The following is a 47,681-nucleotide window of genomic DNA, read 5'->3' on the forward strand; positions in this document are numbered from 1 at the left end:
CCATGCGCGCACTTGTTTCTACACGATCCGGGTGCAACCAGCTGATCTATCTCGGGAAAACGTGGGGAAACCTCAGGTGCTTGAGGCCATTTTGCAAACTGCCGAGATCTTTTTTTCCAGCATTGGCCAAGCTACCATCCGTAACGCTTGGCGCTATTTTGGTCTAAGCCTTCTGGCAGTTGCAGTCGCTTGCGGTTTCATTTTCTTGAAAATAGGCTAATAGTTCGGCGCTTCACTGCCTTGGCAGCGAAGCGCCTTTGAAGCAAGTCGTCTGGGATTATTTTAGAACCTGCGGTTCGAACTTCTAACCATCGACGCCAAGCAGCGGGGGTGTTTGGTCGGCAAGCATTGTTCATAAGCCAGAGCCCAACGATCCGGCGCAACTCTTTCTTCAGCCGCGCGTTCTCGGCCTCAAGGTCTTTGAGCCGTTTGGCATCAGGCACGCTCATCCCGCCGAACTTGCTGCGCCACAGGTAGTAGGAGGCCTCGCTGAAGCCATGGCGCCGGCATAGGTCCTTGATCGCCACGCCCGCTTCGGCCTCACGCAGGAAGCCAATGATCCGTTCTTCGGAAAAACGCTTCTTCACGTCCAATCTCTTCGGGGTAGGGAATTGGACTCCAAACTGGGGCGCTACTCAAAAAATCGAGGGGACATCGTGCCTGCAAGGGATTGGTCGTGGGTGCGCGCAGCTTCCTGGGCACCCCGTACGGCGGCGACACCTTGGCCGAGCAGCTGGAGCAGACGCCTGGGCTGCAGGATGTGAGCGTAGAACCGACTGTGGCGATCGTGGACCTGGGCTATCGCGAGCGCGAGGTCGATGGCGTGCAGGTCCTGCATCGCGGCAAGGCCAGGACGCTGACGCGACGGCACTGGCGCTGGATCAAGCGACGGCAGGCGGTGGAGCCGGTGATCGGACATCGGGAAGACGACGGCAGGTTGCCTCGCTGCAGGCTGACAGGTGCACAAGGCGATGCGCTCTGCACGTGCTCGGCTGCGCGGCCGGCTACACCCTGCGTTGGCTGCTGCGCTGGATCGCGTTTTTGCGTGCCTGGATGCGCGCGATGGGATGGCCATCCTTTAGCGCCGTGCGGCTGTCACCGACGGCGCTTGATGCTTGAAGGGGATTTTTCAGGGGCGACTATTTACAGCCGAGCTGAAACTTCCGGCTGATGCGGTCGAAGAGTTGAACAAAATCGCGACGTAGAACCTCAGACGATTCCGTTTCCTGATTAGCCCTGACCTTCAGCCGCCAGTCGCAGGAGATGTTCCAAGGCACCAAACTGCCGCTGCGCACCTGGATGCTGGCGTTGCACCTGTTGACCTCGACCAAAACCAACATGGCCGCACGGGAGCTGATGCGTCATCTGGGGATCAACTACAAGCGCGCCTGGCGGATGAAGCACAAGATCATGCAGGTCATGACCGAGCGCGAAACCACGCGGAAACTGGTGGGTTTCGTGCAGATCGACGATGCCTATCTCGGCGGCGAGCGTCATGGTGGCAAGGCCGGACGCGGATCGGAGAACAAACAAGCGTTCCTGATGGCGGTGCAGACCGAGACCGCCTTCACCGCGCCGAGCTTCGTGGTGATCGCGCCGGTGCGCAGCTTCGACAACACCTCGCTGCACGACTGGATTGCCCGTCGCCTGGCGCCCGAATGTGAGTTCTACCCCGATGGGCTGGCCTGCTTCCGTCGCCTGGAGGACGCCGGCCACGCGCACACCACGCTCGATACCGGTGGCAGGCGTGCCGCGACCGAAGCGACCGGTGCACGTTGGGTCACGTGGTGCTGGGCAACCTCAAGCGCGCCATCAGCGGCGTGTATCACGCCATCGCGCAAGGCAAATACGCGAGGCGTTACCTGGGAGAAGCGGCCTATCGTTTTAATCGTCGATTCCGCTTGCGCGACATGCTGCCACGACTTGCTACGGCCATGATGCAATCCACACCATGTCCAGAGCCGATTTTGCGTGCAGCGCGCAATTTTCACGGCTGAGAGTCAGGGCTAATCAGGTTCCGTCTTGGCAATCAGTGCTTGGCCTAATCAGGCGTCAGCGCCCTGGTTCGTCGTTCCACAGCAACTTGTGCAATTGCATCTGGAAGCGCACTGGCAGACGATCGGCAACGATCCAGTCTGCCAGCTGCCGTGGCGTGACTTCGCTTTTACTGGGCGAAAACCACACCGTGCAGCGACGGTCCAGCGCATGTGCAGCGACCAGCTCGCGTGACCATTCGTAATCGGTGCGGCTGCAGATCACGAACTTGATCTGGTCGCGCGCGGTGAGCAGCGGCACGTTGTCCCAACGGTTGCGCTGCTCTTCGCCGGACGCAGGCGTCTTGATGTCGACCACACGCGAGACGCGCGGATCGACTGCGGAGACGTCCAACGCGCCGGATGTCTCCAGCGAGACATCAAAGCCGGCGTCGCACAGTTTCTGCAGCAGCACCAGACAGCGCTTCTGCGCCAGCGGCTCGCCGCCGGTCACGCAGACGTGGCGCACGCCATGGCTTGCCACCTCGGCAACGATCGCATTGATGTCGTTCCATTCGCCACCATGGAAGGCATAGGCGGTATCGCAGTAGTGGCAGCGCAGCGGGCAGCCGGTCAGGCGCACGAATACGGTCGGCCAGCCGGCGGCGTCGGCTTCGCCTTGCAACGACAAAAAGATTTCGGTGACCTTCAATCGCGGCAATGGCGATTGGACGATCACGCTGGGGACGGCGGCGACGTTCATAGGCAAAGTATGCACCGCGCCCGAAGGCAACGACGCGACACGGCTCAGCGCAGTTGCTGGCCGAGACGGATGGACTGCAGGCGTTCCTGAGCGACGCGCGCCGCGTCGGAACCGGGATACTGCGATGCAACCTGTTGCAAGGTCTGCTGGGCTTCGTCGTTCTTGCCTTCGCCATACTGCGACAGGCCGAGCTTCAACAAGCCGCCAGAGGCCTTGTCATGCGTGGGATAGCGGCCGACGAGATCGCGAAACTGCGCCTCGGCCAGCGGGAAATTTCGGGTGGCGTAATAGCTTTCGCCGAGCCAATACAGCGCATTGGGGGTGTAGACGCCATTTGGATAAAGCTCCAAAAAGCTCAAAAACAGCTGCGACGCATCGTCGTACTTGCCGTTCTTCAACGCATCGAACGCCACGTTGTAGGCAGTACGTTCTTCGTTGCTGACGGACAGCGTGCCTGGGTCGCCGTGCACACTGGGCGGCTTCTCGGAAGTTGCCGCCGCTGCAGGCCGCGCGGCCGGAGCCGGGGCTGGGGTGACGCTGCCGGTGGCCGGTGGCACTGTTGCGCCACCGGCACCTTCCAACCGATTCAGACGTCCGTCCAGATCCAGATACTGGTCCTTGGACTGTTGTTTGAGTTGTTCGTTGTCGTGCTGCAGCTGTTCCACCGTCGCTCGCAATCCCTGCAGGTCAGAACGCGCCTGCTGTAGCTGATTGAGAAGATCGTTGTTGACCTGACTGTTGGCCTGCTGCTGCTCGAGAACGGCAACACGATCAGCGAGACTGGCACGCTGCGCGTAAGCCGGCGCGGCGACCACAAGGGCCACCGCGACGAACAGAGATGTCACTCGAAAGCGCATCGCTTCTTACTGAGCCGTGTACACGATTTCGACGCGACGGTTCTGCGACCAGCAGCTTTCGCTGGTTTCGGTGCAAACCGGACGCTCTTCACCGTAGCTGACGACAGTCAGCTGGCTGGCGGACCCGCCAGCAGCCTGCAGAGACGACGACACGGCATTGCCGCGACGCTCACCCAGACCCATGTTGTACTCACGCGAGCCGCGCTCGTCGGCATTACCCTGCAGGGTGATGCGCGAGGAAGGACGGTCACGCAGGTACTTGGCGTGGCAAGCGATGATGGCCTGGAATTCCGGCTTCAGGGAGTCCTGATCCAGATCGAAGTAGACAACGCGCTGGCGCAGGCAGGCATCGGTATCCAGGTCGCCCGGGCCGTACAGGCCTGAGGTCGCCGGGCCGGTGGGAACGGAGGAACTGGTGGTGGTGTCGGTCGGATCAGGCGGAGTTTCCTTCACCTTCTTCGAACAACCAGCCAGCACGGCAACGGACAGCAGGGAGACAAGCAAGACGCGGGTGGACTTGTTCATGGGATACCTAATGGTGGCTCCTGGGCCAATGGGGTTTAACGCAGCGAAATATTAACATTAATGCGCGGTTCGGTAAGGCCCCCATGCGGGTTCTCTTACATCACCATTAGCCAGGACCAGACGCTGGCGGACCCGAGCGTCGGAAGAGACGGCATACAGCACACCTCGGCCACCCTCGCGAGCGGCGTACAAAATCATGCTGGCGTTGGGCGCAAAGCTCGGCGATTCGTCCAGCGAACCCGGCGAAATTGTGCTCCAGCTGGGCGAACCCAGGCTGCGATCCATCATGGCGATACGGTAGGTATTGCCGCTGCCCTGCGCCACGGCGACCTTTTTGCCGTCGAACGAGACGCTGGCGGTGGCGTTGTAGTTGCCCTGGAAGGTCACGCGATTGGCGCTGCCGCCGCTTGCCGAAACCTGATAGATCTGCGGGCGACCGCCGCGATCGGAGGTGAAGTAGATGCTGCCTCCATCCGGTGCCCATGTCGGCTCGGTGTCGATGCCGAAGTGGTTGGTGAGCTGGGTCAGCTGCTTGCTGCCCAGATCCATCACGTAGATCTCCGGGTTGCCGCTGCGCGACAGCGCCAGCGCAAGACGACGGCCATCGGGCGAGAAAGAAGGCGCACCATTGATGCCGCGGAAACTCGAAACCAGTTCACGTGCGCCGGTGGAGATGTCCTGCAGATAGATCGAGGAATTGCCGCGCTCGAAGCTCACATAGGCCAGCTTCTTGCCGTCCGGGCTCCAGTTAGGCGATAGCAACGGCTCGGCCGAACGCACGATGGTCTGTGGGTTGTAGCCATCCGAATCGGCCACCATCAGCGCAAAACGCATCGCACCACCACTGCCGCTGGCAGTCACATAGGCGATGCGGGTCCAGAACGCGCCACGCACGCCGGTGATCTTTTCGTAGATCGCATCGGCCATCTGATGCGAGACATCGCGCATCGCATTGGCGCGTGCGGTCATCGCCAGGCCAAGCAGGCGCTCGCCCTTGGCCACGTCGAACAATTCGTACTCGACGCGGTAAGCGCCTTCGCCCGCATCCATGACCCGGCCGACCACGATGTAGTTCTGCTTGAGCGTGCGCCAGCTCTGGAACTGCACCTCGGTGCCGCGGGTTGGCTTTTCGACGATCTGCGCGGCCGGCAAGGTGCGGAACTGGCCGGAGCGATCCAGATCGGCGCCGACAACGGCCGCCACATCGGTCTGCGGCGCGGTGCCGGAGCCCTGGTATGCCATCGGAATAACAGCGATCGGCGTGGCCGAAGCGCTACCGCCGACGATATCGATAGTGAGCCCCTGCTGCTGCGCGAGGGCACTCAGCGGAAGCAACAGGGCGGTCAGGGCAGCTAACCAACGCAGCGGTTTTTTCATGGATTGCTCGGATCGGGCAGGAAAAGTGTGCAAGAGATACCAATCAGCGAGTGAACATACTCGCAATCGTGAACGGGACAGCGTGAAAGTGGAGCGAGTGGCCGGAAGCAGCACGGCACCGCTGTGACGCGGCTGGCGCGGTGCGCCTGCTTTGCGGATCAATCGTCAGACTGATCAGCACCACAGCGCGCGCAATCCGCAAATGACACCTCCGCAAATGACACCTGTCGAATCTAACCAAGGTGCGGCGCTACCAAGCTGCCGCGCCGTCGGCACCGACCGGTCGTCCAGACAGACCGTTACTGATCCTGCGCAGTGAATACAAAGGTCAGATTGCGCTGGAATACCGATTCGTAGCCGCGATACGGCAGCGGCTGCGCGCTCAACACTGCGGCCTCGATCGAGCGTTGACCTGCCTCGTCGTAGGGGCAGCCAGGCGCGACCTTTGCTTCCATCACCTGCCCGCCTGGCAACTGGCGGATATTGATGGTGCACTTCTGGCCTGGCGGAACCGACGGCGGGCGCACCCACTGCCCCAGGACCTTTTGCTGGATGGCAGCGGCGTACTTGGCCGACAGATCGGTGTTGGTGCCGCCCTGCCCTGCAGTCGGCTGGGCGGTAGCAGCGGCAGCCGAAGAGGCCTGTTGCGCACGCGCGGCGGCAACCTGGCGCAGCTTCTGTTCGGCCAGCGCGGCTTGCTTGTCGGCCTCGGCGCGCTGGCGGCGGATATCGGCGATCTTCTTTTCGCGCTCGGCGTCTGCTACCTGCTGGGCGGAAGCCTGCTTCTTCTTGGCGTCCTCCTCTTCCTGCTGCTTGGCCAGGCGCAACTTCTGCTCGGCCTCTTCCTGGCGTTTGCGCTCGGTGAGGTCGATCTGTTCCTGGCGACGCTTGGCTTCCTGTTCCTGCTTGGCCTTTTCCGCCGACAGCGCCAGGGCATCGACGCGGTCCTGATCGATCTTGTCCGGCTGGGCCACGCGATCCTGCGCCTGCGCTTGCTGCGGCGTAGGCGCATCCTGCGGACGCGGTTCGGGAATCGGCTGCGGCGGCGGCACGCTGTCTTCGGGTGCGGGATCGGGCAACGCTGCGGGCGGCGGCGTGGCAGCAACCGGCGTGGCCTTCAAGGCCTGGCGCGCAACGCGTGCTTCGGCTGCGGACACGTCCAGCGAGGCTTCCATGCTGGGATCGCCCGCGGCCGGCTCGACCGACCGCTCGGGCGACCACAGCCAGCCGGCGATGAACACCAACGCGACCAGGACGTGCACGACCAGGGCCAAGGCGACCGGTCGAAACCAGCCATCCTCGCGCGCGGTCTGTGTGGGGAGTGCGTCAGCGTGCATCGCGGCCTGCAGCACCGCCGGAGTCGGAAATCAGGCCGAATTTTTCGACCTTGGCCTGCTTGAGCACGTCGATGGCATCCATGATCTTTTGATACGGCGCGGCGCGATCGCCGGCCACCACCACGCGTGCCTCTTTGTCCTGCGCCACGATGGCGGCCAGCTGCGCCTGCAGCGCGGCCCCGTCCATCGCCTGCGGCTTGCCCTTGGGCAACTGCAATGCGAGCTGGCCGTCGGCGGCGACCACCACCACGATCGGGTCCTGCTTGCTCTCCAACGCCTTGGCGCGCGAGCTAGGCAGGTTGACGTCGGTGCTCAGGGTCAACAGCGGTGCGGTCACCATGAAGATGATCAACAGCACCAACATCACGTCGATGTACGGCACAACGTTGATGTCGGATTTGAGCTTGCGCTTCTTACGGCGGGAAATACTGGAAATCATCGCGAAACGTTCCTATTTAATCCCACGCACATGGATGTGCGGGATCTTGCGAGGGACTCGCACATCCAGTCCCTCGCACATACGAGTGCGGAGTGTTGCGAGGAACTCGCCCATCCAGTCCCTGCACACGGATGCGCGGGCTTCTGCGAGGGAATCGCATCCAAGCCGGCTGTTGCGAGGAACTCGCATCACTCGTCCGCGCCAGCCTGTCGCTGCAGGATCGAGCTGAACTCGTCGGCGAAGGTTTCGTAGCGCACCGACAGCCGTTCCACGCGGGTGGTGAAGCGGTTGTAGGCCCACACAGCGGGAATCGCCACGAACAGGCCGATGGCAGTGGCGAACAAGGCTTCGGAGATACCCGGTGCCACTGCAGCGATACCTGCTTGCTCGCCGCTGCTGACCATGTCGTGCATGGTCACCATGATGCCGAACACGGTGCCGACCAGGCCGACGTACGGCGCGGTGGAACCGATGTTGGCCAGCAGTTCGAGATTGCGCTCGAGCTGGTCGACTTCGCGGGTGAAGGCGGTGCGCATGGCGCGCTGTGCGCCTTCCAGCTGCACCCGCCCATCCAGGCGACGACGATCGCGCAGGCGCGAAAATTCGCGGAAGCCGCTTTCGAACATCGACTCCAGGCCGCCGACAGTGCGGTTGCGATCGGTGGCCGAGGCATAGAGCTTGGCCAGATCGGCACCGGACCAGAAGCGGTTTTCGAATTCGTCCGCCTCGCGGTTGGCCTGCTTGAAGGCGCGCGCCTTGCGGAAAATGATCACCCAGCTGATGAACGAGCCGATCAGCAGCAGCAACACGATGATCTTGACCGGGATGCTCGCCCGCAGGATCAGCTCGACATAGTTGATGCTGCTGTTGTGCGCCACGCTGGCGGTCTGTGCCGCAGCGGCGGCAACGTCCTGCGGTAGCGCTTCCACTACCGTGTCCTGCAGGGCCAGGAGCAATGCAATCGACATCCGTTTGTTCCTCAGTCTTCTGATTCTGTGGTTTCTAAAGCTTTCAACACGTCGTGTAGCGCATCGTCCATCCCGCGCGGGCGAAAGTCGCTGGCACCGAGCGCGGCAATGCGCACCTGCGCGGTCAGCAGCACTTCGCCCTCGCGACGCACCGACTGGGCGAACAGCAGGCTGGCACGTTTGCATCTGCGCAAGACCGCAGACACCGACAGCGCGTCGTCGAGCCGGGCCGGCTTGCGGAAATCCAGTTGCATCGAGCGGACCGCGAACACCAGATTGTGCTGCTGGCGCATGCGTTCCTGCCCATAACCGAGTGCGCGCATCCATTCCGTACGTGCCCGTTCCATGAAGGCGACGTAGCGCGCGTGGTAGACCACCCCACCGGCGTCGGTATCTTCCCAATACACGCGTGTCGGCCAACTGAATCGGGCATCAACCGACATCCTCGTCCTCCACGAACAGGTCCGGTGCCGGCGCGGCCTTGGGCCTGAGCCCGAGATGACGATAGGCCTTGTTGGTGGCCATGCGCCCACGCGCGGTGCGGATCAGAAAGCCCTGCTGGATCAGATAGGGCTCAATCACGTCTTCCAGCGTGCCGCGTTCTTCCGACAGCGAGGCGGCCAGCGATTCGACGCCGACCGGACCGCCGTCGAAGTGATCGACGATCACTCTCAGCATGCGGCGGTCGAGCTCGTCGAAGCCTTCCGGGCCGACCTTGAGCATCTGCATTGCGGCCTGCGCCACCGGCAGATCGATATGCCCAGACGCCTTGACCTGGGCGAAGTCGCGCACCCGCCGCAGCAGCCGATTGGCGATACGCGGGGTGCCGCGCGCGCGGCGTGCGATCTCGGCGGCGCCATCGGGCGTGCAGTCGATGCCCAGGATCGCGGCCGAGCGAATCACGATCCGGGTCAGCTCCTCCGGCGAATAGAACTCCAGCCTCTGCACGATGCCGAAGCGGTCGCGCAAGGGCGCGGTCAGCAGGCCGGCACGGGTGGTGGCGCCGATCAAGGTAAACGGCGGCAGATCGATCTTGATAGAGCGCGCGGCCGGGCCGTCGCCGATCATGATGTCGATCTGGAAATCTTCCATCGCCGGATACAGCACTTCTTCGACCACTGGCGAGAGACGATGGATCTCGTCGATGAACAACACATCGTGCGGCTGCAGGTTGGTCAGTAGCGCGGCCAGGTCGCCGGCTTTTTCGATCACCGGGCCGGAGGTCGAGCGCAGGCTCACCCCGAGCTCGTTGGCGATGACGTGACTGAGCGTGGTCTTGCCCAACCCGGGCGGGCCGAAGATCAGTACATGATCCATCGCCTCGCCGCGCGCCTTGGCAGCCTGAATGTAGATATCCATCTGCTCGCGCACTGGCTGCTGGCCGAGATAATCGGCCAATCGCTTGGGACGGATGCTCGCATCGACGGCGTCGTCTTCCCGGGTGGCACTGCTGGCGATGATGCGGTCCATCAGTGGCGGGACCGGGGACCGGGGACCGGGGACCTGGGAAACGCATTGCGTCCGATCGCAGGCAGGTCAACAGAGAACAGGGAAGAGATCATGATCTGTTAATTGTAGAAGACTGCAGCACGCTTTTAACGGGCCTCCGGTCCCCGGTCACGAGTCCCGGCATTTAAATCTCCACCTGCGCGCCAAGCTCCACCAACCGGTTACCAGGGATGCGGAAGAATCCTGTGGCCGGGGCGGCGTTGCGATGCATCAGCGCGAACAGCTTGTCGCGCCAGATCGGCATGCCGCGGTTGGCGCTGGCCACGATGGTCTCGCGGCTGGCGAAGAAGGTCGTGTCCATCGGGTCGAAATAGATGCCGCCCTGGTCACAGGAACGCATCAATGCCAGCGGCACATCGGGCGTTTCCATAAAGCCGAAGCGCACGTAGACGCGATAAAACTCGTCAGCGATGGCATCCATCTTCAGCCGCTGCCCGGCAGTGGCATACGGCACGGGCAGTGTTCCCACAGTGAGGAATACATTGCGCTCGTGCAGCACCTTGTTATGTTTGAGGTTGTGCATCAACGCGTGCGGCACCACCATCGGGTCGGCGGTCAGGAAGATCGCCGTGCCGGGCACCCGCACCGGTGGCGCCAGCATCAATCCGGGCAGGAAGCTGTCCAGCCCGATGCCGTCCTTGCGGATCTCGCTCTGCAGGAGCTTGCGGCCGCGCCGCCACGTGCGCATCAGAGTGAACAGGATCAGCCCGAGCAGCAGCGGGAACCAGGCGCCGTCCATGAACTTGATGATATTGGCGTAAAGGAAGGCGCAATCCACCACCAGGAATACCGCCGCCAGCGCCCACAGCAATGGGCGCGGCACACGTGGATTGGCACGCGCGTAGATGATCATCAGCACCGTGGTGATGAGCATGGTGCCGGTCACAGAGACGCCATAGGCCGTCGCCAGCGAGGCGGAATTGCCGAAGCCCAGCACCGCGACGATCACCAGCGCCAGGAGGATCCAGTTGATCGCAGGCACATAGATCTGCCCGATCGTGGAGTGCGATGTGTGCCGGACATGCATGCGCGGGATGTAGCCGAGCTGCATCGCCTGGCTGGTTACCGAATAGGCACCGGTGATCAATGCCTGCGAGGCGATCACAGTCGCTGCAGTCGACAGCACGATCATCGGATACAGGCCCCAGTCGGGCACCGCTTCGTAGAACGGGTTGCGAACCGCTGCGGGATCGCGCAAGACCAGCGCACCCTGGCCCAGATAGGTCAGGGTCAGCATCGGCAGCACCAGGAAATTCCACGAATAGCGGATCGCCTTGGCTCCGAAATGCCCCATGTCCGCATACAGCGCCTCTCCACCGGTGACCGAGAGCACGACCGCACCAAGCACGAATACCGCATGCCAGTTGTGTTCTGCGAAAAAGCGCACGCCCCACCACGGATTCAGCGCATGCAGCACTTCTGGCGCCTGCGCCAGGTTGTAGACGCCGATTGCACCCAAGACCAGAAACCACAACAAGGTGATCGGGCCGAACGCCTTGCCGACTTTTTCTGTACCGAAGCGTTGCGCCAGAAACAGCGCCACGATCACAGCCACCGTGATCGGCACGATGAAGTTGTGCAACTGCGGCGCGGCGACCTCCAGCCCCTCCACCGCCGAGAGCACCGAGATCGCAGGGGTGATCACACCATCGCCGAAAAACAGCGAGGCGCCGAAGATGCCGAGTAACCCAACCACGTACACAGAGCGCGATCCCGTAGGTAACGCGTTCTGCGCCAGCGCGGTCAGCGCCATGATGCCGCCTTCGCCGTCGTTGTCCGCGCGCATGATGATGGCGACGTACTTGAGCGTAACCACCGTCATCAACGCCCAGAACACCAACGACAGAATGCCGAGCACGGTGTCGTGATCGGGAGTCAACCCATAGTGTGGCGAGAACGCCTCCTTGAGGGTGTACAGCGGGCTGGTACCGATGTCGCCGAACACGACGCCGATGGCACCCAGCATAAGCGGCAGACCGGTTTTGCCATGCGAATGGCTGGAGCTGGACGGAGTTTGGGTGGAAGCCATGTGGGAATCAGGTTAGCGCCGCGGGGCGTGAAGAGAGAGGTACGGTAACGGTCAACGCAGCGCGGCCTGGAGTGCCTTGCGAATGACTGTAGCGACTTCGTCGCCTTCTGCCCCGGCTTCGCGTGCCATGCGTGCGGCCTCGGCCGGCTTGTAACCCAGTTGCTGCAATGCCACCGTGGCTTCGGACACCGCATCCGGGCCGAGCTGGCCGGTGATCGGTGCGCCACTGCTGAAGTCGGCGGCGCGGTCGCGCAGCTCCACCACCATGCGCTCGGCGGTCTTCTTGCCGATGCCGGGGATACGCGTCAGTGCGGTGATGTCGCCGCTGGTGATCAGGCGGGCGAACTCGTCCACGGTGACCCCGGACAGCACCGCCAGTGCAATCTTGGCGCCGATGCCGGTGACCTTCTGCACGTCGCGGAACAGCCTTCGCTCGCCTTCGCGCAGAAACCCGTACAGCGACACGCTGTCTTCCTTCTGCGCGTACTGGGTGAACAAAATCACGTCGCGACCGACATCGGGCAGGTCGTAGAAGGTGCTCATCGGCGCCTCCAGCTCATATCCCACCCCGCCCACATCGATCACCAGCCACGGCGGCTGCTTGTAGGCCAGGATTCCGCGCAGGCGGCCGATCACGGTGAAACACCGGGACCGGGGACCGGGGACCGGGGACCCGGGAAAGCAAATATTGCGACGGCGGATTTACCGGCAAACGCACTCCGGTTCCCCGGTCCCCGGTCCCCGGTCCCGAAATACCCGGTCCCGGCGTACCCGCCGCTTCCCATCATCATCGTCATTTGCGGCTCCAGGCCTGTTGGGTATTGACGCCCAGGCGCTGCGCGGTGGCGCGCACGTGGGCGTGGGTAATGGCGACGGCCAGTGCGTCGGCGGCGTCGGGCTGCAACTTGCCTTTCAGGTTGAGCATGATGCCGACCATGTGCTGGACCTGCACCTTATCCGCCCCGCCCTTGCCGACCAGCGCCAGCTTGATCTCGGTGGCAGCGTACTCGTGTAGCGGCAGGTCGCGTAGCACCACCGCGCAAATCGCCGCGCCGCGTGCGTGACCGAGCTTGAGCGCCGAGTCGGCACTTTTGCCCATGAACACCTTTTCGATCGCCACTTCCTGCGGCCGGTAGGTTTCGATCACCTCGCCCAGCCCGTGCAGCAAGCGCTTGAGCCGCTGCGCGAAGTCGCCCTCGCCCAGCAACACCAGCGGCGCGTGATAGACATGCCGGGTGCGACCGATCTCGTCGATGTCGATGATGCCGACCCCGGTGCGCTGGGAGCCGGGGTCGATGCCCAGGATGCGGGTCATTGAGCGGCCGGGAATCGGGAGTTGGGAATCGGAAATGGGTAAAAAAGCAGCCTACTGGCGTGCCCGGAGATGCTGGGCCATGCCAGATGCCGGTTTTTCGATTCCCGATTCTCCATTACCGATTCCCGGCGCTTACGCGCCAAGCGCCGCTTGATCGACGTTCGAATACACGTCCTGCACATCGTCCAGGTCCTCGAGCATGTCCAGCAGCTTGCGCACCTGCACGGCGGTGTCGCCGTCTACAGCGATGTCGTTTTCGGCGCGGAAGGTGATTTGTGCATGCGCCGGCTCCAGGCCGGCGACGGCGAGTGCCTGCTTGACCTGGGCGAAGGCGTCCGGGGCGGTCAGTACGTCGATGGCGCCGTCTTCCTGGTACACCACCACGTCGTCGGCGCCGGCTTCGATCGCCGCGTCGGTGAGGGTGTCTTCGTCGGTGCCGGCGGCAAAGCTGAGCACGCCCAGGCGCTTGAACATGAAGGCCACCGAGCCGTCGGTGCCCATGTTGCCGCCGCACTTGCTGAAGGCATGGCGCACGTCGGCCACCGCGCGCACGCGGTTGTCGGTGAGGCAGTCCACGATCACCGCCACGCCGCCGGGGGCGTAGCCCTCGTAGCGCACTTCTTCGTACTCCACGCCTTCCAGTTCGCCGGTGGCCTTCTTGATGGCGCGTTCGATCACGTCCTTGGACATGTTCGCCGACAGGCCCTTGTCCACGGCCACGCGCAGGCGCGGATTGTTGGCCGGATCGCCGCCGCCGCGTGCGGCCACGCTGATCTCGCGGATAATCTTGGTGAACATCTTGCCGCGTTTGGCGTCGGAGGCGTTCTTGCGGCCTTCGATCGAGGGGCCTCTACCCATGGGTGGTTCCAGACTGGCTTGGATGACAGGGCGCGGATTTTACCTGATTGCTCGCCCACACCGGGGCGGCGGCGTTCAGTGGCGGAATTGGCCGCTACGCAGCAAGCTCAACGCCTGCTGCGCGGCCTCGGGCGAACGCAACAGACCGCTATGGCTTGCCGGTACCACGCAATGGTCGCGCAGCCCGGGCAGGCGGGTTTCGGCCAGTGCGACGGTGCCGTCCGAGCCGCCGTCCAGCGGCGCCAGCAATCGACCGACCCCGCGCGCGACATTGCCGGCGACCTGACCGATCTCGGCTTCGCCCTCCCATTGCACGAACCCTTGCTGCAGCAAGCCCGCGCTGCGCCCCAACGCCCACCGCCCGCCACGTTGGGCCAGGCCGCGCGCGGCGGCGCTGCCGCATAACGGCGAGCCCAGGCAGACCACGCGGCGCACCGGCAACTCGGGCGCAGCGCGCAGGGCCTGCAACGCCATCAGCCCGCCCAGGCTGTGACAGACCAACAGCTGCGCGCCGGTCGCCTGCAGGCGTTCGATCAGCCGCGGCACCGCATGCGCGGGACCGCCCAGCACGCTGGCGTAGCCGAACAGTGCAGGTGCCAGACCGTGGGCACGCAGTCGACGTGCAAGCGGCAGCAGCCAGTGCGCGGTATTCCAGATGCCGTGCACCAGCAGCACATCGGCGGTTGCGGTGGTCGGCGCAGTGCGCTTGGCGTGCCTGGCTACACCTGGAAATGCCGAGGAAGGGCTGGGCATCAGCGCGCTTGCCCAGACGTTGCGCGCAATCGTCGGGCGGGTGCAGACGGCGCCTGCATACCCTCAGTCCTCCACGGCAATCGGCTTGCGGCGCAGGATGTGCTCGCGATCAAGGATGCGGCCGACCGGGAATTCGTACTCGCCAACTTTTTCGAAGCCGTAGCGGGCGTAGAAACGTTGCGCGCCGAAATTCTCCGACCACACACCGATCCACAGCGTGCGTGGGCCGTTGCGCTCCAGCCATTCCAGCGTGGTTTCGAACAGCCGGCTACCCCAGCCGCTGTTCTGGTAAACCTTCAGCAGATACAGCCGCTTGAGCTCTCCATCGCCTGGCCGCACGTCTTCGTGCGGTAGCCCGCATGGCCCGGCGGCGGCGTGGCCGACCAGCAGGTTGTCCATCTCCAGCAGCCAGATCGCATAGTCCGGATGCGCCAGCACGATGCGCCCGCGCTCGACCGCGTAGGTTTCTTGCACAAAACCGTGCAGGTCCTGCTGCGGGTACAGATGCCCGAAGGTTTCGGTAAAGGTTTGCGCAGCCAGCAGCGATAACGCTTCGGCATCGTCCGGTGTGGCGCGGCGGATGCGGGTCATGCGGGCGTCTCGTGCCGGGTGGACGTGGCAGCTTCTCGCATGCGGCGGCGCTACCGCAAGCGGGGGCGACGCGATGCATCTTGCCGCCGTCGCTGGTGGCGGCTAAACGCGGCAACAGCCATCCCTCAAACGATCCGGCTGACACGCACGGAACTGACGATGGGGATTCATGATTCCCGCACCGGCCGCAGCGATCTGACGACAGCGCTGTTGGTTGACGCGGTTGACGCGTCGCAGGTGGTTGATCGCTGCGCACGGCCATGCTTCGCGCATGGCCGTGCGCAGCGATCAGACCTGCTTCAGCCGCACCTGCACGTGCACTTCGGCCAGCTGCTCGGCGGCGATCGGCGACGGGGCGTCGGTCATCAGATCCTGTGCGCCGGTGGTCTTGGGGAACGGGATCACGTCGCGGATGGAGTCGGTACCGGCCATCAATGCGGCGATGCGGTCGATGCCGAAGGCGATGCCGCCGTGCGGCGGTGCACCGTAGTTCAAGGCATCCAGCAGGAAGCCGAACTTGGCGCGCGCCTCTTCGGCGCCGATGCCGAGCAACTCGAACACCGCGCTCTGCATGTCCGGGCGGTGGATACGGATCGAGCCGCCGCCGATTTCGTTACCGTTGAGCACCATGTCGTAACCCCGCGACACGGCCGTGCGGGCGTTGGCGCGCAGGTCGGCGATGTCGTCCACCGCCGGCGCGGTGAAGGGGTGATGCAGGGCCACGTAGCGCTGCACCTGCTCGTCCCATTCGAACATCGGGAAGTCGGTCACCCACAGCGGCGACCAGGTATCGGCGACCAGCTTGAAGTCCTTGCCGGCCTTCAGGCGTAGTGCGCCCATGAAATCGGACACCTTGTTGTAGCCGCCGGCGCCGAAGAACACGATGTCGCCATTGTCGGCACCGACGTGTTTGAGCAACGCAGCGAACGCTTCTTCGCTGAAGAACTTGGCGATCGGCGAGCTGACTTCGCCGGTCTCCGAGAGCTTGATGTACGCCAGGCCCTTGGCGCCGTACTTGGCGGCGTGCGCGGCGTATTCGTCGATCTGCTTGCGCGACAGCGCAGCGCCACCGGGGATGCGCAACGCGGCCACGCGGCCGTCGGCATCGTTGGCGGCGGCGGTGAATACCGGGAATTCGCTGGATTTGACCAGCTCGGCCACGTCGACCAGTTCCAGATCGATACGCAGATCCGGCTTGTCCGAACCAAAGCGACGCATCGCCTCGGCCCAGGTCATGCGCGGGAACTGCGCGGCCAGTTCGACATCGACCACCTCCTTGAAGATGACGCGGATCATGTCTTCGACGAAATCCTGCACGTCGCGCTCGCGCACGAAGGCGAACTCCATGTCGAGCTGTGTGAATTCCAGCTGGCGGTCGGCGCGCAGCGCTTCGTCGCGGAAGCAGCGCGCGATCTGGTAGTAGCGATCGAAGCCGGCCACCATCAGGATCTGCTTGAACAGCTGCGGGCTCTGCGGCAAGGCGTAGAACTCGCCCGGATGCATGCGCGCCGGCACCAGGAAGTCGCGTGCGCCTTCCGGGGTGGCCTTGGTCAGGATAGGAGTTTCGATGTCCTGGAAATCGCGCGCATCCAGATGCCGGCGCAGCGCCTGCACCAGCTTGATGCGGGTGCGCTGCATGCGCTGCATTTCCGGACGACGCAGGTCCAGATAGCGGTACTTCAATCGGGTTTCTTCGCCCGGATTTTCGTGCGCATGGAACGGCAGCGGCGCGGCCTTATTGAGAATGATGATGCGCGTGGCGATCACTTCCACCTTGCCGGTGCGCAGTTTGTCGTTGACCGCGTGCCGCGCACGCACCACACCTTCAACCTGCAGCACGTCCTCGTAGCCGAGGCTGGCGGCCACCTTGAACAGCTCGGCGCTGGCGTCGTCGCCGGCCACCGGTTCCACCGTCACCTGCACGATGCCTTCGTGGTCGCGCAGGTCGATGAAGCACACGCCGCCCAGGTTGCGGGCCACGTCGGTCCAGCCGGCGAGAGTGACGGTTTGGCCGATCAAGGTCTCATCGACCAGGCCGCAAAAGTGGGTACGCATCGAAAGCTCCGCTGAAAAACCCGACACAGGACAGCGCCGGAGAGCCAGATATTCTGGGGCCGGCGGGCGGCAGGAGCAAATGCGCAGGCGCTCACGGTTGCTTAAGTCAGTGCCCGGCTGAATAGGCGCCACGCCCCTTCCACACCAAAGGACGACACGATGCTGCGCACCGCCCTGCTGCTCTGCGGCCTCGGCCTGACCTCCCTGACCGGCCTGCTCACCAGTGCCCCTGCCGCCGCGCAGGACCGTGGCCGGAACAGCCCCAGCATTACCTGCTCCAGCAACGACAACCGTCGCCGCGCGTGCGATACGCCGTTCCGCGGCCGCGCGGTGCTGGTCGAAAACATCTCCGGCACGCGCTGCATCGAAGGCCGCAACTGGGGCAGCGACCGTGGTCGCGTGTGGGTGGACAATGGCTGCCGCGCGCGCTTTGTCGATGGCCGCAACGGGAACGGCGGCGGCTGGGGCGGGGACAACGGCCCCGGCGGTAGCGCTGGCGGGGTAGCCGGCACGGTGCGCTGCGAGAGCAACGACCAGCGCCAGAAGATCTGCGACACCGGCTGGCGCAGCGCCACGCTGGTGCGCCAGCTCTCCAACACGCCCTGCGTGGAAGGCCGCAACTGGCGCCAGGACGGTGGCCGGATCTGGGTGGACGACGGTTGCCGGGGCGAGTTTGCGCAGTCACGTGGCCGCAGCGGTTGGGACCGTGGCGACGGCGGCTACGGTAGTCGCGACGACCGCCCACGTAACGATTACGCCATCACCTGCGCCAGCGACGACCGCCGCCTGCGCACCTGCGGCTGGGATGGCCGCTACGGCCACCCGGTGCTGACCCGCCAGTTGTCTGACACTCGCTGCGAGGAAGGCAGCAGCTGGGGCTACGACGAGCGCCGCGCGACGGTGTGGGTCAACGATGGCTGCCGGGCGCGGTTTGAGGCGCGTTGAGGCGCTGCGCATTGAAGCAACGCGTGCGTGGGCCGGTCCTGGATCGGGATCGGCCTGCTCGTTCAACCTGTCATCGATCGATTGGCGGATAACACGCGCTCCCGGCGGCAGATTGCGCGACTGCGAATCTGTCTGATCAGGTCTCCGGCTGGATACGCGCGTCTTGGCACCGCAGACGATGCCGACGGCTCAGCCAATCGACCGGCTCACCCTCCCCAGGGCGCGGGCGGCAATGCGACCGGCTTGGTGAGATCGAATGCGACCCGGAACAACCTTCCGCCTGGACGGCTCAATTCGTAGACGACGCTGCGGCCTGGCTGAATTTCCAGCGTCCAGGTGTTGCTCAGTGAGGCGGTCGAGCCGAGGCATTTTAATAGCGCGATGGACTCGGCATCGACCGGGAATGCCCGCCGATGCGCACTGTCGGCAGTGACGTTATCGCCGCCGTATTGCGTTAATGCGTCCGCGCTGCCGTCGACATGACGATGATCGTGCTTGAGGCGCAGGACGGTGTCGATACGCGTCAGCACTCAGGTACGCGAGGGTCATCACCCACATGGAAGGGCACCCGCGATTGGCGCGCCGGGGCATCGCAGCCGCGCACATGCATCACCAGCGGTTTGTCGGCGAACGCGTTTGGCGTAGCAGAGACGGGCAGATCGAGAATCACGCGGCCTGCGAAGGCCTGGCCGCAGTGTGCGGCGAGCGCGGCCAGAGAGCGGTGGCGGGCGCGGCGCTTATCGGTGTGGGCGACGTCGCGGACCTGGACGTAGAAACAAGTGATGCATCCGCCCACGGCGACGACCAGCATCAGCAAGGCCAGCACTGGAATAGCCAACGAAATATGGCGAGCAGCCTGCTTCGCTGCGCTCAGCGGCACGCCGCCCTCCCGCCTGCGCGCGCGGCCGTGGATCATGCCGGATCGGATGCTGGTTTGGACGCGGGCTTGGCAGCGGGCTTGCTCTCGGCGACCGCGGCCGGCTTGGCATCGCCACCTGCACTGCTGCGGTCGGTGAGGTTTTTCTTCTTCTCGCCCGCCGACTTGAAGTCGGTCTCGTACCAGCCGCTACCGGACAGACGGAACGACGGCGCGGTGATCTGGCGCTTGATCGTGGCCGCCGCGCAGGCCGGGCAGGTTTGCGGGTCGGGGTCGGCCATCTTCTGCAAGCGGTCGAAGGCGTGGCCGCAGGTGGTGCACTGGAAACCGTAGATGGGCATGGCAGAATCAGCTGAAGACGATGCAGGGGCGCAGATTCTAGACGGATGCGAGCAAGTACGTGCAGTCGTCCTTCTGCGCGATAGGCACGCGGGAGCTGGTTGCGGGCGACAGGCATCGATCAATGTCCGCTTCGACATGGCTGCACGATAACCATAGATGTTCGACGTTGCGGTTATGCATCTGCAGATGCAAGACATGAGAACGCCAAACGCGCATGCCGAGGTCTCCAGCAAACGTGACGATTTCTCGTCAGGTCAGCGCGACTGCGCGGAATACACAATGCGTCACGCAGCCCGCAAAAAACCCGGCGCTTGGCGCCGACCTGGCGACGACCAGGTGCTGTCGAGAGCCTTAGAGACGAGCCGCTTGGATCAGGCAGCAACACCCGTTTCGATCAAGCCGCCACACACCGGCCTGCTACACTCGAACACGTGATCGACGCGCCTTTTCCCCCACAAGAGCCGCATCCATGGTGCGACTGACCGCCTTATTGCTGGGCGTGGCCCTGTTGCTGACCGGCAGCGGGCTGCTCGGCACGTTGGTTGCCGTGCGCGGTGGTCAGGCCGGCTTCGACGCGCGTGCGCTGGGCCTGATCATGTCCGGGTATTTTGCCGGCTTCTTCCTCGGCACCTTTTTTGCGCCATCGCTGATTCGCCGCATCGGGCACATCCGTGCATTCGCCTTTTACGCAGCCTTGGCCGCTATTGCAGTGCTGCTGCATCCGATCTGGTTGAACGCCTGGGGATGGGGATTGCTGCGGCTGGTCACCGGCGCAGCGTTGGTCGGCCTGTACACGGTGATCGAAAGCTGGCTCAACGCCGAGCCGGATGCACGCCGACGCAGCCGGGTGTTTTCGGTGTACATGGCGATCAATCTCTCCGCGCTGGCGCTGGGCCAGATCCTGCTCACGGCCGGCGATGCGCGTGCGCCGGCGATGTTCACGCTGACGGCGATTCTGATCTGCGCGGCAGTGATGCCGGTGATGAGTACGCGACTGATTCCGCCCGAGGTGCCGCACGTCTCGCGCTTGCGCCTGAAAACGCTGTACGCGTTGGCGCCGGTAGCGACCATCGGCGCGGGTTTGTCGGGCTTGGCGATGGGTGCGTTCTGGGGCTTGTTGCCGGTGTATGCCAACCGCATCGGGCTGGATGCCGATGGTGTGGCGATGTTCATGCTCACCGCCATCATCGGCGGCGCGGTGTTGCAGTGGCCGATCGGGCGCATCAGCGATGGGCATGACCGACGCATCGGGCTGGTCACGGTGAGCGTGCTGGCGGCCGGCATCGCGATTGCCGCCGCCGTGCCGATGGTGCAGGCGCAGACCACCATGTTGTTCGTGCTGTTCTTCGTGTACGGCGGGTTGGCGTTCTCGCTGTATCCGTTTGCGGTGGCGCATATGCTCGATTACCTGCCGCGCGAAGATCTGTTGTCCGGCTGCAGCAGTTTGTTGCTGGTGCATGGCGTGGGCGCGGCGATCGGCCCAGCCTTGGCCGGTGGCGCAATGCAGAAATTCGGGCCTGCGGCACTTCCGGTGTATTTCGCGGTGATGCTGCTGGCACTGGCAGGCTTCACCCTGGCGCGACTGCTGCGTTTTGCGCGCCGCCGCACGCATCCCATCGCGTTCCGTCCGATGCTGCGCACCACGCCATCGGCGCTGGAATTGATACCGGAAACCCAGCAAACCGAAGCAACGCCAAACACTAAGAACGGCTGAAAAAATGCCTTCGCTTGGGTCTATTGCAGAGCGGTTTATCTGCCGTTTGACTGCAAGTCGACTACTGGTCTGCGACTTTGCTGCAGGCCCTTGCCTGCCCAGCATCGCAGGACACGCCGCAAGGACGTCGATGTCGGGTGCGGGCGCGAAGCGCAGCGAGGCGCCCGCCCTACGCCCCCTCAATCAACTCCATCCACGCCGCCTCGGCAGCCGCCAACTGCTGCCCAGTCGCTTCGCGATCGCGGCCCAGTAAGGCCATCTTCTCGCTGTCGGGGTAGTTGGCCGGATTGGCCAGTTGCCGGTCCAGTTCCGCCAACGCCGCTTCCAGCTCGCCGACGCGCTTTTCGGCGCTAACCAGCTTGTGCGGGTTGACGACTTTCTTTGGCGGTAGCGGTTTGGTCGGCGGTGGCGGGGTCGGGGCGACCTCGGCCATCTTCTGCTTGGTGCCCTGCGCGGCGGGGCGGCTGCGCAGCCAGGCGGCGTATTCGTCCAGATCGCCGGCGAACGGTTCGACCACGCCGTCGGCCACGCGCCAGAAGCTGTCGCAGACCAGGCCGATCAGATGGCGGTCATGCGAGACCATCACGATGGCGCCTTCGAAATCGCTGAGCGCTTCGGCCAGCGCCTCGCGCATTTCCAGGTCCAGGTGGTTGGTGGGTTCGTCGAGCAACAGCACGTTCGGCTGCTGCCAGGCGATCAAGGCCAGCGCCAGACGTGCGCGCTCGCCGCCGGAGAAACCGTCCACCACTTCGAAGGCGCGGTCGCCAGCGAAGTTCCACTTGCCCAGGAAGTCGCGGAACGCCTGATTGGAGCCATCCGGCGATAGGTCGCGGAAGTGATCCATCGGCGATTGGCCTTCCTGCAACGACTCCACCGTGTGCTGGGCGAAGTAGCCGATACGCAAATCCGGATGCGCACTGCGCTCGCCAGCCAGCGGCGCCAATTCGCCCACCAAGGTCTTGACCAGCGTGGTCTTACCCGCACCGTTGGGACCCAGCAGGCCGATGCGATCGCCCGCCTCCAATCCAAAGCCGACATCGTGCAGGATCACCGAATCGGCGCCGTAGCCGGCGTCCAGATGATTCAGCCGGATCAGCGAAAACGGCAGCCGATTCGGCTGGGCGAATTCGATACGGAATTCGCGCTCGGCGCGCACCGCCTCGGTGCCGGCCATCTTGGCCAGCCGCTTCATACGGCTCTGCGCCTGGCTGGCCTTGCTGGCCTGCGCCTTGAAGCGGTCGATGAAGCTCTGCAGATGCGCGCGCTCGGCCTGGCCCTTGTCGTGCGCGATCTGCTGCTGGCGCAGGTGTTCGATGCGCTGGCGTTCGAAATCGGTATAGCCACCGACGTACAGCTTGGCGGTGCCGCCGTGCAGATGCAGCGTATGCGTGGCCACGTTGTCGAGGAACTCGCGGTCATGCGAAATCAGCAGCAAGGTGCCCGGGTACTTGAGCAGCCATTGCTCCAGCCACAGCACCGCGTCCATATCCAGATGGTTGGTCGGTTCGTCCAGCAGCAGCAGGTCGCTGGGCATCATCAGCGCGCGTGCCAGATTCAACCGCACGCGCCAGCCACCGGAGAACGAGGACACTGCGCGGTGGTGGGTGTCGGCCGGGAAGCCCAGGCCGTGCAGCAACTTGCCCGCGCGCGCTTCGGCGTCGTAGGCACCCAGTTCGGCCATCTTCTGGTGCGCGTTGGCGACCGCCTCCCAGTCCTCGCGCGCGGTGGCCGCCGCCTCTTCCTGCAGGATGGCCGAGACCTCGATGTCGCCACCAAGCACGAACGACAGCGACGGATCGGGCAGCGACGGGGTTTCCTGCGAGACGCTGGCGGTGCGCACCTTGCCGGGCAGGTCGACATCGCCCTTGTCCGCTTCCAGTTCGCCCTTTACCGCAGCGAACAGGCTCGACTTGCCGGTGCCATTAAGGCCCACCACACCGACGCGGTAGCCGGCATGCATGGTCAGGTCGACGTTGGACAACAGCAGACGCTCGCCGCGTCGCATGGAGAAGTTGCGCAGGGAAATCATTGATGGACAGTCCGATAGAACGAAAAGGAATGAGCAGATGAGCAGCATTCCTGCGACGCCATTCTAGCGTTAACGAATAATTAGCGCCTTCAGGCTGGCCGCTGCCTTCATTCGCGATCGGCTTTCTTGCGCCCAGGCTTTGCCCAGTCTTGTTGGTCCTGCTTGGACCCTTGTTTGGAGTTGTCATGAATACCCCGCTGTCCACGCTCGCAGCCGCCGTCGTTGCGGCGCTGCTCGCCCCCCCCGCCCTTGCCCAGACCACCGCACCGGCGACTGCCACCGCCAACACGCTCGATACGGTCATCGTCACTGGTACTCGCGTATCCGACCGCACCGTGGCCGAATCGCAGTCGCCGATCGACATCATCAGCGCCGAGTCGTTGCAGGCCACCGGCACCTCGGAGCTGGCCACCGCGCTGGCACGCGCACTGCCCTCGCTGAACTTCCCGCGCCCTGCATTGAGCGACGGCACCAGCGCAATCCGCCCAGCCCAGCTGCGTGGCTTGTCGCCGGATCAGGTGCTGGTACTGGTCAACGGCAAGCGCCGCCACACCTCATCGCTGCTCAATCTCAACGGCACGATCGGTCGGGGCGCGGCAGCGGTGGATCTGAACACCATTCCAGTCGCCGCCATCGCGCGCGTGGAAGTGCTGCGCGACGGCGCCTCGGCGCAATACGGCTCCGATGCCATCGCCGGCGTGATCAACATCGTGCTCAAGGGCGCTGAAAAGGGCGGCAGCCTGCAGGCCGGTTTCGGCCAGTATTCGGCCGGCGACGGCAGCAATGACGAGCTATACGGCGACACTGGCGTGGCTTATGGCGGCGATCGCGGCTGGCTGCATGTGGCCGCGCAGCTCAATCAGCAGGACCCCACCAACCGTGCACGCGCTTATGCCGGCACACCTAGCGTTTCGCAGCCGGCCGTCGGCCAGAAGGCGTTCAAGATCGGCGACCCCGACGTCAACGCGCAGGCGGTGTCGGCCAATACCGAATTCGCCTTCAGCGACCGTATCACCGGTTATGCGTTCGCCACTGCCAGCAACCGCGACATCACCTCGTTCGCGTTCTTCCGTGCGCCGGGCAGCACCACCCAGAACATCCTGTCGGTCTATCCGCAGGGCTTTCTGCCGGAAATCCAGACCTACGCCAAGGACCGCTCGCTGGTGGCTGGCGTGCGTGGATCGACGGCCAGCGGTTGGGACTGGGATGCCAGCTACAACTACGGCTATAACAAAATCGATTTCCACACCCGCAACACGCTCAACGTGAGCCTGGGGCCGACCTCGCCGACCTCCTTTTACGACGGCGCGCTGGAGACCACGCAGAACATCGTCAATCTGGACGTCAAGCGCGGCTTCGATTGGGGCCTTGCGTATCCGGTGACGGTGGCTTTCGGTGCCGAATACCGCAACGAAAAGTGGAACCAGTCGCCGGGTGAAGTGAGCTCGTATTTCCAGAGCGGCACCTTGGCCGGCGGTGCGCAGGGCTTTGGCGGATTCGCGCCAAGCGTGTCGGGGCAGTATTCGCGTGACAGCTACGCCCTGTATGCCGATCTGGAAGCCGACTTCACCGATACGTTCTCCGCCGGCCTGGCCGGCCGCTACGAGGACTACGACGATTTCGGCAGCCAGGCCTCGGGCAAGTTGTCGGGGCGCTATGCGTTCACCGACAAGATCGCGCTGCGTGGCACGGTGTCGTCGGGCTTCCGTGCGCCGTCGCTGGCGCAGCAGTATTTCCAGTCCACCAGCACCACCTTCCTGGCCGGCAATCCGACCCCGTTCGAGATCCGCACCTTCCCGGCCGACAGCAGCGTGGCGGGCGCCTTGGGTGCCGAGCCGCTGGATGCAGAAACCTCGCTGTCCTACAGCCTGGGCCTGGTGTCGCAGCCAACCGATGCGCTCTACCTCACCGTGGATGCGTACCAGATCGATGTGGACGACCGCATCGTGCTCTCGTCCAACCTCACCGGCACCGGCGTGCGCAACCTGTTGGAGTCGCAGGGCATCTTCGGTATCAACGGCGGGCGCTACTTCACCAATGCGGTGGATACGCGCACACGCGGTGTGGACGTGGTCGGCAGCTACCGCTGGCAGCTCGCCGCCAGCAGCGTGGACCTGACCGCCGGCTACAACTACTCGGAAACCCAGATCCGCCGCGTCGCTGACAACCCGGCCGCGTTGTCTGCCAATGGGCTGAGCCTGGAGCGCATCGACCGCACCGAACGTGGTCGCATCGAAGAAGGCTTCCCGCGCGACAAGTTCCTGATCAATGGCAGCTGGAATCTGGAGCACTGGACGCTGGCGCTGGGTGCAACGCGCTATGGCAAGTACAGCACCCGCCCGGCCGCAGCGGTCAACGACCAGACCTTCGATGCCAACTGGGTGGTGGATGCCTCGGCCAGCTACAAGGTCGATCGCTGGACGCTGACGCTGGGCGCGGACAATCTGCTGGACGAGTATCCGGACGAGAACACCTTCGCCAACTCCACCAGTGGGCAGTTCCCATACAGCAATCTGTCGCCGTTCGGTTTCAACGGTGCCTACGTGTACGGCCGTATCAACTATCGCTGGTAAGTTCTGCGGCTGCAACGTTCTACGTTTGACCACGCCCCGGCCGCTCCGGGCACGTGTGCGTTTTAAGACATGGCAGCCTGTGTCGCGTTGGCCTCGATTGCAACAACGCTGCTGCCAATGTGCAGCAACGTGATGCATGTCACCACGCGCACGCATGCGTGATTCCGAGCGCGACACCCGCGCAGCGGTCTCCGCCGTGCTGCGCAATACCGCACCCATGCGGCGTAGATCACGTTTTTATGCCCAAGTCTCATAACTGGTATCGATGTCCAAGATGGTGCGAGCAAGGCCTTGCCACAGTAGCTCTGGTGCACGCAGCGCATCACTTTGGTGCACGATGACAACGATGGCAAAATCGCGTCGTACATGACGGTTGCACGCGCAACATAACCAAAATTTGACATATCGTTACGCGTGGTTAAAGGTTGCGGACGCACCGCAGCTGCCGCAACGGACGCGGCCCGGGAGGGGCCACTGCGATGCATCCGTTCCCCACTCGGAGTTGTCACCGCATGAATTGCAAGACCAGTCCACTCGCAGTTGCCGTTGTTCTTGCACTGTCGTTTTCCGCTTCACCCGCCTGCGCGCAGTCACAAGCGCCCAGCCAGAAAACCCTCGACACCTTGATCGTGACAGGCACACGCGTGGCCGATCGCACCGTGGCCGAATCGGCCTCGCCGATCGACATCATCTCGCCGCAGGCACTGGAATCGACCGGTACCACCGAGCTGGCTACCGCGCTATCACGCGCGATCCCCTCGTTGAATTTCCCCCGCCCGGCCATCTCCGACGGCTCGGACGCCGTGCGCCCGGCACAGCTACGCGGCCTGTCGCCCGACCAGGTGCTGGTGCTGGTCAACGGCAAGCGCTATCACAGCACCGCGCTGATCAATCTCAACGACACACAGGGTCGCGGTTCGTCGCCGGCCGATCTCAATACCATTCCGATCGCCGCGGTGGAGCGCATCGAGGTGCTGCGCGATGGTGCGTCGGCGCAATACGGTTCCGACGCCATTGCCGGTGTCATCAACATCGTGCTCAAAGGCAGCGGCGAAGGCGGCAGCGTCAGTGGCCGCTACGGCAAGTACAGCGCCGGCGACGGCGAGCAGTACCAGCTGTCCGGCGATGCCGGCTTTAGCTTCGCTGGCACCGGCAAGGTGCATCTGGCCGCGCAGGCCGGGCATTCGGACCAGACCAACCGCGCCCTGCCGTTCCAGGGCCGCGTGGAGCAGCGTTACGGCGATCCGGAGATCGACCAGGGCGCGGTGTCGTTCAATGGACAATACAGCCCCACCGATTACCTGACCTTCTATTCGTTCGGCATGGTCAGCCGGCGCGAAGTGCTGTCTAACGGCTTCTTCCGCTTTGCCAGCGAGAACCGCAATCGCCCGGAAATCTATCCGGACGGCTTCCTGCCGCAGATCTACAACGTCAGCAAGGACGTGTCGTGGGTGGGCGGGTTGAAGACCTCCACCGAAGGCGGTTTGAACATCGATCTGAGCTACAACTACGGCCAGAACAATCTCACCTTCGATGTGCGCAACAGCTTGAACAACAGCCTGGGCGTGAACAGCCCCACCGACTTCCACGCAGGCACCTTGGAAGTCACCCAGAACGTGCTCAATGCCGACTTCACCAAGACGCTCGATTGGGGCCTGGCCTACCCGGTCACGCTGGCCTTCGGTGCGGAATGGCGCGGCGAGAAGTTCAACCAGTCGCCTGGCGATGCGGCGTCCTCGGCCAATGGCGGCATTCCGTCTGCCAACGGCACGTTGATTCCCGGTGCCCAGGTGTTCCCGGGCTTCAAGCTCTCCGATGCCGGTTACTACAACCGCAACAGCCACTCCGCCTACGTGGACCTGGAAGCGGATCTAACCGACAAGTTCTCCGCCGGTCTGGCCGGGCGTTACGAGAAGTACAGCGACTTCGGCGATACCGCCACCGGCAAGCTGTCGCTGCGCTATGCGTTCACCGACAAGGTGGCGCTGCGTGCCACCGCCTCCACCGGCTTCCGTGCGCCGTCGTTGCAGCAGCAGTTCTTCCAGTCCATCGCCACCAACTCGCTCATCGTCACCCAGCCCGACGGCAGCGTCAGCGCCACGCCGTTCGAGATCGGCACCTTCCGTACCGACAACCCGGCAGCGATCGCACTCGGCGCCGAGCCGTTGAAGGCCGAAGAATCCAAGAACTACGGTCTTGGTGCGGTGCTGCAACCGGTCGAGAACCTGTACATCACCATCGACGCCTATCGCATCGATATCGATGGCCGCATCGTGCTGTCGGAGAACCTCACCTCGATTGCGACGCGCAATTATCTGCAGGCCAATGGCTTCCCGGGCATTGGTGGCGGGCGTTACTTCACCAATGCCGTGGACACCAGGACCCAGGGCATGGATGTGGTCGGCACCTATCGCTGGAATCTGGACGGCAGCAGCGTGGAGCTGACCTCCGGCTACAACTACAACAAGACCGAACTGGAGAAGATCGCCGACAACCCGGCAGCGCTGGTGGCAATCGATCCGAACACGGTGCGCATCGGCCGGGCCGAAATCGGTCGCATCACCGAAGGCACCCCGCGCGACAAGTTCTTCCTGGGCGGCACCTGGGCACCGGGCAATTGGTCGTTCACCGGCACCGCGACGCGCTGGGGCGAGTTCAGTACCTTCGGCATCAACGCAGGTAGCAACCAGACCTACAGCGCCAAGTGGACGCTGGACCTGGCCGCGTCTTACACGCTGGACAGGTGGAACTTCACCGTTGGCGGCGACAACGTGCTCAACGAATATCCGGACCGTCAGCAGGCCGGTCTCGGCACGCGCCTCTATCTGCCCTACAGCAGTTCCTCGCCGTTCGGCTTCAACGGTGCGCTGGTGTACGCCAACGTGAGCTACAAGTGGTAAAGCGCTGCACGCTGGTCGGCAGCGACCAGCGCTTGCATCGCCTCGTCACGCACGACGCAGCGTTGAGGCACTAGGTAACACCGCAGCATCGCCCCCCCTCTCGCATTGATGCCAGAGGGGGAGATCACCGCCTGTCTTCAGCAAGGATGCGCAACGCAGCAGCATGGTTGCGTCACAGGCCAACATCATTGCTGCGTACGCGCTCTCCGCCACGCAGGACCACATGGCGCGCAAGCACGACGAGCCACGCAATCGCAATCCAGTCGCACACGCGCATTCCATCTTTAGCGTCCATCATCCCCTTTGAGCCTTCATCCCCATGCACACCTCCAACGCACTCTCGCTTGCGATTTCGGTCGCACTCACCGTCTGCACGTTCGCTGCCAGTGCGCAAACGCAGCCGGCACAGCCGCAGAAAACCCTGGACACCCTGATCGTCACCGGCACGCGCGTCAGCGATCGCACGGTGGCCGAATCCGAATCGCCCATCGACATCATCACCGAGCAATCGCTGCAGGCCACCGGCGCGACAGATATCGCCAGCGCGCTGGGTAAATTGCTGCCATCGCTGAACTTCCCGCGTCCGGCGATTTCCGACGGCAACGATGCTGCGCGCCCGGCCACGCTTCGCGGCCTGTCGCCGGATGCGGTGCTGGTGCTGGTGGACGGCAAGCGCTATCACACCTCGTCGTTGATCAATTACAACCCGTACGTCGGCCGTGGTTCGGCACCGGCGGATTTGAACTCGCTGCCGATGTCGGCGATCGCGCGCATCGAGGTGCTGCGTGATGGCGCCTCGGCGCAATACGGCTCCGATGCGATCGCCGGCGTTGTCAACATCGTGCTCAAACATGGCGCCGATACCGGCAGCAATACCGTGTCGGTCAACGGCGGCATCATGGACAAAGGCGATGGCGAGCAAAACGGCATCGACGGCTCGGTCGGCATGCCCTTCGGCGGCACCGGCGGCGATACAGCACCGGGCTGGGTGCGGCTGTCCTGGAACTACCAGAACACCATGAGCACCAATCGCGGCGAGAACACCAACCGCGCCACCACCGTGCCGGGCACGCCCAATCCGGGCGGTGTGCCGTATCAGCGCCACGGCGACCCGGCCTCCAACTTCTATCAGGGGCTGGCCGCTTTCGGCTACGCGTTCTCGCCGAACCTGGAGTTGTACGGTCACCTCAGCATGAGCCGCCGCGAAGTCACCTCCAACGGTTACTACCGCGCTGCCGACAACACTGCGCGCAATGTGCAGGCGATCTACCCGAATGGCTTCTTGCCGCAGATCTACAACCCCACCAACGACCGCTCGGCGGTGCTGAGCATCAAGGGCAGCACCGAAAGCGAGTGGAACTGGGACCTGTCGGCCGTCTACGGCAAGAACGACATGACCTTCAACATCCTCAACAGCATCAACACCAATCTGTTCTGGAGCACCGGCAGCTCGCCGACCAACTTCAATTCCGGCGGTTTTGAAACCGAGCAGGGCACGGTCAATCTGGACGTCAGCAAGGCCTTCGATTGGGGCCTGGCGTATCCGGTCAATGTGGCCTTCGGCGCAGAGCATCGCCAGGACCGTTACCAGATCAGCGCCGGTTCGCCGGAGTCGTACTTCTTCGACCCGAACACCATCAAGCCCGACACCGGCGCGCCGTATCCGGGCGGTGCACAGGTGTTCTCGGGCCTTGAGCCGTCGGTGGCCGGCAAGTTCGGGCGCCACAGCAACGCGGTCTACGCCAACCTGGAAGCGGACATCACCGACAAGCTCTCCGGCGGCATCGCCGGGCGCTTCGAAAACTACAGCGACGCCGGCTCCACACGCTCGGGCAAGTTGTCGGCGCGCTATGCTTTCAGCGATACCTTCTCGTTGCGCGGCACCATCTCCAACGGCTTCCGCGCGCCATCGCTGGCGCAGCAGAACTACGCCTCGGTGGTGACCCTGATCCAGAACGGCGAGCTGGTGCAGGTGGGCACCTATCGCACCTCCGATCCTGTTGCCGTTGCGCTTGGCGCGCAACCGCTGAGTCCGGAAAAATCCACCAACTACGGCCTCGGCGGTGTGTGGCAGCCGACCGCAAACTTCACTTCCAGCCTGGACCTCTACCAGATCCGCATCTGGGACCAGATTCTGTACTCGGACCAGTTACAGCTGGCGCAGCCGATCGGCCAGGTGGGCGCGGTGCAGTTCTTCGTCAACGGCGCCACCAGCCGCACCCGCGGCGTGGACTGGATCAACAGCTACCTCGCCGATCTAGGCAACTACGGCAAGCTCAATCTCACTGCCAGCGCCAACTACAACAAGACCACCATCATGGAGTTGAGCAACCCCAACTTCGGTCGCGCCAGCCAGGGCCTGCTCACCGACGCCACCCCACGCACCAAGTACATGGCCGCGGCGGACTGGACTATTGGCGGATTCGGGATCAATTTGAATGCCACCCGCTATGGATCGATCAAGCGCATCAGCGACCCGGTCGATGGCAGCCAGGATCAGACCTACGACGCGCGTTGGTTGTTGAATCTGGCGGCCAGCCAGACCTGGAACGCGTTCACCTTCACCGTGGGTGCGGACAACCTCACCAACCAGTATCCGACCAAGGCGCAATTGAACACCGCCTACGACGACCGCGCCGGCGGCCTGCAGTATTCGTCGTTGTCGCCGTTCGGTTTCAACGGCCGCTACTGGTACGGCCGGGTTACCTACCGGTTCTGAGTAGCGACTCTTGATCGTAAAGTGCTGATCGAAAGTTCCGATCAACACATCTGTCACGCAAACACCGCCGATCGCTCGGCGGTGTTTGTCGTTGTGGGGGTCCAAATGCACGGTTGCTCCATGGATGGACTCACGGCGTGTACGGCTAGCAGTTAGGGCACCGCGCTCTCGACCTACTCGGCTTGGGAACATCCAGGCGACGCTGACGCTTGAGATCTCGGTCGTCTTGAGAGATGACGGTGCGGATGAGTCGGTTGCAGAGCGCCTGATCTGCGGGTTTGCTGCAGGGTCCTCGCCCGCCCACCGTCGCGGGACACGCCGCAAGTACGTCCTTGTAGGCTCTTACGCGGCATCCATGCCGCGTAAGGTCCCGCAACGGTGGGCGGGCAAGGGCCAGTCGGGATGGTTGGTGTGCAGGGTTACAAGCGGTAGATGCGAAGGTGGGTGTGGCCAACACGTTACCGCCATCTGTGCAGTGTCCAGGAGGTTTCGTTGGCTACTCTTGGACGCTCACCTCACCAGGAGGCGAACAGCGCATCCACGCCACGCAGGTTTGCGCGATCGTTCCAGCTCAACGCGTCGAGGTGCTCCAAACGAAGGTCCGGCAGATGCTCGAACAATGCGGCAAGCGCGGCTTCCATTTCGATCAACGCCAGCCGATTGCCCAGACAGTGGTGGATGCCACCACCGAACGACAGCGCGCGGCCCTGCTGGCGCCGGATATCCAGCACCTGCGGGTCGGTGAATTGCAGCGTGTCGTGATTGGCCGCGCCCAGCATCAGATACAACACCGTGCCCTTGGGAACTTCCACTCCATCGATGTCGAAATCCTGTAACGCGGTGCGTGTGACGATCTGCACCGAGCTGTCGTAGCGCAGGCATTCGAGCACGGCATTCGGCATCAGGCTCGGGTTTTCCTGCAGTAGGCGCAGTTGCTGCGGATGCCGATGCAAGGCGACCAGCGCATTGCAGATCATGTTGGAGGTGGTTTCGTGGCCGGCAAAGAACAGCAGGATCACATTGGAGACGATGTCCTCATCGCTCAGGCGGCGGCCGTTGTCTTCGGCCTGGATGAAACGCGAAATTAGATCCTCACCGCCGTTGCTGCGACGTTGCTCGATCACGTTGTGAAAATAGGTTTCCAGCTGGATGTAGGCAGTGCTGGTGGTCTCCAATTCCGCAGGCGTCATCATGGGATCGAAGACTTTTGCCAGGGCGCTGGTCGCGTGACTCAGGGCGGTGACATCGGCCGCGTCGATATCCAGCATCCGGCAGATGATGGCGATCGGCAGCGGAAACGCGAACTCGGTCAGCAGATCGCAGCGGCCCTCGGCTTGAAACGTCTCGATCAAGCCGGCGGCGGTGTCGCGGGCGACTTCGCGCATGGAGTCCATCTGCCGCGCACCGAAGGCTTGTGTCATCAATCCGCGCAACTGGGTGTGCACCGGTGGGTTGAGCAGCAGAAACATGCGGCTCATGCCCTGAAATAGCGGCAGTTGCACGGCCGCCTCGCCGCAGCGCAGGCGGATGCTTTCCAGATAATCGCGGCCGAGGCGTCGGTCGCTGAGCAGACGATCAACGACCTTGTAGTGGCCGGACATCAGCCGCTTTTCTGCCACTTGCACCAGCGGCCCTTCGGCCCGCAAGCGTGCGTAGGTCGGATACGGATCGTGCCGAAAGACCGGTGTTGCGAAATCGCTGAGATGCATGGCCTGGCTCGTGTGGCGTCACCATCCGCAGAGGGTCTGTCAAACGAACTGTGTAAACGGTATTTGTCATAGCGCGTGCAGCGGCACGCGCTCCTCGCCGAACATTACCCGGAAGCTTTGCAGCGCCGGCTTCCAGTGATGGATCGCTTTCCAGTTCTTCGACGCTTCGCTGATCGCCAGAAACAGCGACTTCAATGCCGACTCATCGTTCGGGAAAATCCGCCGGTTGCGCGTGTACTTGCGCATGACCATGTTCAGCGATTCAATCGCGTTGGTGGTGTAGATCACCTTGCGGATCTCCGGCAAAAACTGGAAGAACGGAATGATGTTGTCCCAGTTCCCGCGCCACAGCCGCACTACCGCTTTGTACTTGTCGCCCCAGTCCGCTTCAAAGGCACCCAGTTCCCGGGCCGCTTCTTCGGCCGTGGCCGAGGTGTACAGGCGGCGCAGGCCCGCGACCACCGCCTTGCTGTCCTTGGCCGTCACGTAGCGCAGGCTGGCTCGCACCAGGTGCACGATGCACAACTGCGTCAGCGTCCTGGGGAACACCGCGTTGACCGCTTCGGGCAGCCCCTTCAAGCCATCCATGCTGGCCACGTACACGTCCTGCACGCCGCGTTGCCGCAGCTCGGTCAGCACCGACAGCCAGAACTTGGCTCCTTCGCTCTCGGCCAGCCACAGGCCCAACACTTCTTTCTCCCCGCGCAGATTCACTGCCAGCACCACGTGTGCCGATTTGTTGACGACCTGCTTGTTCTGCTGCACCTTCACCACGATCCCATCCAGCCACATCAGCGGGTAGATCGCGTCCAATGGCCGGCTCTGCCAAGCCCGGGCTTCGTCCAACACCGCATCGGTCACCTGCGCGATTAACGCGTGCGAGATCGTCACACCGTACAAGTCCACCAGCGCCGACTCGATGTCCCGGGTGGTCATGCCCTTGGCGTACAAGGCCAAAATCTTCGGCTCCATCCCGGCCAGGCGCACTTGCCGTTTCTGTACCAGTTGCGGCTCAAAGGTACCCTCCAGATCCCGCGGCGTCTCCACCTGCAGCTCGCCCATCTGGCTCTGCACCGCCTTGCGGCTCTTGCCATTGTGGGCGTTGCCCGCCACGCTGCGCCCATTCCGTTCGTGGCCCAGATGCGCCTGCATCTCCGCTTCCAGCGAGCGATTTATCATGTGCTGGAGCATCTGCTAATACAGCGACTCCATCTGCTCCGGCGTCGTATAACCAGCGGTCAATTCGTCCAAGCGGTCTTTCGATAACTTCATGCAACAGCTCCTCCCGGCTAAGCGCCGCATCTTCTCAAAGGGCCGTTACACAGTTCAATTTACAGACTCTCCGCAGATGGGCGATGGGGGCATGGGGGCATGGGGGCTGAGGCGATAAGTGCTTGGACTCGATGAAGAACGCAGGCTCTTCAACAGGGGAGTAGAGATTTTCGGCGGTGATTGTCGACCGACATCGCGCACGCGCCTTGCCCAGGCGCGAAGCCTTGTCGTCAAAGTTGAATCGGCGTGGCCTGTCTGTGCAGTGCATCTCGATGTCGCACTGGCGCAAGCACGCTGGTGCAGTCCACATGCCGCGCCCAACGCGTGCATCCGTTTGCGTGCATGCGTCCCATGTCGCATCGCGTTAATCAAGCGCTGTGTAGCCTGAGTGTTCGGCCAACCGGACCTGCAACGCGGTCTTGTTCCCCTCGCCGGAATCCAGCCATGACCACAGGATGCCCGCAGGCGATGCCCGGCGCAGTGCCGTTGTCTGGGTCGCCCTCGACGTTCTCTCGGACACTCTCACAACGGATTGGAATGCATCACGACACCAGCCTCATCGACATCATCGCCGTCGGCCTCGCGGTCGCTTTCGTGCTGGGCACGCTCGCACAGAAAGTGAAGCTCTCGCCGCTGGTCGGCTATCTGCTGGCCGGTGTCTGCGTGGGGCCATTCACGCCGGGCTTTGTGGCCGACCAGACCATGGCCAACCAGCTGTCCGAGCTTGGCGTGATGTTGCTGATGTTCGGGGTGGGACTGCACTTCTCGCTCGACGATCTGATGGAAGTGAAGTGGATCGCCATTCCGGGCGCGCTGGCGCAGATCTTGGTCGCCACGCTGCTCGGCTGGGCGCTGGCCTGGAGCATGGGCTGGCCGTTGGTGCAGGGCCTGGTGTTCGGTCTGGCGCTGTCGGTGGCCAGCACCGTGGTGCTGCTGCGCGCGTTGGAAGAACGCCGCCTGCTGGAAACCCAGCGCGGCCGCATCGCGGTGGGCTGGCTGATCGTCGAAGACCTGGTGATGGTGATCGCACTGGTGATGTTGCCGGCACTGGCCGAGGTGCTTGGCACCGGCGCGCAGGCTGCCGCGCACGCTGGCGAGTCCCCCTCGTTGCTGGCCGCGCTCGGTTTGACGCTGTTTAAGATGATGGCGTTCGTGGCGGTGATGCTGGTGATCGGGCGCAGGGTGATTCCATGGTCGCTGGAAAAAGTCGCCGCCACCGGCTCGCGCGAATTGTTCACCCTGGCCGTGCTTGGCATCGCGCTGGGTGTAGCGTTCGTGTCGGCAACCCTGTTCGGGGTGTCGTTCGCGCTGGGCGCGTTCTTCGCCGGCATGTTGCTCAAGGAATCCGAGCTCAGCCACAAGGCGGCCAGCGATTCGCTGCCGTTGCGCGATGCGTTTGCAGTGCTGTTCTTCGTCTCGGTGGGCATGTTGTTCAACCCGATGATCCTGGTCGAGCACCCGTGGCAGGTGTTGGCGACGTTTTTGACCATCACTGTGGGCAAGTCGCTGGCGGCGTTCGTGATCGTGCGTGCGTTCGGCCACCCCACCGGCATCGCGCTGACCATTTCCACCAGCCTGGCGCAGATCGGCGAGTTCTCCTTCATCCTGGCCGGGCTGGGCGTGCAGCTGACGATCCTGCACGAAACCGGGCGCGACCTGATCCTGGCCGGCGCGCTGCTGTCGATCATCGCCAACCCGTTCCTGTTCTCGTGGCTGGACCGCTGGCAGGCCAGGCAGGCGCAGGACGCCCCCGCCACAGTGGAACCGGAGCTGCCGCCCGGCCCGCCGCTGCAACTGGACGGCCATGCCATCGTGATCGGCTATGGTCGCGTGGGCAGCGCGCTGGCGCAGTTGTTGCGGAGCCGCGGCGTACCGGTGCTGGTGATCGACGACAACGGCGATCACGTGGCCAAGGCGCATGCAGCCGGCATCCCCGACATCCGTGGCAGCGCCGCGGCCGACCGGGTGCTGGCCGAAGCGCGCCCGGAGCATGCCAAGATCGCGATCCTGGCGATTCCGCAGCCGCTGGAAGCCGGCGAAGCGCTGGCCAAACTGCGGGCGATCAATCCCTCGCTGACCCTGCTGGCCCGCGCGCACAGCGATGCCGAGGTCAAGCACCTGCTCGCCCACGGCGCCGACGGCGCGGTGCTGGCCGAACGCGAGCTGGCCTACTCGCTGGCCGAGATGGTGATGTCTACCCCGCCGTATCGGGCGTTGCGTGTGCCGGCGTCGTAACCGCAGCGCGGTATTACGCCAGGCCGCAGGACACGAAAACCCGCCAGCGTCGCCTGCGGGTTTTTTGTTGCCCACAGGTTGTTCAATACGGAAAGGCCTGCGATGACGCCTTGATCAAACTGCGACCAGGGCAGCGCAAACTGCCCTCCAGACACACTTGATAATCATTCCCATCAAGAGCAGGATGAGCGCCCCTTTCCTTGGTGGCCTCTTCCATGGCGTTTGCGGTTGGCCTTCTCAATGCATTGCCAAGCGTGCAGCTATGCGAGCTGCTGGGCCGCATCGGCTATGGCTTTGTGGTGCTGGATCTGGAGCATGTACTGCGCGCGCCGGACGAGCTGGAACACGCCATCCGCGCGTGTGAGCTGTCTGGCTGCGAAGCCTGGGTGCGCGTACCGGAGGTGGACGAAAAACTGATCGGCCGGGTGCTGGATGCCGGCGCGCGCGGGATCGTGGTTCCGCGCGCTGAGTCAGAGGCACAAATGGCCGCTGCCATCGCCGCGGCGCGGTTTCCGCCGTTGGGCCGGCGCGGCATCACCAGCGGGCGCGTCACCGGCTTCGGCAACGTCGATCTGCCCAGCTATATCGCACAGGCCAATCGCGATATCCGCATCGTGCCGATGATCGAAAGCGCGGCCGGTGTTGCTGCGTTGCCTGAAATGCTTGCGCTGCCCGGCGTAGCCTTGGTGATGGAAGGCGCTTTGGATCTTGCGCTGGATCTAGGTCTTGGCCCGCAACCAACGCATCCACAGGTGTGGGAGCTGCTGCTGCAACTGCATGCGCAGTGCGTTGCTGCCGATGTGCCGTTCTGCCCCAATCCGCGTACCGATGCGCAACGCGCGCACTGGCTGCAACAGCCCGATCTGCGCTGGTTGCTTGCCGGCGAAGACCGCGCCCTGATGCAACGCGCACTGCGCGGTCATCTGGCCACCTTCGCCGCACCCACTTCACCACCCGCCTGCAGGAGCACGCCGTAGATGTCGACGTTCCGTTTCCACGCCCTGGCCATCGCCATCGCTGCGATCACTTTGACCCTGCCGCAGTTGGCGTTCGCCATCGAGTCGGCGGATGCCGATGCTAGCGATGCGCAAACGCCGATCCGCGCCTTGGATGCGATCCAGGTGCAGGGCAGCCTGCTCGGGCGTTCCAACCCCGACGATGTGCAGCGCTATGCCGGTAGCCGCCAGGTGATCGACCGCGAACAACTGAGCAACGGCGGCAACCGCTCGCTGGACGATGCGCTGCAGCGCGTGCCGGGCATCAAGATTTTCGACGAAACCGGCACCGGCGCATTGCCGCAGCTGATGCTGCGCGGCCTGTACGAAAGCCGCAGCGGCCGTGTGCAGGTGCTGGAAGACGGCGTTCCGCTGGCGCTGGCGCCGTATGGGCAGACCAGTCTGTCGCTGTTTCCGGTGGGGCTGAATCAGATCGATCGCATCGATATCGTGCGCGGTGGTGCGGCAGTGCAGTACGGCCCGAACAACGTAGGCGGGGTGATCAATCTGGTTAGCAAGCAGATCCCCAGCGAATGGAGCAACACGCTGGCGCACAAGGTCACCGCCGGCGGCAGGGGCCAGTTTCTGCAGGACAGCGCGCTCAGCAGCGGCGGCTACCTCACCGATAATTTCGCCATGCAGGTCGATGCCAATCGCACCTATGGCGAGTATTGGCGCGCGCACAGCGATACCGATATCAGCAATCTGCGCGTGCGTGCGGAGTGGTGGCTGGACGACACCAAGTTGCTCAAGGCCAGTGTGCAGCGCTATCTGGTCGATATGGATCTGGCCGGCGCGCTCAGCCCGGACGATTACCGGCGCGACCCGCGTCAATCAACGCGCCCGTTGGACAGCTTAAACGGCCGTACCACGCGTGCGTCGTTGGGTTATGAGCAGCTGTTCGGAGACTGGGGCCGGCTGAAGGATGTACGCCTGGACTGGACCAACTTCAGCGCGCGCAGTAGCCGCAACTTCATCGTCGGCATGCGTCAGGCCGCCACCGAAACCTGGCGCTCGGATCTGCCGCCGCAACTGCGCCAGACCGCACCGCGCGATTTCCGCGTGGTCGGCAGCGAGCCGCGACTGACCTGGACCATGGGCAATGCCGGTGGCGTGCGTCAGCAGTGGACCGCCGGTGTGCGTGCGGTGCACGAAGACATCGACTTTCTGGTCGGCAATCTGCGTCTGCGCGATGGCTTGTTCACCACCGTGCGCGATTGGCAGTTCGAAGATCGCGCCCTGGCCGCTTACGTCAGCAACGCCATCACGCTGCCCGGAGAACGCCTGACGATTACGCCTGGCTTGCGCTACGAGCGGCTGGATTCGCGCTATTTCAATCGCGCCACCGGCGTGCGCACGCTCAACCAGACCCGCGATGTGTTGCCGGGTCTTACCCTTGGTTTCCAGGCGACAGAACAGTGGTTCTTCTATGCGGATGGGCAGCGCTCGCTGCGTGCGCCGCAGGTCACCCAGATCATCTTCGGCAATAATCTGGATGCAGAATTAGCGTGGAATTACGAAGCCGGCACGCGCTATCAGCCCAACGACCGCACGCGCATCCAGCTTGGTGCGTATATGATCGATTTCGACCAGCAGATCCAGCTGGATAACACCACACGCGTGTTCCGCAATTTGGGCAAGACCAGCCATCAAGGCGGCGAGCTGGAACTGCAATGGAGCCCGGAAACTCTGCGTGCGCTCACCCTCAACGCCGGTTATGCCTATCTGGATGCCAGCCAGGAATCGGGCGCATTCCGCGGCCTGCGCGTGCCTTACACCTCGCGCAATCAGATCACCCTGGGCGGCAACTACACGCTCGGTCACACCACTGTCGCACTGTCGAGCTACTACTTCAGCAAGGCCTACAGCGATGCCGCAAACACCGTGCAGGAGAACGCGGTCGCTTCAGTGGGCCAGTTGCCGGCCTACATGGTGTGGAAAACGCAGGTCAGCCATACCCTGTTCGAACGCGATGGACAAAAATTCAGCGCATCGCTGGCGATCAATAACGTGTTCGATCGGCAGTACTGGTTCCGCGGTGTGGATACCAGCCCCTGGGGCCGCCAGGCCGCGCCATCGCGCACGGTCACCGCCGGGCTGGAATACACGTTTTAAGCCTGCGCCAGTAGGCACACGCTGCAAACGACCGACGCACAGGGGCGCTGGTCGCGCCTGACGGCAAGCGCGGCAGCGCTGGCGAGCGCCGCAGACAACACGGCGTGCATGACGCACGCATCATGGCCGCAGCAATGCGGCATGCGATCACCGCATCGCAGGCCACCCAACGCCCCGCGGCGCCAGGCAGCCCGTTTCATTACCGGTTTTTCCACCGTCCGTCCTGTTGAACGAGAGCTGCCATGACTGCAACATCCGCTGCACCGTTGGTGATCCTCACCCATGTCTACCATCCGGCCATTACCGAAGGCTTTGTGCCTGCCGCGCACGCGCTGGGCCTGCCGGTGTGGCTGCTGACCGATCATCGACTCGATCACCTCAGCTATTTCCGCGAGCACCCCGCGCATGCGCCGCAGCGGGTGATCGAATGCGATGTCTTCAATCCGCTCGGTGTGCTGGATGTGCTGCACGACGCCGATGTGTCGCCGCGCGCGGTGTTCAGCAATAGCGATCATCTGCAGACCAGCACCGCACTGGTTGCCGCTGGCCTGGGCCTGCCGGGCAAGGATTGGCAGGTGTGTTACGCGGCCAAGAACAAGGCGGCGATGCGTCAACGTTTGCGCGCGCGTGGCTTGCCATCGCCGTGGTTCTGCACGCTGGCGCCGAGCGCCGCGTTGCCGGCCGACATTCCGTGGCCGGTGGTCGCCAAACCGCGCGAAGGCGTGGCGAGTCTGGACGTACGCCACTGCGCCGATGCCGCGCAATTGCGAGCCTATCTGGACGATGTATGGCAACGCCACCCGCAGCGCACCGTGTTGCTGGAAGGCATGCTGGACGGCGCGCTGTTTACGCTGGAAACGCTGGGCGATGGGCACACGCTGCAGGCATTGGGCGGCTTCAAGGTGCAGCTGTCGCCACCGCCGCATTTTGTGGAATGCCAAGCGCAGTGGGATGCACGCATCGACACCCCAGTGATTGCGCAGGCGCTACAACAGCTACGCAGCTTCGGCGTCGGCTTCGGGCTGTGCCATAGCGAGTTCATTCTCACCAGCGATGGCCCGGTGCTGGTGGAGATCAACTACCGCAGCATCGGCGACCGCCGCGAATTCCTGCTCGACAACATGTTCGGCAAGCAGTGGTTCAACGCCGCGCTGGCGCCGCATCTGGGCCTGCCGCTGCCGCACCTGTGCAGCGGTCGCACCCATGCCTTGCTGCGTTACTACATCGCCGAACATGACGGCGAACTGGTGGCCGCCAGCGAAGACCGCCGCCATCACACTGCGCACAGCGAGGTGCAGTACCGGCGCATGCGCGCGCCCGGCGAGCGGATCCGGCTAAGCCATTCCAACAAGGACTATCTGGGCGTACTGAGCGCGCTCGCCTGCGATGCGCAAGGACTGGAACAGGCGGTGGTGCATGCCGAAGCGGGCTTGCACTGGCGGATCGACAGCGCGGAGCTGTGCGCATGAGCAGTGCCGCCGACCAACGTTATATCGCGACCCGCATCATTGATGCGTGCCTGCGCGAAGACCTGCGTGGGATCGCCACGCGTGGCAGTGCCGCAATACCCAACGCAACGCTGCTGGCGGTATGGACCGACCCAAGCCCGGTGGAAGGCTGGTGGCGCATTGCGCACTTGCCCGATGGCACGCTGTGGCTGCCAATTCACCGGCAGGGCTATCTGCAGGACGTCAGCGCCTGTGGCGACAGCTGGATCGTGCAGAGCGCTGACGGTGCGCATGTCGAACGCGGTGCGCAGGCGTGGCTGCAACGGATGAGCGCGCAGCTCGACATTGACACCCAACAGCTGCATCGCGCCTATGCGGAAGAAGCCGAGTGCGCCGCTGCACACCTTGGCCTGGCGCGCCAGGCCCTTGATGCACAGGCACCTGCGCTGATCAACGCGCTGCAACACGCAGATGCCGCAGAGCGTGCGTATCGCTGCGATCAACTGGCGAGCTATCGCGATCACCCGTTCTACCCGACCGCACGCGCCAAGGCCGGGCTGGAGGCGTCGGAACTGCGCGATTACGCGCCTGAAATGGCACCCACATTCGCGCTGCGCTGGCTGGCGATTGCGCGTACGCAGATCACCTGCACCAGCGCACTACCGGCCGAGCTGTGGCCAGACTTCGCCACGCTGGGTTTGCCACCCGAACTGGCCAACACGCACCTCGCCTGGCCGGTGCATCCGCTGGTGTGGGCGCGCCTGGAGCAGGACGGTTTCGCGCTTCCTGCAGGCAGCTTGCGTGCACCGCAGGCATGGCTGGAGGTGCGCCCTACCCTTTCGGTGCGCACGCTGGTGCCGCTGCAGCATCCGCAGTTGCATCTCAAATTGCCGATTCCGATGCGCACGCTGGGCGCGCTCAATCTGCGCCTGATCAAACCCTCCACGCTGTACGACGGTTATTGGTTGGAGCGCGCATTGCGAAGCATCGATGCGCTCGATCCGGCACTGCGCGGCCGCTGTGTGTTCGTGGACGAATCGCATGGCGGGCATGTGGGGCAGACGCGTCATCTGGCCTATCTGGTGCGGCGTTATCCCGCGCTGGACGACGCCACGCTGGTGCCGGTTGCTGCGCTATGCGCGGTGTTGCCGGATGGCCGGCCGATGGCGATCCATCTGGCCGAGCGTTTTGCGCAGGGCGATGTGCTCGGCTGGTGGCGCGATTACACAGAGCTGCTGCTCGCCGTCCACCTGCGCCTGTGGCTGCGCTACGGCATCGCGCTGGAAGCCAACCAGCAGAACAGCGTGCTGGTGTATGCCGATGGTCAAGCGACGCGGCTGCTAATGAAGGACAACGACGCCGCGCGCATCGCGATGCCGCAATTGCGCGCGCAACTGCCGGACCTGGACGCTTTGGGCCCGCTGCACGATGCGCGTATCGCAGTGGACGACTCGCACGCCTTGGCGCAGATGTTCTGCACCATCGTGCTGCAACTGGATCTGCAAGCGGTGCTGGAAGGTCTGGCCGAATGGCAGCCCGCGCTGCGTGCGCCGCTGTACACGCAGCTGCAAACGCAGTTCGCATTGACGCTGGCGCAGTTGGACGTCGACGGCATCGACACCAGCCCGGCGCGCCGCCTGCTGGCCGCGCCACGGCTGCCGGTAAAGTACCTGCTCAGCGCGGGCAGCCTGCTCAGCAAACAGCTCACTGGTGCGACGGATATCAACAAGTTCTACGGCGATAGCGCTCCCAATCCATTCGGCGAGGCATTCGCTGGCGCGCAGCACACGCCGCGTCGGCAGGCAGGCGGTCAGCGATGAGGCGTGTCCTGGGCCCGGTACTGGCGGCGCATTACCTTGCCGCCTTCACCGCGTTGGGCATGCCGTTGTTTCTGCCGCAGGTGTTGGCCGAATTGGCGCCGTCGGCTGCGGTTGGCTGGAGTGGTGTGCTGTACGTGCTGCCGACGCTGTGCACGGCGTTGACGGCGAGCACCTGGGGACGCTTGGCCGATCGCTATGGACGCAAGCGTTCGTTATTGCGCGCGCAGTTGGGGCTGGCGCTGGGCTTTGCGATCGCCGGCTTCGCGCCGTCGCTGACCTGGCTAGTGATCGGCCTGATTGTGCAAGGCGCCTGCGGCGGCTCGCTGGCAGCGGCCAATGCGTATCTGGCCAGCCAGCCGCAGGCCGGCCCGCTGGCACGTGCGCTGGACTGGACGCAGTATTCGGCGCGCCTGGCGATGGTCAGCGCTCCCGCATTGTTGGGCCTGGCGTTGGCGTTTGGCCCGGCGCAGTCGTTGTATCGCGCGCTGGCGCTACTGCCGCTGCTGGCATTGGCGCTGACCTGGCGTTTGCCGGCCGATCAGCCTGTGGTGCGGCCAACACCATCGGCAACGACATTCAATAATTCCACCCGCGCGTCTGCGTCATCGACAACGACATCAGCGCTGTGGCCTGCCTTGCTGATCGCGCAATTCCTGTTCTGCTTTGCGATGGTGGTGACGTTTCCGTACTTCATCCCGTATGCGCTGGCGCGCGGTGCCGGCCACGACGCGCTGGCCGGCCTGCTCTACAGCCTGCCGCATCTGGTCTATCTGGTGGTGCTGCCGTGGTGGCGGCGCGGCGATGGACACGCGTGGCTGGTGCCTGGCCTGCTGGTGTTCGCCGTGGCCTGCGTCTGGCAGGCGCTGTTGCACGACCCCGTTGCGCTGGCAGTTGCGCGTGTGCTGTTCGGGTTCGGCATGTTGTTCGGCCTGCGTGGGCTCAACCGCAGCTTGGCACTGGTCGCCAGCGGGCATGGCGCCGGGCGCCTGTTCGGCCGCTTCGATGCCTGCGGCAAATGGGCCGGCGTGTGCGCCGGTGCCGCCGCCGGTGCGCTGGCCCAGGCGGCCGGCCCTGCAACCCCCTTCCTGGCTGCCGCGCTGGCTGCGGCGGCCGCTGCGCTCACCGTTCTGGTGCGCTTCCCTTCGAGGAGATCCGCCGATGTCGCCGCACACGATGCATGACCCCTGGTACGACAGCATGGCCGACGCGCAGGCCTGCACCTGCTGGTTGAACTGCTACCTGCGCGAGTTCGCGATTGTGCAACAGGCCGTGGATTTCGATTATCGCGGGCTGGATCGCCCCGGCCCGCGGATGGCCGAGCAGCGCTGGCTGCGTCTCGCGCTGGGCGACACCGGCGCACTGTGCGTGCGCATTGCCTATGCCGATCGCCTGGGCCGCTGCCGCTTCGCCTCCACGCCGTTTCTCAAGAGTGCGGGCAAACCGTGGCAGAGCCTGGACGCGCATGCATTGGCGCACTGCCTGTTACAGGCGCTGGGTAGTACGCAGGCGGTCAATCCGGAACTGCTCGCACAAAGCGCCAATAGCGTGGCGATCACTGCAGCGCTGTTGCGACAGGCGCAAGGCACCGCGGCAACCGGTGAGGCGATGATCGATGCCGAACAATCGATGCTGTGGGGGCACGCATTGCATCCAACGCCGAAGAGTCGCGAAGGCATCGATCTGGCGCAGGTGCTGGCCTGCGCGCCGGAAGCGCGTGCGGCGTTTCAATTGTTCTGGTTCCGCATCGATCCGCGACTCTTACGCATGCAGGGCCGCGATGTGCGTGCGACCTTGCGGCAGCTGTCTGGCAACGACGATCTATATCCCTGCCATCCGTGGGAAGCGCAGCGCCTGCTCGACGACCCGCTCCTACGCACCTTGCAGGCGCGCGGCCTGATCGCGCCGGTCGGCGCGCTGGGCGATGCACTGCGGCCAACCTCCTCGGTGCGCACGCTGTATCACCCGGAGCTGGATTATTTCCTCAAGTGTTCGGTGCATGTGCGGCTGACCAACTGCGTGCGCAAGAACGCCTGGTACGAGCTGGAAAGCGCGGTCGCGCTCACCGAACTGCTGGCGCCGAGCTGGCATGCGCTGGCGGCGCAGGTGCCGGGCTTCGATGTGATGCTGGAACCGGCGGCCACGTCGCTGGAGATTGCGCAGGTCGATCCCGCGCTGCACGACGCTGACCCGCTGGCAGCGCGTGGCTTGTCGGAGAGCTTCGGCATCCTATATCGGCAGAGCTTTGCTGCCGCGCAACGTGCGCGTTGGCAGCCGCAGGTGGCTGCGGCGTTGTTTACCTGCGATGCACAGGGCAACAGCGTGTGTGCGGCCAAGTTGCAGGCACTGGGCAGCGCGCAGATGGATCGCCATACCGCCACGCTGCTGTGGTTCCGTGCGTATGCCGGGCTGCTGCTGGACGGCGTGTGGAGTACGCTGTTCCAGCACGGCATCGCGTTGGAACCACACTTGCAGAATACCGTGATCGGTTTTGCCGATGGCTGGCCGACACGGGTGTGGGTTCGCGATCTGGAAGGCACCAAGCTGCTCGCACACCATTGGCCCGCCACCCGTTTGCAGGGCGTGGGCGAGCGCGCACGGCAATCGCTGTACTACACGCCGGAACAAGGCTGGAATCGCGTGGCGTATTGCGCACTGGTCAACAATCTGGCCGAGGCGATCTTCCACCTCAGCGAAGGCGATGCCGTGCTCGAAGCGCGCCTGTGGCACTGCGTCGGCGAGATCGCCGCACGCTGGCAGCAACGTCATGGCGCGCAAGCCGCGCTGCAGGGCGTGATCGACGGCGCGCCGCTGCCCGGCAAGAACAACCTGGGCACGCGGCTGTGGCAGCGCGCCGATCGTCAGTCCGATTACACCGCGCTGCCCAATCCCATTCCACGCAGCGCAACGGCACGCCAGGTGGCGGCATGAGCCTGCGCATCGACACCGCCGCCGTGATGACGGCATTGCCAAGCGTGCGCGAACACAGCGATGGCCCGATCTGCGCCTACGTCTACGACCTGGCCGCACTGCACGCGCATGCGGGATGGATGCGGGCGCAATTGCCGGCCGAGTGCGAGCTGTTCTACGCTGCCAAAGCCAATGCGGAGCCGCCGATCCTGCGCACGCTCGCCCCGCACGTGGATGGCTTTGAAGCGGCATCTGGTGGCGAACTCGCCTGGCTGCATCAGCAACAACCAAAGGCCGCGTTGCTGTTGGGTGGACCCGGCAAGCTCGATCGCGAACTGGCCCAGGCCGCTGCGCTGCCCGACTGCACCGTGCATGTGGAAAGTCTGGGCGAACTGGAACGCCTGGCTGCCATCGCAGCGCAGGCCGGTCGCTGCGTGCCGGTGTTTTTGCGCATGAACATCGCCGTGCCCGGCGCGCAGAGCACGCGCCTGATGATGGGCGGGCAGCCCTCGCCGTTCGGCCTGGACCCGGACGATCTGGATGCGGCGATGCAGCGGCTGCGGGCCAGCCCTTCGCTACATCTGGAGGGATTTCATTTCCATCTGATGTCGCACCAGCGCGATGCCGGTGCGCAGCTGCATCTGATCGCCGCCTATCTGCGCACCGTGCAGCAGTGGCGGCAGACCTATGGGCTTGGCCCGTTGCGGGTGAATGCAGGCGGCGGCTTCGGTGTGGATTATCTGGCGCCGGAATCCTCGTTCGATTGGGCCGGCTTTTGCGCCGGGCTGCCTGCATTGCTGCGCGAACACGGCAATGCGCTGCGCCTGCGGCTGGAGCCAGGGCGCTATGTCAGCGCCAGCTGCGGCTGGTATCTGATGGAGGTGCTGGATCTCAAGCGCAGCCACGGCGCGTGGTTTGTGATCGCACGCGGCGGCACCCACCACTTCCGCACTCCGGCCGCGCAAGGCCACGATCACCCGTTCCGCGTATTGCGTGGCGCGCGCGCGCCTGTGCTGCGCGACACGCCGGTCACGTTGGTCGGGCAGCTGTGCACGCCCAAGGATGTGCTGGCGCGCAACCAGCACGTCGCAGCGCTGGCACCGGGCGACTGCCTGGCCTTCCCGCTGGCCGGTGCGTATGCGTGGAATATTTCGCATCAGCAGTTCCTGATGCATCCACCGCCGCAGATGCTGTTCTTGCCGGTGGTGGCTCAGGCGGCCGCGTCAGCATCTGTGGAAAGCTGGACCGGCGCGCGAATGTCTGCACGCAACTCCGCTTCGGCCACTGCTTCTGGATCGTCCAGGTAAAGGTAATGCAGCGGCGCGTCACGAAGGATGTAGCCGCTGTCGGGCAGCCACTGCGCGATCACGCGGTCGAGCGCGTCTTCCAACCCTGCATCCCAACCTAGGTGACGCAGCACCGCATGCGCGCCACCGTCGAGCTGGCGCAATTGCAACGGCGCCGGTGGCGACAGTGCGGCGTCAAAGCTCATGCCGCATTCGAACAGATGCCGGTGCGCCGGCACATGGCGGTGGTCGCTGAGCGGCAGGCCGATCAAGGACTTCAACTGCTCGATCACGCCATCGCGCTCGGCCCAGGCCGCGATGCGGCCGACGCCACGGTCCAATTCGTCGAAGGCGCCGCGCTGGCGTTGATGCGCCCAGGGTTTCCCAGACATCTCATGGCCATGGAAAATGGTCGATTCGGAGGTGTCTATGAGCAGCAAGCGGTA

35 protein-coding genes and 5 pseudogenes are annotated in these 47,681 nt (G+C 64.1%); 17 read left to right on the forward strand and 23 right to left on the reverse strand.

Annotated elements, in window-relative coordinates:
• The coding region (locus XpopCFBP1817_RS22035) for a hypothetical protein (protein WP_208619534.1) at positions 1-220 on the forward strand (220 nt) is incomplete at its 5' end.
• 160 nt (positions 221-380) lie between these two features.
• On the opposite strand, the pseudogene XpopCFBP1817_RS03720 reads toward XpopCFBP1817_RS22035, so the two are convergent.
• Positions 381-587: pseudogene (locus XpopCFBP1817_RS03720) on the reverse strand (transposase); the annotation flags it as partial.
• Positions 588-658: 71 nt separating this feature from the next.
• On the opposite strand from XpopCFBP1817_RS03720, the pseudogene XpopCFBP1817_RS03725 reads away from it, so the two are divergent.
• Both XpopCFBP1817_RS03725 and XpopCFBP1817_RS03730 read left to right on the forward strand, forming a co-directional pair.
• Positions 659-1,119: pseudogene (locus XpopCFBP1817_RS03725) on the forward strand (hypothetical protein); the annotation flags it as partial.
• A gap of 144 nt (positions 1,120-1,263) precedes the next feature.
• Positions 1,264-1,997 (forward strand): annotated as a pseudogene (locus tag XpopCFBP1817_RS03730) (IS1595 family transposase); the annotation flags it as partial.
• 55 nt (positions 1,998-2,052) lie between these two features.
• Here XpopCFBP1817_RS03730 and queE read toward each other — a convergent pair.
• The 16 genes from queE to aspS form a co-directional block, all read right to left on the reverse strand.
• Entirely contained in the window at positions 2,053-2,736 is a 684-nt protein-coding gene (gene queE / locus XpopCFBP1817_RS03735; RefSeq protein ID WP_128416048.1) for a 7-carboxy-7-deazaguanine synthase QueE, read from the reverse strand.
• Positions 2,737-2,780: 44 nt separating this feature from the next.
• The gene (ybgF, locus tag XpopCFBP1817_RS03740; protein WP_128416049.1) at positions 2,781-3,593 is read right to left on the reverse strand and encodes a tol-pal system protein YbgF; all 813 of its coding nucleotides are present in this window, start codon (positions 3,591-3,593) and stop codon (positions 2,781-2,783) included.
• 6 nt (positions 3,594-3,599) lie between these two features.
• The gene (gene pal, locus XpopCFBP1817_RS03745; protein ID WP_128416050.1) at positions 3,600-4,118 is read right to left on the reverse strand and encodes a peptidoglycan-associated lipoprotein Pal; all 519 of its coding nucleotides are present in this window, start codon (positions 4,116-4,118) and stop codon (positions 3,600-3,602) included.
• Positions 4,119-4,175: 57 nt separating this feature from the next.
• On the reverse strand, positions 4,176-5,495 hold the full coding sequence (gene tolB / locus XpopCFBP1817_RS03750) for a Tol-Pal system beta propeller repeat protein TolB (protein WP_128416051.1): 1,320 nt from the start codon (positions 5,493-5,495) through the stop codon (positions 4,176-4,178).
• Between the two features lie 299 nt (positions 5,496-5,794).
• Positions 5,795-6,832: a cell envelope integrity protein TolA gene (gene tolA / locus XpopCFBP1817_RS03755; protein WP_128416052.1), complete on the reverse strand. Its 1,038-nt coding sequence runs from the start codon at positions 6,830-6,832 to the stop codon at positions 5,795-5,797.
• Positions 6,822-7,271, reverse strand: a complete 450-nt coding sequence (gene tolR / locus XpopCFBP1817_RS03760) for a protein TolR (protein WP_128416053.1) — start codon at positions 7,269-7,271, stop codon at positions 6,822-6,824. Before tolR ends, tolA begins: the two co-directional genes overlap by 11 nt.
• A gap of 188 nt (positions 7,272-7,459) precedes the next feature.
• Complete coding sequence (tolQ, locus tag XpopCFBP1817_RS03765) at positions 7,460-8,239, reverse strand: protein TolQ (RefSeq protein WP_128416054.1); 780 nt, start codon at positions 8,237-8,239, stop codon at positions 7,460-7,462.
• 11 nt (positions 8,240-8,250) lie between these two features.
• Positions 8,251-8,682: a tol-pal system-associated acyl-CoA thioesterase gene (gene ybgC, locus XpopCFBP1817_RS03770; protein WP_128416055.1), complete on the reverse strand. Its 432-nt coding sequence runs from the start codon at positions 8,680-8,682 to the stop codon at positions 8,251-8,253.
• The gene (gene ruvB / locus XpopCFBP1817_RS03775) at positions 8,672-9,709 is read right to left on the reverse strand and encodes a Holliday junction branch migration DNA helicase RuvB (protein ID WP_128416056.1); all 1,038 of its coding nucleotides are present in this window, start codon (positions 9,707-9,709) and stop codon (positions 8,672-8,674) included. The genes ybgC and ruvB overlap by 11 nt, the downstream gene beginning before the upstream one ends.
• A gap of 163 nt (positions 9,710-9,872) precedes the next feature.
• Positions 9,873-11,777, reverse strand: coding sequence for a potassium transporter Kup (locus XpopCFBP1817_RS03780; RefSeq protein ID WP_128416057.1), 1,905 nt, complete (start codon positions 11,775-11,777; stop codon positions 9,873-9,875).
• Between the two features lie 51 nt (positions 11,778-11,828).
• On the reverse strand, positions 11,829-12,413 hold the full coding sequence (gene ruvA / locus XpopCFBP1817_RS03785; protein WP_128416058.1) for a Holliday junction branch migration protein RuvA: 585 nt from the start codon (positions 12,411-12,413) through the stop codon (positions 11,829-11,831).
• 157 nt (positions 12,414-12,570) lie between these two features.
• Complete coding sequence (gene ruvC / locus XpopCFBP1817_RS03790) at positions 12,571-13,092, reverse strand: crossover junction endodeoxyribonuclease RuvC (protein ID WP_128416059.1); 522 nt, start codon at positions 13,090-13,092, stop codon at positions 12,571-12,573.
• 132 nt (positions 13,093-13,224) lie between these two features.
• Positions 13,225-13,950, reverse strand: coding sequence for a YebC/PmpR family DNA-binding transcriptional regulator (locus tag XpopCFBP1817_RS03795; protein WP_128416060.1), 726 nt, complete (start codon positions 13,948-13,950; stop codon positions 13,225-13,227).
• A gap of 75 nt (positions 13,951-14,025) precedes the next feature.
• Positions 14,026-14,703 carry an esterase/lipase family protein gene (locus tag XpopCFBP1817_RS03800; protein ID WP_128416061.1) on the reverse strand — a complete coding sequence of 226 codons (678 nt, stop codon included), beginning with the start codon at positions 14,701-14,703 and terminating at the stop codon, positions 14,026-14,028.
• 63 nt (positions 14,704-14,766) lie between these two features.
• Positions 14,767-15,294 carry a GNAT family N-acetyltransferase gene (locus tag XpopCFBP1817_RS03805; RefSeq protein ID WP_128416062.1) on the reverse strand — a complete coding sequence of 176 codons (528 nt, stop codon included), beginning with the start codon at positions 15,292-15,294 and terminating at the stop codon, positions 14,767-14,769.
• Positions 15,295-15,582: 288 nt separating this feature from the next.
• Positions 15,583-17,349, reverse strand: coding sequence for an aspartate--tRNA ligase (aspS, locus tag XpopCFBP1817_RS03810; protein WP_128416063.1), 1,767 nt, complete (start codon positions 17,347-17,349; stop codon positions 15,583-15,585).
• A 159-nt stretch (positions 17,350-17,508) separates the two neighbouring features.
• Here aspS and XpopCFBP1817_RS03815 point away from each other — a divergent pair, with 159 nt between their 5' ends.
• A complete protein-coding gene (locus XpopCFBP1817_RS03815) occupies positions 17,509-18,294 on the forward strand; it encodes a DUF3011 domain-containing protein (protein ID WP_128416064.1) in 786 nt (261 codons plus the stop codon).
• Positions 18,295-18,500: 206 nt separating this feature from the next.
• Here XpopCFBP1817_RS03815 and XpopCFBP1817_RS23880 read toward each other — a convergent pair.
• Together XpopCFBP1817_RS23880 and XpopCFBP1817_RS03825 are read right to left on the reverse strand one after the other, a co-directional pair.
• Positions 18,501-19,105 (reverse strand): annotated as a pseudogene (locus tag XpopCFBP1817_RS23880) (hypothetical protein).
• Positions 19,106-19,206: 101 nt separating this feature from the next.
• Positions 19,207-19,512, reverse strand: a complete 306-nt coding sequence (locus XpopCFBP1817_RS03825; RefSeq protein WP_128416065.1) for an FmdB family zinc ribbon protein — start codon at positions 19,510-19,512, stop codon at positions 19,207-19,209.
• A gap of 157 nt (positions 19,513-19,669) precedes the next feature.
• Between XpopCFBP1817_RS03825 and XpopCFBP1817_RS03830 the strand changes: the two genes are divergently transcribed.
• The gene (locus XpopCFBP1817_RS03830; RefSeq protein ID WP_128416066.1) at positions 19,670-19,948 is read left to right on the forward strand and encodes a hypothetical protein; all 279 of its coding nucleotides are present in this window, start codon (positions 19,670-19,672) and stop codon (positions 19,946-19,948) included.
• A gap of 34 nt (positions 19,949-19,982) precedes the next feature.
• On the forward strand, positions 19,983-21,227 hold the full coding sequence (locus tag XpopCFBP1817_RS03835) for an MFS transporter (protein WP_128416067.1): 1,245 nt from the start codon (positions 19,983-19,985) through the stop codon (positions 21,225-21,227).
• A 169-nt stretch (positions 21,228-21,396) separates the two neighbouring features.
• Here the strand turns inward: XpopCFBP1817_RS03835 and XpopCFBP1817_RS03840 are convergent, their stop codons facing one another.
• Complete coding sequence (locus XpopCFBP1817_RS03840) at positions 21,397-23,256, reverse strand: ABC-F family ATP-binding cassette domain-containing protein (RefSeq protein WP_128416068.1); 1,860 nt, start codon at positions 23,254-23,256, stop codon at positions 21,397-21,399.
• A gap of 185 nt (positions 23,257-23,441) precedes the next feature.
• Between XpopCFBP1817_RS03840 and XpopCFBP1817_RS03845 the strand changes: the two genes are divergently transcribed.
• From XpopCFBP1817_RS03845 to XpopCFBP1817_RS03855, 3 genes are all read left to right on the forward strand, one after another.
• Positions 23,442-25,829 carry a TonB-dependent receptor plug domain-containing protein gene (locus tag XpopCFBP1817_RS03845; RefSeq protein WP_128416069.1) on the forward strand — a complete coding sequence of 796 codons (2,388 nt, stop codon included), beginning with the start codon at positions 23,442-23,444 and terminating at the stop codon, positions 25,827-25,829.
• Positions 25,830-26,341: 512 nt separating this feature from the next.
• Positions 26,342-28,729: a TonB-dependent receptor plug domain-containing protein gene (locus XpopCFBP1817_RS03850; protein WP_128416070.1), complete on the forward strand. Its 2,388-nt coding sequence runs from the start codon at positions 26,342-26,344 to the stop codon at positions 28,727-28,729.
• Between the two features lie 319 nt (positions 28,730-29,048).
• Positions 29,049-31,448: a TonB-dependent receptor plug domain-containing protein gene (locus XpopCFBP1817_RS03855; protein ID WP_128416071.1), complete on the forward strand. Its 2,400-nt coding sequence runs from the start codon at positions 29,049-29,051 to the stop codon at positions 31,446-31,448.
• A 515-nt stretch (positions 31,449-31,963) separates the two neighbouring features.
• Here XpopCFBP1817_RS03855 and XpopCFBP1817_RS03860 read toward each other — a convergent pair.
• Together XpopCFBP1817_RS03860 and XpopCFBP1817_RS03865 are read right to left on the reverse strand one after the other, a co-directional pair.
• Positions 31,964-33,157, reverse strand: a complete 1,194-nt coding sequence (locus XpopCFBP1817_RS03860) for a cytochrome P450 (RefSeq protein ID WP_128416072.1) — start codon at positions 33,155-33,157, stop codon at positions 31,964-31,966.
• 66 nt (positions 33,158-33,223) lie between these two features.
• Positions 33,224-34,429, reverse strand: a pseudogene (locus tag XpopCFBP1817_RS03865) (IS256 family transposase).
• A 537-nt stretch (positions 34,430-34,966) separates the two neighbouring features.
• Here XpopCFBP1817_RS03865 and ybaL point away from each other — a divergent pair.
• The 8 genes from ybaL to XpopCFBP1817_RS03905 all read left to right on the forward strand — a co-directional run bounded on the left by ybaL (position 34,967) and on the right by XpopCFBP1817_RS03905 (position 47,256).
• The gene (ybaL, locus tag XpopCFBP1817_RS03870) at positions 34,967-36,664 is read left to right on the forward strand and encodes a YbaL family putative K(+) efflux transporter (protein ID WP_128416080.1); all 1,698 of its coding nucleotides are present in this window, start codon (positions 34,967-34,969) and stop codon (positions 36,662-36,664) included.
• A 215-nt stretch (positions 36,665-36,879) separates the two neighbouring features.
• Positions 36,880-37,641, forward strand: coding sequence for an HpcH/HpaI aldolase family protein (locus XpopCFBP1817_RS03875; protein WP_128416073.1), 762 nt, complete (start codon positions 36,880-36,882; stop codon positions 37,639-37,641).
• On the forward strand, positions 37,642-39,774 hold the full coding sequence (locus tag XpopCFBP1817_RS03880) for a TonB-dependent receptor family protein (RefSeq protein WP_128416074.1): 2,133 nt from the start codon (positions 37,642-37,644) through the stop codon (positions 39,772-39,774).
• 242 nt (positions 39,775-40,016) lie between these two features.
• Positions 40,017-41,243, forward strand: a complete 1,227-nt coding sequence (locus XpopCFBP1817_RS03885) for an ATP-grasp domain-containing protein (RefSeq protein ID WP_128416075.1) — start codon at positions 40,017-40,019, stop codon at positions 41,241-41,243.
• Positions 41,240-43,042, forward strand: coding sequence for an IucA/IucC family protein (locus tag XpopCFBP1817_RS03890; RefSeq protein WP_128416076.1), 1,803 nt, complete (start codon positions 41,240-41,242; stop codon positions 43,040-43,042). Before XpopCFBP1817_RS03885 ends, XpopCFBP1817_RS03890 begins: the two co-directional genes overlap by 4 nt.
• Positions 43,039-44,223, forward strand: a complete 1,185-nt coding sequence (locus XpopCFBP1817_RS03895; protein WP_128416077.1) for an MFS transporter — start codon at positions 43,039-43,041, stop codon at positions 44,221-44,223. Before XpopCFBP1817_RS03890 ends, XpopCFBP1817_RS03895 begins: the two co-directional genes overlap by 4 nt.
• A complete protein-coding gene (locus XpopCFBP1817_RS03900) occupies positions 44,201-45,970 on the forward strand; it encodes an IucA/IucC family protein (RefSeq protein WP_128416078.1) in 1,770 nt (589 codons plus the stop codon). The genes XpopCFBP1817_RS03895 and XpopCFBP1817_RS03900 overlap by 23 nt, the downstream gene beginning before the upstream one ends.
• Positions 45,967-47,256 (forward strand): type III PLP-dependent enzyme, encoded by a 1,290-nt coding sequence (locus tag XpopCFBP1817_RS03905; RefSeq protein ID WP_128416079.1) that lies wholly within the window; start codon positions 45,967-45,969, stop codon positions 47,254-47,256. Before XpopCFBP1817_RS03900 ends, XpopCFBP1817_RS03905 begins: the two co-directional genes overlap by 4 nt.
• Here the strand turns inward: XpopCFBP1817_RS03905 and XpopCFBP1817_RS03910 are convergent.
• A partial coding sequence (locus tag XpopCFBP1817_RS03910) for an AraC family transcriptional regulator (RefSeq protein WP_146090177.1) occupies positions 47,160-47,681 on the reverse strand: 522 nt, incomplete at its 5' end. The two genes, XpopCFBP1817_RS03905 and XpopCFBP1817_RS03910, sit on opposite strands and share 97 nt — an antisense overlap.

The organism is Xanthomonas populi (assembly GCF_002940065.1).
GTDB classification, from domain to species: Bacteria; Pseudomonadota; Gammaproteobacteria; order Xanthomonadales; family Xanthomonadaceae; genus Xanthomonas; species Xanthomonas populi.

Bases quoted from the DNA above. Each gene is read 5' to 3' on its own strand.
- queE (WP_128416048.1), bottom strand. From the start codon at position 2,736: ATGAACGTCGCCGCCGTCCCCAGCGTGATCGTCCAATCGCCATTGCCG.
- ybgF (WP_128416049.1), bottom strand. From the start codon at position 3,593: ATGCGCTTTCGAGTGACATCTCTGTTCGTCGCGGTGGCCCTTGTGGTC.
- pal (WP_128416050.1), bottom strand. From the start codon at position 4,118: ATGAACAAGTCCACCCGCGTCTTGCTTGTCTCCCTGCTGTCCGTTGCC.
- tolB (WP_128416051.1), bottom strand. From the start codon at position 5,495: ATGAAAAAACCGCTGCGTTGGTTAGCTGCCCTGACCGCCCTGTTGCTT.
- tolA (WP_128416052.1), bottom strand. From the start codon at position 6,832: ATGCACGCTGACGCACTCCCCACACAGACCGCGCGCGAGGATGGCTGG.
- tolR (WP_128416053.1), bottom strand. From the start codon at position 7,271: ATGATTTCCAGTATTTCCCGCCGTAAGAAGCGCAAGCTCAAATCCGAC.
- tolQ (WP_128416054.1), bottom strand. From the start codon at position 8,239: ATGTCGATTGCATTGCTCCTGGCCCTGCAGGACACGGTAGTGGAAGCG.
- ybgC (WP_128416055.1), bottom strand. From the start codon at position 8,682: ATGTCGGTTGATGCCCGATTCAGTTGGCCGACACGCGTGTATTGGGAA.
- ruvB (WP_128416056.1), bottom strand. From the start codon at position 9,709: ATGGACCGCATCATCGCCAGCAGTGCCACCCGGGAAGACGACGCCGTC.
- XpopCFBP1817_RS03780 (WP_128416057.1), bottom strand. From the start codon at position 11,777: ATGGCTTCCACCCAAACTCCGTCCAGCTCCAGCCATTCGCATGGCAAA.
- ruvC (WP_128416059.1), bottom strand. From the start codon at position 13,092: ATGACCCGCATCCTGGGCATCGACCCCGGCTCCCAGCGCACCGGGGTC.
- XpopCFBP1817_RS03795 (WP_128416060.1), bottom strand. From the start codon at position 13,950: ATGGGTAGAGGCCCCTCGATCGAAGGCCGCAAGAACGCCTCCGACGCC.
- XpopCFBP1817_RS03800 (WP_128416061.1), bottom strand. From the start codon at position 14,703: ATGCCCAGCCCTTCCTCGGCATTTCCAGGTGTAGCCAGGCACGCCAAG.
- XpopCFBP1817_RS03805 (WP_128416062.1), bottom strand. From the start codon at position 15,294: ATGACCCGCATCCGCCGCGCCACACCGGACGATGCCGAAGCGTTATCG.
- aspS (WP_128416063.1), bottom strand. From the start codon at position 17,349: ATGCGTACCCACTTTTGCGGCCTGGTCGATGAGACCTTGATCGGCCAA.
- XpopCFBP1817_RS03815 (WP_128416064.1), top strand. From the start codon at position 17,509: ATGCTGCGCACCGCCCTGCTGCTCTGCGGCCTCGGCCTGACCTCCCTG.
- XpopCFBP1817_RS03825 (WP_128416065.1), bottom strand. From the start codon at position 19,512: ATGCCCATCTACGGTTTCCAGTGCACCACCTGCGGCCACGCCTTCGAC.
- XpopCFBP1817_RS03830 (WP_128416066.1), top strand. From the start codon at position 19,670: ATGTTCGACGTTGCGGTTATGCATCTGCAGATGCAAGACATGAGAACG.
- XpopCFBP1817_RS03835 (WP_128416067.1), top strand. From the start codon at position 19,983: ATGGTGCGACTGACCGCCTTATTGCTGGGCGTGGCCCTGTTGCTGACC.
- XpopCFBP1817_RS03840 (WP_128416068.1), bottom strand. From the start codon at position 23,256: ATGATTTCCCTGCGCAACTTCTCCATGCGACGCGGCGAGCGTCTGCTG.
- XpopCFBP1817_RS03845 (WP_128416069.1), top strand. From the start codon at position 23,442: ATGAATACCCCGCTGTCCACGCTCGCAGCCGCCGTCGTTGCGGCGCTG.
- XpopCFBP1817_RS03850 (WP_128416070.1), top strand. From the start codon at position 26,342: ATGAATTGCAAGACCAGTCCACTCGCAGTTGCCGTTGTTCTTGCACTG.
- XpopCFBP1817_RS03855 (WP_128416071.1), top strand. From the start codon at position 29,049: ATGCACACCTCCAACGCACTCTCGCTTGCGATTTCGGTCGCACTCACC.
- XpopCFBP1817_RS03860 (WP_128416072.1), bottom strand. From the start codon at position 33,157: ATGCATCTCAGCGATTTCGCAACACCGGTCTTTCGGCACGATCCGTAT.
- ybaL (WP_128416080.1), top strand. From the start codon at position 34,967: ATGCATCACGACACCAGCCTCATCGACATCATCGCCGTCGGCCTCGCG.
- XpopCFBP1817_RS03875 (WP_128416073.1), top strand. From the start codon at position 36,880: ATGGCGTTTGCGGTTGGCCTTCTCAATGCATTGCCAAGCGTGCAGCTA.
- XpopCFBP1817_RS03880 (WP_128416074.1), top strand. From the start codon at position 37,642: ATGTCGACGTTCCGTTTCCACGCCCTGGCCATCGCCATCGCTGCGATC.
- XpopCFBP1817_RS03885 (WP_128416075.1), top strand. From the start codon at position 40,017: ATGACTGCAACATCCGCTGCACCGTTGGTGATCCTCACCCATGTCTAC.
- XpopCFBP1817_RS03890 (WP_128416076.1), top strand. From the start codon at position 41,240: ATGAGCAGTGCCGCCGACCAACGTTATATCGCGACCCGCATCATTGAT.
- XpopCFBP1817_RS03895 (WP_128416077.1), top strand. From the start codon at position 43,039: ATGAGGCGTGTCCTGGGCCCGGTACTGGCGGCGCATTACCTTGCCGCC.
- XpopCFBP1817_RS03900 (WP_128416078.1), top strand. From the start codon at position 44,201: ATGTCGCCGCACACGATGCATGACCCCTGGTACGACAGCATGGCCGAC.
- XpopCFBP1817_RS03905 (WP_128416079.1), top strand. From the start codon at position 45,967: ATGAGCCTGCGCATCGACACCGCCGCCGTGATGACGGCATTGCCAAGC.